Origin of the sequence: Aeromonas sp. R1-2 (assembly GCF_040908505.1) — a bacterium.
Lineage (GTDB): Bacteria > Pseudomonadota > Gammaproteobacteria > Enterobacterales > Aeromonadaceae > Aeromonas > Aeromonas veronii.
Map to the genome: position 1 here is coordinate 1 of NZ_JBFODU010000056.1, position 53,276 is coordinate 53,276.

Sequence of the window (53,276 nt, forward strand, 5' to 3'; positions counted from 1 at the left end):
TGGTGGTCGTTACTGGGATCGAACCAGTGACCCCCTCCTTGTAAGGGAGGTGCTCTCCCAGCTGAGCTAAACGACCTGGGATTCTGAAATGATGGTGGGTCGTGCTGGATTCGAACCAGCGACCAATTGATTAAAAGTCAACTGCTCTACCGACTGAGCTAACGACCCATCTAAATCATTTTTTCTACAAACTGGTGGTCGTTACTGGGATCGAACCAGTGACCCCCTCCTTGTAAGGGAGGTGCTCTCCCAGCTGAGCTAAACGACCTGGGAATTCTGTCTCCACCGATTGGAGAAAATGGTGGGTCGTGCTGGATTCGAACCAGCGACCAATTGATTAAAAGTCAACTGCTCTACCGACTGAGCTAACGACCCTCACCACGACCAGTTCCGACTGCATTACTGCTTCGGCTCTGACGGCGGCCTATATTACGGATTTAAATTTCCGGTGCAACAGAAAATTCGTAATTTAAATCCGTTTGCTCACTGTGCGTACAAATGCAGGCTGTTTTTACAGTAGCGTTACGAAAACAGTGACATACAGCAATGTTACAGCTTGGCCTGGCTCTGCTCGGCAAGCTTGGCTGACGTTGTGCCAGGATAGCCCTTGATCACCTGCTCATAGAAGGATTTGGCTTCCGCCTTCTTGCCATCCAGCTGCGCCAGCATACCCAGCTTCAGCAGCGCATCGGCTCGCTTGGGGGATTTGCTGTATTTGTTGGCCACGGTCGAAAACTGGGCCGAGGCACCGGCTCTGTCACCCTTGTTGAACAGCAACTGGCCGAGCCAGTAGTGTGCATTGGGAACATAGCCCGAATTGGGGTACTGCTTGATGAAGCCTTGGAAAGCCGGAATGGCTTTGTCGTAGTTCTTCTCTTTGAGCACCATGTTCACGGCAGCGTCGTAGGCCTGATTCTCATCCTGATTGGTTGAGTAATTGGCGGCAGCAGCCGGTGTGGCAGCAGCAGGGGCAGGGGCGGCTGGAGCAGCTTGCTGGCTGCTGGCAACCTTGTCGAGCTCCTGATAGAGCTGACGCTGGCGCTCTTGCGACTGTTCCATCTGGTAGGTCTGCTGCTCCAGCTGACCACGCAGCTCGGAGACCTCCCCTTGCAGGGAGTCGACCTGTTGCTGCAATTCAGCTTGCAGTCGCAGACGGGCATTGAGGGTGCGCTCCAGCAGGGCAACCCGATCTTCCAGGCTACCGGTGGGCACGATGGCACCGTTGTTGCCACTAAGGACAACGCCACCACCCGAGTCACCGCCCAGATCGCTGACAGGAGCCGCAGCTTGCGCATTCAGAGCAACCATTACGGCCAGCGCAACGACAGCTTGCTTGTACACAGATTTCATTCGGATCAAACCTTAGCGTTTAGTACAGATAAAACGGCCAGCGCCATCGTCGCTCGCATATGCAGATTTCATTCGGATCAAACCTTGGCGTTTAGTGCAAATAAAACGGCCATCGAAATGGCCGCTTGCATATAAACGAACTTCGTTCGGTTTAAACCTTAGTAAACCAGAACCGCGCGGCGGTTTTTGGCAAAGGCATCCTCGGTGTGAGACATGTCCAGCGGCTTCTCTTCGCCATAGCTGACGATGGAGAGCTGCTCGGCCTGCACACCCAGGGTTTGCAGATACTTAGCAACAGCCTTGGCACGACGCTCGCCCAGGGCGATGTTGTACTCGGGAGTACCGCGCTCATCGGCGTGACCTTCGATCAGGACTTTCACGCTCGGGCGCTCGCGCAGGTAGCTGGCGTGGGCATCCAGCAGATCAGCGTACTGACCCTGGATATCGTAACCGTCGAACGGGAAGTAGATCACGTTGTCACGTTGCAGTGCTTCGAACTTCTGACGCATCTGCTCTTCCGGGGACAACATGCCGTTGGCGCCGCCGGTTTGTACACCGCCCATGCCGTCGGTCATACCTGATTCAGCGCCAGCGGCGTCGGAATCAGAAGAAGAACTACAAGCGGCCAGGGTGAACAGTGGCAGTGCGATGGCCAAACCCTTGAGCAGTTTATTGAGTTGCATGCTATTTCCTTAAACCTTTATAACAAAACAAAAAACAATTGGATTTTATCAATTCAAGAAGGGCGACCAAGCTGGTGCACGAATTTCACCGCTACTGGTCGGAAGCACAGCCTTGAAGCGACCATCAGTCGACACCAACGCGAGACTCTTACGACCCTGATAGATGGTGGCATAAATGATCATGCTGCCATTGGGAGCCACACTTGGCGACTCATCCAGAGCGCTCTGGGTAAGGACCAACAGGGCATTGTTTTCCATGTCCTGACGGGCAATACGATACTGTCCCTGAACACGGGTCACCATCACCATGATTTTGCCATCAGGAGTAATGGATGCACCCTGGTTGGATTCACCTTCCCAAGTCATCCGGCGAGTCATACCAGTCGCCAAATTTACGCTATAAATCTGGGGTTTGCCACCACGTTCAGAGGTGAACAACAAATTTTGCCCATCCGGCATCCAGGAGGGTTCGGTGTCGATCACACGGCTGGTTGTAACCCGGGTCAGCTGCTTGCTAGCGACATCAACCACATAGAGGTTCGGTGAACCATCTTTGGAGAGAACGATAGCCAGACGACGACCATCCGGAGACCACTCCGGCGCCCCGTTGATACCGCGGAAACTGGTGATCAGGCTGCGCTGCTGGGTGTAGATATCCTGCACGTAGATTTCGGACTTCTGGTTCTCGAAGCTCACGTAAGCCAGCTTGCTGCCATCCGGCGACCAGGCCGGAGACATCAACGGCTCGCGGGAGCGCAGCAGGGTCTTCTCGTTGTAACCGTCGTAGTCAGAAATACGCAGCTGGTACGGGAACTGGGTACCCTGCTGTACGGAGACGTAAGCCAGACGGGTCAGGAAGGCACCGCGCTCGCCAGTCAAACGCTCATAGACGATGTCGGAGATACGGTGGGCAAACTGGCGCATCTGGGCACCCGGGATGGTCGCCATACGGCTATCCAGGATGTAACCGTTGCTCTCGCCACCTTGTGCCTTGGCCAGCTGGCCTTTCAGCACATCGACCAGCTCGAAGTTGACCTTGTAGGTGCCGTCACCGACTGCCGAAATGGAACCCACCACCACGGCTTCAACCCCTTGGGAGGCCCAGGGCGCGAAGTTGATCTCGCTGCTGCTGCTCGGGGTCTGCGGCATCTGGCCACGGGCCAGCGGCTTGAACTTGCCGCTGCGCATCAGGTCGTTGGAGACCACTTCCGCGATGTCCTGTGGCAACTGCCCGTTACCTTCCCACTTGAAGGGGGCGACGGCGATGGGGCGTGCGCTATCAATACCGCCGGTGATGACGATGTCCAGGGCCGCCTGGGCACTCTGGCCCAGCAACAAACAGCCAACCAAAGCAAAAAATACTTTTCTGATCATGGCTTAAATACTCGGTTCCAATATAGATGAGAGGTTAAATTCCTTTCTCGGCGAGAGGTTGCCAACCGGAGGCAAGCAACCTCGTTTTATCACGCTTAGATACTCGGTTCTAACTTCAGGTTAAATTCCTTCAACATCTCGAATGCCGCAGGATCCTTGGGCACAGGCAGTTGATTGGCTTTCAGAACAGCCGCCTTACCGGAACGACAGACCGCCGGGTCACCCTGGCCGTTATCTACCGATATGACAAAGCCACTGCTCGCAAGACGTACGCCGATAGTACATGTTTTGCCCCGCATGGTGGGATCCAAAATCATATACCGCTCAACAGTGGCCTTGATGAGCGCCGCATATTTGTCGACTTCGCCCTGGGCTGCTGCCGATGCCGCCTGACTGCGGGCATTGGCCTCAGCCGACAGCTGCTGCTGCATCATCTCTTCCATCTCTTTTTGCAGCTTGGCCTGCTCGGCTGCTTTACGCTTGCGCTCAGCCGCGATCTTGGCCTGCTTTTCGGCCTCTGCCTTGGCTTTCTTCTCTGCGTCAGCTTTTGCCTTTTTCTCAGCCTCTTCCTTGGCCTTCTTCTCGGCCTCGGCTTTGGCTTTTTTCTCTGCTTCTGCCTTGGCTTTCTTCTCGGCTTCAGCTTTGGCCTTCTTGTCAGCTTCCGCTTTCTTGGCCTTGGCTTCTGCCGCCTTTGCCTTCTCTTCGGCCTCTTTCTTCTCTTGTTCCTTTTTCTTCTTCAGCGCCAACGCCTTGCTTTCGGCTTCCGCCGCTTTACGCTCGGCTTCGGCCTTCTTGGCCTTCTGCTCTTCCAGCTTGCGGGCTTCCTCGGCTTTTTGGGCCTTCTCTTCCGCCTGCTTCTGCTCGGCAACCTTCTTCTGCTTCTCGGCCTCGGCCTTGCGAGTCGCCTCTTCGGCCTGCTTGCGCTTGGTCTCGGCTATGCGAAGCTGCTCCTGTTTCTGAGCCAGCTCGCGCTTGGCGAGATCCGTGTCTTCCTTATCCTTCTCTTTCTCTACCTTTTGAGGCTTGGGCTGAGCTTTCTGCTGCTGGATCTGCTTGGCCTGTTCGTTGAGGAAGTTCTCATCGAGCATGACGGCATTGACGATCTGCCCCTTCGATTCGGGTCGCTTCGGTTTGCTGAAATCGAGCCCGACAAACAGGATGATGCCGATGATCAGGTGCAGCAGAAACGACGCGATGAGATAACCGGAAATACCACGCTTCACATCCATCTCCGTTAGTTCACCGGATCTGTCATCAGGCCAACCTGAGGCACACCCGCATTCTTGAGGGCCACCATCAACAGGATCACCTCTTCGTAGCGCACGGCCTTGTCACCCGCGACCACCACGGGGGCATTCTGGTTGATCGCCAGATAGCCCATGGCTTTTTCGGTGATGTATTGCTGCATCGCCTCTGGCGTGCCGCTTGGCACCGGCTCGTCATCGGCTTCACCAGCCTTGATGACATACTCGCCTTCGGTATTGACGCTGACGATGAAGGGCGGCTTGGCATCTTCCGGCAACTGCTCGGACTCAGCCTGTGGCAGATCCACCTTGACCCCTTGCGTGATCACCGGCGTGACCGCCATAAAGATGATAAGCAGCACCAGCATGACGTCGATATAGGGAACCACGTTGATCTCGGCCACCTTCTTGCGCCGGATCCGCTGATAGGTTTGCATTACTGATCACCCTGCTGCTGTGCAATTTGACGGTTCAGAATGGTAGTGAACTCGTCCATGAAGTTGGCGTAGGCGTTCTCCAGCCGCTCGACCTTGTTGGAGAAGCGGTTGTAGAAGATAACCGCCGGGATAGCGGCAAACAGACCCATGGCGGTAGCGATCAGCGCTTCCGCGATACCCGGTGCCACCATCTGCAAGGTAGCCTGCTGCACCTGACCCAGGGCGATAAAGGCGTTCATGATCCCCCATACGGTACCAAACAGACCGATATAGGGGCTGATGGAGCCGATGGTCGCCAGCACCGGCAGGTTGGATTCGAGATCGTCCACCGCGCGGGAGAGGGAGACGCGCATGGCGCGGTAGGTACCATCCATCACCGCATCCTGACCACGGGCACCGGCCTTGAGCAAGCGGGCATACTCCTTGAAGCCGGAGTAGAAGATATCTTCCATGCCTTCGATATCATCGCGGCGGGAAGAGGACTCCTGATAGAGGCGATTGAGATCGACCCCTGACCAGAAGCGATCTTCAAACTGTTCCGATGCGAGATTGGCCGCCTTGATCGCCTTTGAACGCTGGATAATCAGCGCCCACGAGACAATAGACATGCTCATCAGGGTCATCATGACCAGTTTTACCAACAGGCTGGCTTGCCAAAACAGGCCAATAAACGAAATTTCAGCGTGCACTTAACAGCACTCCCTTGATTTTTTCAGGTATAGCTACAGGTTTCATTTGCGGATGACTGACACAGGCTATCTGTACCATGGCCTGGGTGATCAGTCGTCCATCAGCCGCCAGGATCTGCTGCGAAAAGCGCAGGGATGCGCGTTTCACTTCAATCACTTGCGTTAATACATTCAATAGTTCATTAAAACGGGCCGCCGAGCGGAAATCGATCTCAGTTCGGCTCACCACGAAGGCATATCCCTCCTGCAGCCAGACGTCCTGTTCGACCCCTTTGGCACGAAGAAACTCGGTGCGAGCACGTTCCATAAACTTGAGATAATTGGCGTTGTAGACGATGCCCCCGGCGTCGGTGTCTTCGTAGTAGACACGCACCGGAAACTCAAAGACTTCCCCCATAACAATCTGTGATCCATTCGACAGTCAGATGGGGGGCTATCATAGCGCAGGGCTGAATAGGAAAGAAGCAGGGGGAGACAGGGAAATCCTGCCTCCCCCCGTTTTTTATGAAAGGAAATATGAATGTGTCAGCCAGAGGCCATACAACAAACTGGGCCAGGCGAGCCAGGGGTTGAAGAGCACACGTCCGGGCAGACTTTTCAGATGAAAGCCAAGCCCGTTAAGTACGCCACAACAGACGGCCCACATCAGCCAGGGAGCAAGCCAGAGACCATGCTCGCTGGTATTGGCCGCGATCAGATTGGGGGCCTGTAAAATAGCGACGGCCAACAAGGCCGCCGCGAGTAACATCAACCCCTGCCACGGCTGCCGCTCCAGTGGAGCGGCCAGCCTGGCGAGTCGGTCACTTGTTTTCATCGATCTGACGATCCATGTTCTCGGTGTGTTCCAGCCACAGCGCATTGATGATGCCAAATGCACAGGCCAGCAACAGCCCCAGGATCCAGGTGAAATACCACATTGTCAGCGCACCTCTTAATAGAGAGATTGTTGGTTATCTTCGATGTGCTTGTTGGTTACCCGGCCAAACATCTTGATGTAAGTCCAGATGGTGTAACCCAGCACAATCGGTACGAAGATCGCTGCAGCCACAGTCATCACCTGCAAGGTGTTGAAAGAGGCGGTAGCATCCCACATGGTCAGGCTCAGTGACGGCTCAAGGCTTGAGGGCATCACGAACGGGAACATGGAGAAACCGGCAGTGAGGATGACCCCGGCAATCGCCAGCGAGGAGCTGGTAAACGCCAGCCAGCCGATGTTCATGCGGGCAAACAGCGCAGTCAGCAGGCTCATGGCCAGACCCAGTACAGGAGCAGCCACCATCCACGGATAGAGGGTGTAGTTGTTCATCCAGGCACCAGCCTGCAGCACAACTTCCTTGTTCATCGGGTTGGATACCGCGTCAGTCGCAGCAGCCTTGACGATGACATACCCTTCCATACCGCTTACCCACCAACCCGCGGCAGCAAACAGCACCAGAGTCAGCAGTGAGCAGATCATGGCGGCAGTGCGGGAACGTGCCAGCACTTCACCGTCGGTCTTCATCATCAACCAGGTTGCGCCCTGGGTGAGCAGCATGAACAGGCTCACCAGACCAGCCAGAATGCCGAACGGGTTAAGCAGACCAAAGAAGTTGCCGTGATAGGTCAACATCATGAACTGGTTAAACTCGAACGGAACGCCTTGCAGCAGGTTGCCAAAGGCCACGCCAAAGACGATGGGCGGTACGGCGCTACCGGCGAACAAGGCCCAGTCCCAGTTGCTGCGCCATTTGGCATCAGCACGCAGGGAGCGGTACTTGAAACCGACCGGACGCAGGAACAGCGCCATCAAGGTCAGGATCATGGCGATGTAGAAGCCGGAGAAGGTCGCGGCATACACCATCGGCCAGGCGGCGAACAAGGCACCACCGGCAGTGACCAGCCAAACCTGGTTACCTTCCCAGTGCGGCCCCATGGTGTTGAGCATCACGCGGCGCTCGACATCTTTCTTGCCGACGAACGGGAGCAGTGCGCCTACCCCCATGTCGAAGCCGTCAGTGATGGCAAAACCGATCAGCAGCACGCCGACCAGAGCCCACCAGATGACACGCAGAGTTTCGTAATCAAACATGGTCGCTCTCCTTATGCCTTGATCTGTTCAAAGTGATACTTGCCAGTCTTCAGGCTGCTGGGGCCAAGACGGGCATACTTGAACATCAGGTACATCTCGATAACCAGAAGTACGGTATAGAACAGGCAGATACCGATCAGAGAGAACCAGATCTCGGCTGCAGGCAAATTGGATGCAGAGAGGGAAGTCGGCAACACCTCTGCAATGGTCCACGGTTGGCGACCATATTCAGCCACAAACCAGCCAGCTTCGATAGCGATCCACGGCAGCGGGATACCCCACAGCAGACCCTTGAGCAGCCACTTGCGCTTGCCGATCTGGTGACGGGCACTGTCATAGAAGGCCATACCAATCAACACCAGCATCAGCATGCCGACGGCAACCATGATGCGGAAGGCGAAGAACAGCGGCAGTACCTGCGGGATGGAGTCATCCACGGCGGCCTTAATCTGCTCGTCGGTAGCATCGGTCACGTTGCTGGTGTAGCGCTTGAGCAGCAGACCGTAGCCCAGATCCTGCTTCACTTCGTCGAAGCGAGCGCGGGTCTCGTCAGACTTGTCACCGGATTGCAGCTTGGTCAGCAGGTCGTAAGCGGTCATACCGTTACGAACGCGCAGTTCGTGCTCGCTCTTCAGATCCTTCAGACCGGTGACCTGACCGTCCAGAGAACGGGTCGCGATAATGCCCAGCGCATAGGGGATCTTGATGGCGTAGTCGGTGCGCATCTCTTCCTGATTCGGAATACCGAACAGGGTAAAGGCAGCCGGAGCAGGTTCAGTCTCCCACTCAGCTTCGATAGCGGCCAGTTTCACCTTCTGCACTTCACCTGTCTCGTAACCGGATTCATCACCGAGGATCAGCACGGACACGATGGAAGCCATACCGAACGCAGCGGCAATGGCGAAGGAGCGACGGGCAAACGCCACATCACGATTCTTCAGCAGGTAGTAGGAGGAGATACCCAGCACAAACATGGCGCCACAGGTATAACCAGCCGCCACAGTGTGGACGAACTTGACCTGAGCAACCGGGTTGAGCACCACGTCAGCGAAGCTCATCATCTCCATCCGCATGGATTCGAAGTTGAACTCGGCACCGACCGGGTTCTGCATCCAGCCGTTGGCGACCAGGATCCAGAGGGCGGAGAGGTTGGTACCCAGCGCCATCAACCAGGTGGCAGCCAGATGCTGATGCTTGCTCAGACGATCCCAACCAAAGAAGAACATACCGACGAAGGTGGACTCCAAGAAGAAGGCCATCAGCCCTTCGATAGCCAGCGGGGCCCCGAAGATATCGCCGACATAATGGGAGTAGTAAGCCCAGTTCGTCCCGAACTGGAACTCCATGGCCAGACCTGTGGTGACCCCCAAGGCAAAGTTGATACCAAACAACTTACCCCAGAATTTGGTCATGTCCCGGTAGATGGTGTTGTTGGTCATCACATAGACGGATTCCATGATCGCCAGGAGAAAGGCCATTCCCAGCGTCAGGGGTACAAACAAAAAGTGATAAAGGGCCGTCGCAGCGAACTGGAACCGCGATAGGTCTACCACATGCTCAGCAATCATGATGTTTCCTCACCGATTATTGGCACGGCTATTTTAAGTTTTAAGCACAAAGCTTCCGTTGGAGGTTATCGAATGAGCCTTATTGGGACGTGTCACAACAAAACGCGTTCAGTAACCACTAGCATTAACAACAAGGCAATACAAGAACACAAATAAAGCTAATGTTTAACAATTCCAAAACAATCAGCCTAAATTTATTCTCGCCCATGATGACCGGGTTTTTATATCACCTTTATTTGATTGAAATCAATGTAAAAGGACCCGCCATACATGGCTTTGAAAGGCATTTTTAATCTATTTCACGATTATTGACGCGAGCCAGATCACAAAACACGATAAAGCGTAAAACATTGATTTAAATCAATTTAAGAATTTAACATCCCGCCACTCGGTTTAATTTGAAAAGCGTGAATGACGCGCCTTTTTCCATGTTATCCGAGTCAGGCAATCTGATTCGAAAACTCAATTTAAAATTGCAAAGAATGCATACTCATGCGAACCAATTTCATCAATAAAGGCATTAGATAAACTAATTTGAAGAGTGCAATTTTTCTTGTTTGCCGGGGTCGATTCGAACTCCTACAATGCGCCTCGCAGTGAGGGCATACCCTTGGATACAGGCCGGTTAATCCGGGTTCACGGTACGTATTCGACGATCAATTTGAACCTGTCTATTGGAATCGAAGATGAAAAAGTTTGTTGCTAAAACCATCCGTTACTACAAGCTTTCCTTTGTTCAGCTCTATCAACTGAACCGACTCTGAGAGCTCGCGACGGCTCACCTGTTTATTTTCCGGTCTGTGTCCAGACGCACTCACTGTCTGTGAACATCCATCCTGAATTGTCTTTGCCCACCGCATCCGCCGTGGGCTTTTTTTTGCCCGGATAATAAAAAACCGCCTTTGACGGCGGTTTCATGTTCAAACGACTGTTTTTACTTCTCATCTGGTCGCTGAAGACCGAAATGAGCGTAGGCTCGTGTGGTCGCAATCCGTCCTCTGGGTGTACGTTGCAGATACCCTTGCTGGATCAGATAAGGCTCCAACACATCTTCGATAGTATCTTTCTCTTCCCCGATCGCGGCGGCCAGATTATCGAGACCCACCGGGCCCCCCATAAACTTGTCTATCACAGCCAACAATAACTTGCGGTCCATGAAGTCAAAACCTTCGTTATCGACATCCAGCATGTCCATGGCGCGAGCAGCAATGGGGCCGTCGATCCGGCCATCGGATTTCACCTGGGCAAAGTCGCGCACCCGCCTTAACAAACGGTTAGCAATCCGCGGCGTGCCGCGAGAGCGACGGGCGACCTCAATGGCACCATCTTCCGTCATGTCTAGCCCCAGACAACGGGCACTGCGGGAGACGATATCGGTCAGGTCCTTGACGTTGTAGAACTCCAGCCGCTGGACGATACCGAAGCGATCCCGCAGCGGGCTGGTGAGTGAACCTGCCCGGGTGGTGGCGCCAATCAGGGTGAAGGGAGGCAGATCCAGCTTGATGGAGCGAGCCGCTGGTCCCTCCCCGATCATGATATCGAGCTGGTAATCCTCCATCGCCGGATAGAGCACCTCCTCCACCACCGGGCTGAGGCGATGGATTTCATCGATGAACAGCACATCGTTCGGTTCGAGGTTGGTGAGCAGCGCGGCCAGATCCCCCGCTTTCTCCAGTACCGGGCCGGAGGTGGTCTTGATATTGACCCCCATCTCGTTGGCGACGATGTTGGCGAGGGTAGTCTTGCCCAGACCCGGCGGGCCGAAGATCAGCAGGTGATCGAGCGCTTCACCCCGCTGACGGGCCGCTTCGATAAAGATCTCCATCTGCTCGCAGACGGTATCCTGACCGGTGTAATCAGCCAGCTTCTTGGGGCGGATAGCCCGGTCAATAATGTCATCCTCACGGGCGGCACTGGCCGAAATGAGGCGATCTGCTTCAATCATCAACTACCTCATACCAGGCTACGCAGGGATTCACGGATGATATCTTCCACCGACATCCCCTCTTTGGCGATCTTGCTGACAATCTGACTCGCCTGCTGCGGCTTGTAACCGAGGGCCACCAGCGCACTGGCCGCCTCCTCAGTCACATCCGGTGCCCGCAATTCGGGCTCACTGGCTGGCAGGGTGACCATGGCAGGGGAGAAGAGGTCGTGACTGACCCACCCCTTGAGGCGATCCTTCATCTCCACCACCAGACGCTCGGCGGTCTTCTTGCCGACTCCCGGCAGTTTGACCAAAGAGCTTATCTCTTCACGTTCGACACTCAGCACAAACTGGGTAGCTGTCATGCCGGAGAGAATAGCCAGCGCCAGCTTGGGGCCGACTCCGTTGGTCTTGATCAGCTCGCGGAACAGTGCCCGCTCCTGTTTGTGGTTGAAACCATAGAGCAACTGGGCATCTTCCCGCACCACGAAGTGAGTATGGATGGTCGCTTCCTTGCCGATCTCCGGCAAATCATAGAAGCAGCTCATCGGCATCTGCACCTCATAGCCAACCCCGCCCACTTCCAGCAGGACCTCGGGGGGCTGCTTTTCAATGACAATGCCTCTCAAGCGACCAATCACGGCTCTCTCCTCACCAATACAACTATTCGTAAATTGGCTCATAGCATAAAGAATAACTGGATAAGTATCCAGCATAGGGCAGCAACACCCTTGTGGTCAGAGAGGCTTTTTATCCAATTTTCCACCATGCTTGATCGGGTGCAGCCAGTGCACGGGATGTTTCAGCGCCGCACCGGCCCCCGAGCGGGGGATAAACCACTACACTAAACCCGTTCGGAACCGAAACTGGTGCCAATGTCGATACCAAGGAAGGCCATCACATGAAAATTGTTACCACCTCCAATCTGGGTCTTGCCATATTGCTCGGCTGTACGCTGGGCATGGGGGTCGTTGGCTGGTATGGCAGCCAGCGGCTAGCCAATCTGCTCTCCTATGTCCTGGGCGCCGCCTGGCAGACCGCCGACGGTGCCATGGAGGGCTCCATAGAGCTGGGCAACCAACAGCTACAGATTCAGAAGATGCAAAACGGAACCCCGCTCAATCGCGCCGAACTCGATGCAGCCAAGGCGGCGACCGATGACGCGCTGGCCCGGGTCAGCCAGGGGCAGCTCATTGATGGTGCGGCCCTTGCCACCATGGAACAGCACAAGCAGGACTATCAACAGCAACAAGAGAAGCTGCTGGCGCTCTATCACGCCTATACCGAGGTGGATAAGGCCCTGCATCACAACGCCGATCTGATGGCCCGCCTCTCAACCCAGCTGGAGGTGATTGGCGATGGCGCGGTCGAGGCGCTGACCCAATCCCCCGACCAGACCATTAGCTGGAACAGCGGCCTCTCCACCCGCTGGGAAGCGGCCGATGGGGGGATGGAGTCCAACATAGGCTTTTTGCGCCAGCTCTATGCGCTGGAGAAGATGCGCAGACAAGGAGTCACAGAGGCGATCAAGGCCGAGCTGAAAGAGGCGACCGATTTCTACCACGAAGCGGTCGACAGCATGCTCGGCACCGGGCTGTTCGATATCGAGGGAACCGGGGAATTTGCCGGCAAGACACTGTCGGCAGAGTATCGCGCCCTGTTGGCCCGGCATCAGCAACTGATGGGACAGTGGGTCGATGCGCTCGGCAGCTATCAGGCCCAGCAGTCCGTCTATGAGGTCAGTGCCGATGAGCTGCGACAACAGCTGGTTGCCATCGAGGAGAGCGGCGATGCCACCGTCGAGGATCAGGTGGCCCAGCTCAACGGCATCATCAGCCAGACCCGAACCCTGCTGCTGGGTGGCCTGCTGCTGAGCCTGATCATGGTCACCCTCTGCGGCTTCTGGCTGACCCGCAAACTGGTAACCCCGCTGCTGCAAGTGGACAAACGAATGCAGGATATCGCCGCCGGCGAGGGAGATCTCAACGCCCGCATCAACCTGCAACGGGATGACGAGATAGGCTCGCTGGCAAACAGCGTGGATCGTTTCATCGAGAAACTGCAGAAGATGATCAGCTCCACCATGGACAACAACCAACACATCAGCGAGCACGTTCACACCTCGGTCAATCGGGTGGAGGCAATCAGCCAAAGCAGCCGCCAGACCGCCGAACATGCGCTGGCCCTGCACCACGACAGTGAACAGATGGTGCAAGTCGCCACCGGTATCTCGGACAACTGCAGCATGGCGGCCCACAATGCCAATGAGGTGCGCCAGCTGACCACCGAGAGCAGCCAGTATGTCGCCTCCGCCAGCGCGGGCATGCAACGGGTGGTACAAGAGGTGAGCGAGTGTGCCATCGCCATCAACTCCCTCAAGGAGCAGGCAGGTCAGATTGGCCAGATTATTTCCACCATCAGCGGTATCTCGGAGCAGACCAACCTGCTGGCCCTCAATGCGGCCATCGAAGCGGCCCGCGCGGGGGAGATGGGGCGTGGCTTTGCGGTGGTCGCGGACGAGGTACGCACCCTGGCCAATCGCACCGCGACATCAAGCGCCGAGATCAGCCAGGTGATCAGCAGCATCCAGCAGCAGACCGAGACCGCCTACCTGATGATGCAGCGCAACCTCAAGACGGTAGAGTCCGGCATGCAGGACTCCGAGAACACCAAGCAGATCCTGTTCAAGGTGGAAGGCGCCATCGACCAACTGGCCGACATGGTACAGCAGGTGGCGGTGGCTACCGGGCAACTGTCACACACCCTGAGCCACTCCTCTGACAAGGTCTCCGGCATCAGTCTGCAAGCCAGAACCGGCGAACAGGAGGCACAGGAGTGCCTGCAACTCGCCTCCTCGCTCCATCAGGCCAGCCTACTGCAGCAGCGCCTGCTCTCCCAGTTCAGAGTCTGATCCCCTCCAATAGCAAAGATGCCACTCATATGAGTGGCATCTTTTTGTTACCGGTCGCTCATTCCTGCCGCCTTAACTTCCTCAACGTCCTATGGCCAGTTGAACAGCCAGGCTCAGCATGATGATGCCAACCAGCAGATCGATCCCCTGCTGCACCCGGCTGCGGGCCAGCCAGGGCGCTAGTGCCGCAGCACCCAGCGCCAGCGAGTAGAACCACACCAACGAGGCCAGCATGGCCCCCGCAGCAAAGGCCGGACGCAGGGACTCGCTCACCTGACTGCCAAGGGAGCCGAGCAGCATCAATGTATCGAGATAGACGTGAGGATTGAGCAGCGTAACTCCCAGCGTCATCGCCAGCACGCTTTTGGCCCCCATCTGCTGAGCTGAATCGGCAAGCCCCTCCCCCTTGCCACGCCAGGCACTGAGCAGGGAACGGCCACCAAACCAGCCGAGAAACAGCACGCCTCCCCAGGTGAGCAGCGCCATGCCGAGGGGGCTGGCGGCCAGCAGATTGGCTCCGCCAAATACGCCGATAGCAATCAGGGTGAGATCGCAGAAACTGCAGAGCGTGGCCGTCAGCAGATGGTGATTGCGATGGATGCCCCGACTCAGCACAAAGGCATTCTGGGCGCCGATGGGGATGATCATGGCCAGACCGATGGTGAAGCCCTGTAGTGTTGTTGCGAGCATTATGGAGAGCACCGTTCGAAATGATGAATGAGCGGCACTATAGCGATGGAGGTTCCTTCTTAGAAATTCATTGATTTACTGATTGATTCATTCTGCTAATCACCCGGAGTCACCAAAAGCCCCATCCGAAACCAACAGTCAATAGCAGGATCTGACAATTGAGTCCCCCTGCTTCTGCCCCGAGAATCAACAGGTTCTATTGCATCAGTTTAGGGAAGTTGGTGACAACAACCTGTTCAAGATTCGGCAGCAAAATGCCACTGCTAATCCCCTTGGCAATGGCTTGATAGCGATTCATTGATCCGGTTTTGCGAGTGACCTGATTGAGGTGGTAATTCACCGTACGCTCGGTGATCCCCAAAATGCAGGCGATCTCCCCCGATGTTTTCCCCTCACTGGCCCAGAACAGGCATTCGGTCTCACGATCCGTCAGCGCGGCTTGTTGATCCGAATCCCTCAGGCGCACAACCCTGATCGCAGCCTCGAAGATGTAATTGGCCATCCAGGAGAGGATTGGCGAGGACTCCAGCAACAGATCGCTAGAAGCCCGCTCGGACGTGATAAAGGAGAGGATTCCGTTCTCCCCGGCTGCGCCGTGCAGAGGGAAGGAGATGCCATTGCGCAATCCGAACTCGGCGGCCAGTCCCATCACGTCCATGCTTCCCTCTTGCAGAAAGCGAGCCCGCTCATCGAGGCGGTTCCAGTAGATGGGCAGCGTCTGCTTGCGTGCCAACTGAATCACAGGGTCGCACGCCAGCATGTTGTTATCGGTATAGGTCTGTACCCAGGAGATAGGGCACTGATTAAACAGTACCACTTTGGGTCTTTGCATCGACATCGGAATGATCAGGGTAAAGCCGTAATAGTCATAACCCATATCGACCGTAAAGCGACCGATCAATCCGGCAAGACGGTCACCATCCGTCACCGAAGTGAAATGTTCCAGATACTCAAACAGTTGCTCTTGTTTCATATGCTAGCCCCCCTGGCCAAGCTTCTGATTATAACGGCGAACAGGCAGAGAGAGAGTTCATAATGTTGGTTTTCAAAGGAAAATTGAGAGATCACCCACGAAACGCCGTAGAGAACGAACTCTATCAATTTCGAAATCGCGTCTTTTCCGACCGGCTAGGCTGGGACGTCGAGTCTTACCACGGTTTGGAACGCGACCGCTTTGACACGCCAGACACCCATTGGGTACTGGTCGAAGATGAACAAGGAGTCTGCGCCTGTATCCGTCTGCTCAGTTGCGCCAGCGCCTATATGTTGCCCAGCATTTTTCCCACCGCCCTTGCCGGTGAAAACGCGCCCCGCACTCCCGAGATCTGGGAACTCACTCGTCTGGCTATCGATGCGACCCGCGCTCCGTGCATGACCAATGGTGTCAGCGAGCTGACCTGCGTACTCCTTCGGGAAGCCTATGCGTTTGCTACAGCCAACGGCATCAAAGAGTTTGTTGGTGTAGCCAGCCTGCCCGCAGAACGCATTTTCCGCCGTCTCGGAATCCCTATGGCTCGTCTGGGCCACCGCCAAGCGGTAGATCTCGGTGCAGTGAAAGGTGTCGGCCTGCGCTTTTATCTGGATGAGCGATTTGCCCTGGCGGTCTCGCAGCCACTTATCGGACACTATCAAACTGCCACTTATCGCTCCCATGAGTTAGCGGCCCAGATATAAAAAATCCCGGGAAAACAGGCCCGGGATAAACGTATCGCTGTATCGCTATGACCCCGCAGGGCTGCCCCCTGCGGTCTCTAGCAGTATGCCTTCCTTACAAGACAGACCACCACTGTCAGATATCACAGCGCAACGCCCCTTCCACCGCCCATTGTTGTCCCCTGCCGAGTGACGTAGAGTCAGCCCTTGGGCAACGGAAGGGAGAGAAGATGAAAGAGCTGGATTACAAACTGCTGCGGGCGCTGGATGCGGTACTGCAGGAGCAGAACTTCGATCGGGCGGCCAAGTCGCTCCATATCACCCAGTCGGCCATCTCCCAGCGGATCAAGCAGTTGGAGCAACAGTTTGCCGAGCCGCTGCTCATTCGCAGCCAGCCGCTGCAGGCCACGCCACTCGGCCAGAAACTGCTGGCCCACTATCGGCAGGTACATCAGCTTGAGCTCGAACTGGCGGGGGAGCTGACCCCCGACCAGCCGCAAGGGCCAATCCGGATCAGCATCGCAGTGAACGCCGACAGCCTGGCCACCTGGTTTTTGCCCGCCATTGCCCCCTTGTTGAAACAGCACCCCATCGAACTCAACCTGCTGGTCGATGACGAGAGCCGCACCCTCGACAAGGTCCGCGAGGGTCAGGCCTTTGGTGCGGTCAGCCTGCATCCCCAACCGCTGGCGGGTTGCTGCGTCGATGAGCTCGGTGAGATGAACTATCTGCTTACCGCCAGCCCCGCCTTCGTTGCCCGCCACTTCCCTCGCGGCCTGACCCGTGAGGCGCTGGCCAAGGCACCGGCGGTGGCGTTCGATCAGCGCGATGACATGCATGTGAGCTTTATGAGAGAACACTTCGGGCTGGAGCCAGGCGGTTACCCCTGCCATACGGTCCACTCGTCAGAGGCCTTCGTCGCCATGGCCGAGCAGGGGTTGGCCTACTGCCTCATTCCCGAATTGCAAATAAGAGGCCAGCTCGCAGGCAGGTCACTGCTCAACCTCAGTCCCGACCACGTTCTGACGGAACGCCTCTACTGGCACCGCTGGGTACTGGAAAAAGGGGTTCACAAGCAGCTATCCCAACGCCTTATCGACCATGCCAGATCGCAGTTGAAACCACGCTGAGCAGGCCATTCACCTTGGCTTTGCAGGGCTAAAAACGTATAGTGCTGGGCGATCCTTCATCAGGTCTCCACCCAGGTTTTCACTTCAGGTTCCTCACTTATGTTCCAAGACAATCCGCTGCTGGCCCAGCTCAAGCAACAAATCCGCGAAAACATCCCGAAGAAAGAGGGTGTGATCCGCGCCTCTGACCGGGGCTTCGGCTTTCTGGAAGTCGATGAGAAGACCAGCTATTTCGTGCCGCCTCCCTACATGAAGAAGGTGATGCACGGTGACCGGGTGACCGCCCTGATCCGTACCGAAAAAGAGAAGGAAGTGGCAGAGCCGGATACCCTGCTGGAGCAGTCCGTCACCCGCTTCGTGGCCCGGGTCAAGATGTTCCGTGACCGCCTCAACGTGGTTGCCGACCATCCGCTGATCAAGGATGCCATCAAGGCCCGCGTCAAGAAGGGTCTGGATGAGAAAGAGTTCAAGGAAGGTGACTGGGTGGTGGCGACCCTCAAGCGCCATGCGCTGGTCGACGGCAACTTCTCTGCCGAGATTATCCAGAAGATCGCCGCCCAGGAAGATCACAATGTGCCCTGGTGGGTAGTGCTGGCCCGCCACAATCTGGCCCAGGTCGAGCCGGCTGATTTGCCGGAGTGGAAGGTCATCGAAGAGGAAGAGCTGCCCCGTCGTGACCTGACCAAGGTGCCCTTCTTCACCATCGACGGTGCCAAGACCAAGGATATGGACGATGCGCTGGCCATCACCAAGCTGGACAACGGCTGGGAGCTGCTGGTCGCCATCGCTGACCCGACCGCCTATGTGGCCGAAGGGAGCGAGCTGGACAAAGAGGCGGCCCAGCGCGCCTTTACCGTCTACATGCCGGGCCGCAACGTGCCGATGATCCCGCGCACCCTCTCCGACGAGCTCTGCTCCCTGAAAGAGGGTGAGGAGCGCAACACTCTGTGCGCTCGTCTGCTCATCGCCGAAGACGGTCTGCTACTGGAGGAGACCGAGTTCTTCGCCGCCCGCATCTGCTCCCACGCCCGCCTCAACTATGACGACGTCTCCGACTGGGCCGAGCATGGCAAAGAGCTGTCCATAGACGCAGGCGTACTGGCCCAGCTGCCGCTGATGAAGGCAATGACCGAGGCGCGCATCGCGTGGCGCACCGAGCATGCGCTGGTATTCCCGGATCGTCCCGACTACGACTTCGAGCTGGGCGAGAATGGCGAAGTGCTGGCTATCCACGTCGAGCCGCGCCGCATCGCCAACCGCATGGTGGAAGAGTCGATGATCGCTGCCAACATCTGCGCTGGTCGCGTGCTGGGCAAGAGCGTCGGTTACGGCATCTTCAACGTTCACACCGGCTTTGACGAAGATTCCCTCGACGGCGCCATCGACCTGCTGAAGAGTGCCGAAGCCCCGTTCGAGCGCGACGAGATCGCCAGCCTCTCTGGCTTCTGCGCCCTGCGCCGCTGGATCGACAACCTCGACACCCGCTGGCTGGACGGCAAGATCCGCCGTTTCCAGAGCTATGCGCTGATGTCCTCCGAGCCGGGCGCCCACTACGGCCTGGGTCTGGATGCCTACGCTACCTGGACCTCCCCGATCCGTAAATACGGCGATATGGTCAACCATCGTCTGCTCAAAGCGGTTATCGCCGGCAAGACCCCGGGTGAGCGCCCGAGTCAGGAGCTCACCGAGCATCTGACCGCCTGCCGCCGCCTGCACCGCATGGTGGAGCGCGACATCGGCGACTGGCTCTATGTCCGTTACCTGAAAGCCGCGGCTGGCACCGATCAGGTGTTCAACGCCGAGATCATCGACGTGATGCGTGCCGGTCTCAAGCTGCGTCTGCAGGAGAACGGCGCCGTGGTCTTCCTGCCTGCCCGTCATATTCTCGACAACAAGGATCGACTGGAGTGCAACTGGGACAACGGTCGCGTCTATCTGGACAAGACCGAAGTGGTCTACGAGCTCGGCCAGATCATCGAGGTCAAACTGACCGAAGCGGTGGAAGAGACCCGCTCTCTCATCGCCAAACCGGCGGTAGATCTGGTACCGGGTCCGGCACCGGAAGCCCCGGCGACCGAGAGTGCGCCAGCCGATAGCAGTGAAACGCCTGCTGAGGCTGCCCCCAAGGCAGAATAAGCCACGCAGAATCATCTGATCTGCCCGAGAGCCCGCCATCGTGCGGGCTCTTTTTTGCCCAACACCCCGCCCTACAAGCTGCCATAAATACCGTTATGGCACACAGTTCTAGCCACGATTGGCAGATAACGCAGTGAATGTCTCCACCAGCAGGGCTGAAAGCAACCATTATGTGCGCCACCTCTCCTTTCTGACATATTAATCAAGGAGAAATATGTCTATACTCGCTTGGGTACAATCCAAGGGATATTGGTATGCAGGAATGGGACCCGGAACACTTCACCAACTTCGCTCAGTTATGCGAAGTGAGCCTCGCCACCATCCGTGAAAAGACCGATGCCGAACGCCTCTACCTCTGGCTGAAAGCCCCCGAACCGCAACTCTACAGCTTTCAGCTCGATCACGGGCTGACCACGCTTGATCTCGCCCATCTCGGTCAACTGACCCTGCCCCACCACCTGATCGACAAGGCGATGGAGAAGGGACAACTGGTGATCGAGCAGCTCCCACCACCGCCGGATCCCGGTGAAAATGTGGAGCCCGCCCAGCCGCAGTTACGCGCCTGTTTCCCTCTCAAGCGTCACATGAAACTGGAAGGGGTCATCTATCTGGAGACCCGCCGCCGCATCGACCGCCTCTCCTCCCACCAGCGTCAGGGTATCCAGCTCCTTATCCACTATCTGACAGCCGAGCTCAGCAATCACCTGCTCTCCAGCCAGGTCAATCAGGAGCGGGACCAGCGGCTCCATACCCAGACCGATCTGGTACAGAGTCAGGCACTGCAGGGCTCCTTCCTCACCATGTTGCAGGCGCTGCACATGGTCAGCGTCACCCTCTCCCGCAGTCGCAGCGAGAACGATCTGCTGCGGGATGCCGTGCTGCTGGCCCGCAAGGAGCTGCAGTTCGATCGGGTTGCCATCTTCCTGATCGAACCCGATGGCAAGACCATGCGCGGCACCTGGGGCACCAGCGAGGAGGGCGAGCTGATGGATGAACACAACTTCATCAGCCCCATTCCGGATCACCCCACGGTGCAAGAGGCGCTCAGGCGCAAGGATTACGTGCTGGTGATGGAAGATACACCCCTCTACTACGAGAAGCAGCAGGTGGGCCGTGGCTGGAACGCCATGATATCGCTGTGGGATGGCACCACCCCCATCGGCTGGATCGCCGCCGACAACCTGCTCTGGCACCGTCCGCTCAAGGCCTATCAGAGCGAGATCTTCAAACAGTACGCCGCCATTCTGTCACAACTGCTGATCCGCCAGCGTACTCAGGAGCAGTTGGAAACCCTCAACCGCCAGCTGGAGGCCCGGGTCGCCGAACGCACCATGCAGCTGGCCGAGACCAACCGTGCGCTGGAGGAGGCCAATCACCGCCTCTCCCTGCTGTCGCTGGAAGATCCCCTCACCGGCATCGCCAACCGGCGCCAGTGGGACATCACCATGCAGCGGGAGTGGGAGTGGGCACGGCGCACCCAGAACCTGCTGGCGGTATTGATGATCGACGTCGACGAGTTCAAGGCCTACAACGACCACTTCGGCCATGCCAAGGGGGATCTCTGCCTGCAACAGGTGGCCCATGTGCTGCGGGATGCAGAGCGGCGCTGCACCAATCTGGTCGCCCGTTACGGCGGGGAGGAGTTCGTCATTCTGCTCTGCGCCCCCCAACCCGGTGAGGCCGAACAGCTGGCCGGGCGGATCCACGATGGTCTTGCCCGCTTAAAAATGCCCCATCCCGCCTCGCGGGTTGCTGATTTCATTACGGTTAGCATAGGCTTTAGCTATCTGGTTCCCTCCCTGGACGGAGCATGGCAGACCCTGACTGAACAGGCTGACCAGGCGCTCTACCACGCCAAGTCACAAGGGAGGGCCCGCACTCTGGCCTATCGGTGATCCCATGCTGTTGCGTCGCTACCCTATCTTCAATCGTCGCCTGGCTCTGGTGGCCTACGGCATCGACTATCAGCTCAGCTCACCGGCCGAATGGCCTTCACTGGCGCAACATTGCCGCCTGCTGGCACAGGGGCGTCAATATCTGGTGCCCTTCACCCACGAACAGCTCGATGAACAGCGTCCCATGCTGCTGGATCAGGACGCGATCCCGCTGGTTGAAGCCTCCAGCGAACGCCAGCCCAACTCGTTCCCGGTGCTGGAGCAGTGGCGCGACAGTCGGCGCAGACTGGCGGTACATGGCGCCAACCGGGATCCACGCTGGCTCGGCGCCAGCCGCCTGCTGGTGTACTGGATGGGGGAAGAGGGGATCTGCCAGCCCACCGAACACAAGCGGATGGCGCTGAACATCGAAACCTGGGCGGATTTTCTCCCGCTGCGGGAGGCGGGGGTCGACTTCTTTGCCGGCGGCTTTCTCGCCCGTCCGGAGCTGGTCAATCAGCGGGCGAACCAGCCCGATATGGCGCTGGTACAGCAGATCCTCCAGCTCATCTGCCACGAAGAGTTCTCCTTCGCCCAGGTAGCCCGCCTGCTGGAGCAGGATGCCTGGCTGCCCGGCCTGCTGCTCACCTACGTCAACGCCCCCGGCTTCGATCATGCCGCCCCCATCACCTCGGTGCCCCGCGCCCTCTCCTATCTGGGGGAGCAGGAGATCCGCAAGTTCGTGCTGATCAACGGTCTGGCCCGGGTGAGCCAGCACATGCCGGAGGCCTGCACCCGCATGGCCATCGCCCGCGGCCGCTTCTGCGAGTTGATTGCCCTCACCGCCCTCGGTAAAGCGGAGGCCAGCTGGGCCTTTCTGGTAGGGCTGGTGCTTGATGGATCCCTGCTGTCGGAGCCGCTGATGGCCCACCTGCCCAAGAGCGTGCAGCGCGCCATCGAACTGCACGAAGGGCCACTCTTTCATCTGTTTCAGCTGGTCAGCACCTATGAACAGGGCAACTGGGCCCTGCTGGAACAGCTTGCCCCCAAATATCAACTCGATCCGGCCCAGCTCACCCCCGTCTATTTTCAGTCACAAATGTGGGGGCAAGCGTTTCTCACCAGCTAGGTGATGGCGAGGCGGGGAGCCACTGGCTAGAATGGGCTCCCTTTTTTCAGAGACTGACCCGCACCATGACGCTTTCCGGATTCCAAGGCCTGGTCTTTGACCTTGATGGCACCCTGGTCGACTCCATGCCGCTGCACCTCGCCGCTTGGGAACATACCGCCCGCGAGTTTGGCTTTCACTTCGATGCCGACTGGTTCTATGAGCTGGGTGGCATGCCGAGCCGCAAGATAGCCCTGCTGGTCGCACAGGAGCAGCAGATCCCCCTCGATCCCCTCGAAGTCACCCGCTGCAAGACCGCCCACTATGTGGCCAACCTGCACAAGGCGACCGTCTTTCCGGCCATGCAGGCACTGGTCGAGCGCTATCATGGCGTCATCCCGATGGGGATCGGCACCGGCTCGCCCCGCGTCAACGCCGAAGCGGTGCTACGCAACACCGGGCTGGATCGCTACTTCTCTGTGGTGGTCACCGCAGACGATGTGGAGCTGCACAAGCCCAATCCGGACACCTTCCTGCTGGTCGCCAGCAAGCTGGGGGTCGAGCCATCAGGCTGTCTGGTGTTTGAAGATACCGGTATCGGGGTACAGGCCGGAGAGGCGGCGGGTATGCAGACCTGCATGGTCAAAGAGGGCAAACCGGTCGGCATAACGGCGTAGTGCGGAAAAAAATATCGCCCTGCAAGGGGCGATAACCGGAACCGGCTCTCATACGGGACATGAATGAAAATGAGAGCAGGTTCCGTCAGCCGCTGACGCTGGGCGCATCAACGGGGCGTGCGGGGCAGACGATTACTCGTTGTTGCCGCCGCCCTGATTGTCGTCATAACGACCCGGCGCACCGTGGGGGCGCGGCGCCATGGAGACACGCGGCTTGCGAGCACGCTGGATGTTCACCTGCGGACGGCCGGTGTGCATGGCGATGGTGGAGATCTTGGCCTTGTAGACCAGCTGCTGGTTACCATGAGCATCGGTCAGCAGCACGCTGTACTGGTCGAACCCGCTGATGGTGCCTTCCAGCTTGATGCCGCTCACCAGAAAAATAGCGACCTGACTGCGGTTCTTGCGCAACCAGTTGAGGGCAGAATCTTGCCCGTTCCCGAGGGAGAAGGCTTGCTCAATCGTGGAGTAGCTGGGGGATTCAGTTGTCATAAATTATTGTCCCGCGGAAAAAAAGTGGCGTTTGATTGTGCTAAATGGGCACTGGCTTGTCAAAGTCATTCTCACTCCCGCCAGCAATAGCGGCCTCCGGGGTCTGGTCGCTGACCAGCACAACTGCGATAATCGCCAGCTCTGGCTCTACCACGGGCCTTATCTGGGGTTTTATCTTGCATCCGGTTTCACACCAACACCACACCACCTATGTCCATGATGCCACTGCCTGCGAAGAGTGTGACCTGCTGATACCGGCCACACCGCTCGAGGTGGGGCAGGCCAGCTGCTGCCCCCGTTGCGGACACACCCTGAGTCGCTACCTGCCACAGCAGGAGTTGCGGCCGATCTCCTACGGGTTCGCGGCACTCATCATGTTCGTGCTCGCCAATGCCTTTACCTTTATGTCCTTCTCGGCCAAAGGGGTGGGCCAGGAGATGACCTTTTTGCAGAGCATCACCACCCTGGTGGATGAGGGCTATCTGTTTCTCGGCGCAGTACTGAGCCTGACCCTGATCGGCCTGCCGCTGGTTTATATGGGCTCCATCATGCTGGTGCTGTGGCGGGTCGATAAAGATCTGCACAGCAATGCCCTGCGCTCCCTTGGCCGTCTGCTCTGCCGGATCAAACCCTGGCTGATGGTGGATGTCTTTCTGGTGGGGGTGCTCATCTCGCTGGTCAAGCTGATGGGGATGGCCGACATCAAGATGGGGCTGTCATTCTGGGCTTTCGTCGGCTACACCGTGCTGCTCATCAAGATGATCTCCTCGCTGGATCAGATGTGGCTGTGGCAGCGGCTGTTCGGCCCGACCGAGGCGCGGGAGATCGACCCGGAAGCGGGCGCGCTGGAGTCCGGCCTGGTGGGCTGCCATATCTGTGGCGCCCTGAGCGAGGTGGGCAGCCACAGCTGCTCCCGCTGCGGCGGCAAGCTGCATGCGCGCAAGCCGGGCGGCCTGAACCGCACCTGGGCGCTGCTGTTTACCTCCGCCATTCTCTACATTCCGGCCAACGTCTATCCCATCATGGATACGGTGTTTCTCGGTGATGACAGCCCCTCCACCATCCTAGGCGGTGTGGTGCTGCTCTGGGCCATGGGCTCCTACCCCATAGCGGCGGTGATCTTTTTCGCCAGCGTGGTGGTGCCGCTGGTGAAAATACTGGCGCTATTCTGGCTTTGCTATATGGTGCAGCGCGGCAATGTCACCTCCCCCCTCGGCAAGCTCAAACTCTATCGCATGACCGAATTTGTCGGACGCTGGTCGATGATCGACGTCTTCGTGGTGGCCATTCTGGCGGGCCTGATCCGGCTCGACAATCTGATGACCATCTACCCCGGCCCTGCGGCCGTCGCATTTGCAGGTGTGGTGCTGATCACCATGGTCGCCGCCATGAGTTTCGACTCCCGCCTGATCTGGGATTTACAACAAGGAGAACGCGAACGTGAGTGAGCGTAAAAAAAGGTGGAAACCGGGCTCTGACTTTCTGAGCTCTGCCGCCGCAATCTGGATGGTGCCCCTGCTGGCGCTGTTCATAGGTCTCTGGATGCTGTTCCAGCACTGGTACTCCCAGGGCCCCAGTTTCACCCTGACAGTCGCCACTGCCGAGGGCATAGTCGCTGGCAAGACGGTGATCCGCTCCCGCGAAGTGGACGTCGGCCGCATCGAAGCCGTCGAGCTGAGCGATGACTATAGCCATGCGGTGCTGAGAGGACGGCTGACCAATGCCGCCTCCGGCATGCTGCGCGGTGACAGCCAGTTCTGGGTGGTCAAACCCAGAGTGGGCCGTGAAGGGGTGTCGGGTCTGAGCACCCTGCTCTCAGGCGCCTATATCGAGCTCGCCCCCGGCAAGAAAGGTCGGGCGCGGGACGAGTACGCCATGCTCGACAAACCGCCGCTCGCCTCCCTCGATGCCAAGGGGCTGCGTCTCACCCTCAGCAGTCGCGACACCCGCGCGCTCGGGGAAGGCTCCCCCATCAACTATCAGGGCTTCACCATAGGTCAGGTGGAAGAGGCGAAGTTCCTGCCGGAAAAGAGCGAGATGCAGTATCAAATCTTCATCCACGCCCCCTATGACATTCTGGTGAGCAGCAACTCCCGCTTCTGGATGACCCCGGGCTTCGAGGTCTCCATGAGCAGCGAGGGGATGAAGGTGAAGATGGATTCGCTGGAGAGCCTGATCGATGGCGGCATCACCATGGGTCTGCCACCCGGCTGGGCGCCTGGCGAGCCGGTCAAACAGATGGAAGGGTTCACCCTGTTCCAGGATGAGGCGAGCGTGCTGGCCGGTAGTCTGGATCAGTTCATCGACTACGTCTTCCTGTTCGATGACAACGTGGGTGGACTGCACCCGGGCGCGGCGGTGCAGTATCGCGGCATTCGGGTCGGTACCGTCATCTCCGCCCCCTACCTCATCGAGGACAAGGGCGTGCAGATCTTCAAGAGCCGCCAGATCCCGGTGCTGGCTCGCATCGAGGTACAGCGCCTCTCCCACCGCTATGCCAAGGCGGAGAAGGATCAGTGGCGTGCCCTGTTCGGCAAGCAGTTCAAGGAGGGGTTGCGTGCCAGCCTCAAGACCTCTAGCCTGCTGACTGGCGGCAAGATCATCGACCTCAACTTCTATCCGGACGCGCCACGTTTCGAACAGGCCAAGCTGGCCGGTTATCAGGTCTTCCCCACCGTGCAGGGCGGGCTGGATCAGATCGAGCGCAAGGTGAACCTCATCCTCGACAAGTTTGTCGACATGGACATGGCGACCACCCTGACCAAGGTCAACGGGTCACTGACCACCCTGGATGGCACCCTGAAGAACATCAGTGCAGTCAGCGCCAACCTGAACAAGCTCACAGCCAAGGATTCTACCCAGCAGCTGCCCGCCTCGCTCAACGAGAGCCTCAAGCAGTTGCAGGAGACCCTGCAGGCCTATGACGCCCAATCGCAGACAAATCAGGATCTGCGTCAGTCGGTGCAGACCCTCAATCAGTTGATGCGCGAACTGCAGCCGCTGGTGCACTCCCTCAACGAGCAGCCCAGCTCGCTGATCTTCGATCGCGCGCATCCATCGGACCCTGAGCCCAAGCGAGGCAAACAATGAAAAAAGAGATCCTGACGCTGGCCCTGTTGGGCCTGCTGGCGGGTTGCAGCAGCCAGCCAAGCCTGCACTACTACTCGCTCGATGCCGACAACCAGCAACCCGTAACGGCCCCGGCCCAACCGCAGCACCAGCTGGTGCTGCGCCCGGTGGCGCTGGCCAGCCAGCTCGACCGGATCAGCCTGGTCTATCAACTGGAAGGGCAAGAGCTCCACTTCACCGAGTACCATCGCTGGGCCGGTGCGCTGGACGATCAGCTCAACCAGCTCACCCTCAATGGCCTCTCCACCCGCCTGCCGGGCTGGGTGGTACGGCAGGATGGCGCCCGCAAGGGGCCGGTGCTGACCATTCTGGTGGAGCGCTTTCAGGGCCGTCATGACGGCAGCGCCGTGCTGAGCGGCCGCTGGCGCCTGCTGGCGGAAGATGGCACCGTGCTGCGCGATGCCCCCTTCCGTCAGGAGCGGGTACTGCCGGCCGATGGCTACAACGCACTGGTGAACGAGCTGGGTCAGGGCTGGCAACAGCTGCTCGACCAGATCGCCGCCGAGGTGCGCAAGCAGGGTTGAGCACATCAACCTGCGAGTATCAGATAGAAAAAACGACGCCAGCTGGCGTCGTTTTTATGTGCAAGAGTCGGGGGCGACTTATGCCTTGGCGGGCAGGCTCAGACGAGCTACCGCTTCCACATGCATGGAGTGCGGGAACATATCGACCGGTTGCACCTCGTCCAGCACGAAGCCTTGCTTGACCAGCCAGGCAAGGTCGCGGGCCAGGGTCTGCGGATTGCAGGAGACATAGACCAGACGGCGGGGCGCCATGGCGACCAGGGTCTGCAATACAGCCTTGTCACAGCCTTTGCGGGGCGGATCCATCACCACCACGTCAGCGGTCACACCTTGGGCGTGCAGCTCGGGCATCAGCTGCTCGGCCTTGCCGACGTGGAATTCGGTGTGCTCGATGCCGTTGAGGGAGGCGTTGCGGCGGGCATCCCTGATGGCGCTCTCCACCGACTCGATCCCGACGACCTTGGCGGCCTTGCCAGCCAGGAACAGGGAGATGGTACCGATACCGCAATAGATGTCGAACACCGTCTCGTTGCCGGTCAGCTCGGCATACTCGAGGGCGCTGGAGTAGAGCACATCGGTCTGGGTCGGGTTGTTCTGGAAGAAGGAGAGCGGCGAGATCTCGAACTCGAGTTCGTGGATCTTGTCGCGGATCACCCCTTCGCCCAACAGCACCCGGTTGGTGGCGCCCAGAATGCGGTTGGTGCGCTCATCGTTGATGTTCTGCACCAGGGTAGTGACCGACAGATCGCTCAGGGCTGCCAACAGTTCGGCTTCGAACGGCAGCACCTCACCCAAAGTGACCAGCACCACCATCAGCTCGCCGCTCTTGAAGCCCTTGCGGGTCATCAGGTTGCGCACGCAGCCGCTGTGGTTTACTTCGTCATAGGCGGCGATGTCGTGCGCGCGCATCCAGTTGCGCACCCGTGCGTTGAGCTCGACGTGCAGCGGATCCTGCACCGCACAGTCATCGGCGGTGATGAGATCGTGGGAGTGCTTGCGATAAAAACCGATCTCGGCACCGGCATCGCAGCCACGCACCGCATATTGCGCCTTGTTGCGATAGGCAAACGGGCTCTCCATGCCAAGGATATCCTTGACCGGGGTGTCACCCAGCCCGGCCTGCTCCAGTGCGCTCTGCACCAGTGCCTGCTTGAGCTTGAGCTGGGCCGGATAGGCCAGCGGACGTACCTGACAGCCACCACACTCGGTGTTGGGGCAGAAATCGGCAACCCGATCGGCAGAGGGCTGGAGCAGCTCGGCAACCTTGCCGTGCAGATAGTTCGGCTTGACCTCGGTCAGCTCCACCAGCGCCTGCTCACCGGGCAGCAGACCTTCGACAAACAGGGGGCGATCGAACAGGCGTCCTTTGCCATCTCCTTTGTCGGTCAGTTCCAGGATCTCGATCTGGTGTTGATGTCCCACTAACGGCATGAGCGGCTCCAAAAGTACTAAAAATGGGGGGTGATGAACGCGGCAGAGCCATGCCCATCGAGAAAAGGTGGCAGAGTTTAGCGGAGATCCGGCCAAATTGCAGGCATAAAAAGCCTGCTTGTTGCAATGGTCATTGCCCCTGGCCATCTGCCGGGCGTGGCCACCTTTCGGGTTGCGGCAAATTTAGCCCTTGGGCCATAACGCCCAGCCTGTTAAAATTCCGCCCTTGAAATTATCCTGGGCCCCGCGCCCGTTCTAGCTAAGGTCTACCGCGATGCGTACCAGCCAATATCTGCTTTCCACTCTCAAGGAAACCCCCTCCGACGCTGAAGTTGTCAGCCACCAGCTGATGCTGCGCGCCGGGATGATCCGTAAACTGGCCTCCGGCATGTATGCCTGGTTGCCAACCGGTCTGCGGGTACTGAAGAAAATCGAGAACATTGTTCGCGAAGAGATGAACAATGCTGGTGCCGTCGAAGTCTCCATGCCGGTGGTTCAACCCGCCGAGCTGTGGCAGGAGTCCGGCCGCTGGGATGACTACGGTCCCGAGCTGTGCCGTCTGACCGACCGTCACAACCGTCCCTTCGTGCTGGGCCCGACCCACGAAGAGGTGATCACTGCGCTGGTACGTTACGAAGTGAACAGCTACAAGCAGCTGCCGCTCAACCTCTACCAGATCCAGACCAAGTTCCGCGACGAAGTGCGCCCCCGTTTCGGCGTGATGCGCGGCCGCGAATTCCTGATGAAGGATGCCTACTCCTTCCACATCGACAAGGAATCTCTGGTCGATACCTACGAGAAGATGCACGCCGCCTACTGCAAGGCGTTCACCCGCATGGGTCTGAACTTCCGTCCGGTGCAGGCCGATACCGGCTCCATCGGTGGTACCGGTTCCCACGAATTCCAGGTACTGGCCGAGAGCGGTGAAGACTTGATCGCCTTCTCCGACAGCTCCGATTACGCCGCCAACATCGAGATGGCCGAAGCGCTGGCACCGGCTGGTGAGCGCGCTGCCGCCACCGCAGCCCTGACCAAGGTTGCCACCCCGAACGTCCACACTATCGACGAAGTGGCGGCCTTCCTGAACGTGGCTCCGACTGCCATCGCCAAGACCCTGCTGGTACTGGCAGAGGAAGATGAGCACGGCAAGCAGGCCGTCATCGCGCTGGTACTGCGTGGCGACCACGAATTGAACGAAATCAAGGCAGAGAAACTGGCTGGCGTGGCCAACCCGCTGACCTTCGCCAACGACGAGCAGATTAAAGCTGCAGCCGGTTGCGATGCAGGCTCCATCGGCCCGGTCGGCTTTGCCGGTCGCATCATCGTCGATCGCAGCGCTGCCCATCTGGCGGACTTCGTCTGCGGCGCCAACGAGACCGGCTTCCACCTGACCGGTGCCAACTGGGATCGCGACATCGCTTCTTACGAAGTTGCCGACCTGCGCAACGTGGTAGAAGGCGACCCGAGCCCGTGCGGCCAGGGCAAGCTGCTGCTCAAGCGCGGTATCGAAGTGGGCCACATCTTCCAGCTGGGTACCAAATACTCCGAAGCGATGAAGGCAAGCGTGCTGAACGAAGCTGGCAAGTCCGTCACCATGGAGATGGGTTGCTACGGGATCGGGGTTTCCCGTCTGGTGGCTGCCGCCATCGAGCAGAACAACGACCAGTACGGCATCATCTGGCCGGACGCCATCGCTCCGTTCGAAGTGGCTATCGTGCCGATGAACATGCACAAGTCCGAACGCGTGGCCGAGCAGGCACAACAGTTCTACGCCGAGCTGAAAGCAGCCGGTGTGGACGTGCTGTTCGACGACCGTAAAGAGCGCCCGGGCGTGATGTTCGCCGACATGGAGCTGCTGGGCATCCCGCACGCCATCGTCATCGGCGATCGCGGTCTGGACAACGGCGTGGTGGAGTACAAGTGCCGCCGCACCGGCGAGAAGCAGGAAGTGGCTATCAGCGACATCATCGCCATGCTCAAGGCCAAGCTGGGCCGTTAATTCCGCCCTCTTCCCGATATAAAAAAGCGCGCCATTTGGCGCGCTTTTTGTTTCTGTGTGCTGACGACGGCAACCGGATGAAGGGTTGCCTCAGGGATTGCGACCGATAAAGAGGTCGGTCACGTGGCAGCTGCTTCTGGCTTCCAGCGCGTCGAGCATATAGGCCGCCGCATCTTCCGGAGTCATGAAGCCACTCGGGTCCACGTGATCCGAGTTGTCCCAGAATTCGCTGCGGATCCCGCTCGGGTAGAGGTTGACCAGCCGCAGCGGCGAGCTTTTCAGCTCGGCGCGCAAGGATTCGAGAAAGCCGCGCATCCCCCATTTGGAGGCGCAGTATAGACTCTCGTTGGCCTTGCCCACCTGAGCGGCGGAGGAGAGCACATTCGCCAGTACTCCGCCTTTCTCACCGATAAGCCGCACCGTCTGCTGGGCCACCAGAATGGTGGAGATGAGATTGCTCTCCACCACCCGGCGGATCTGCTCGGCGGTGTAGACACCGACCGGGCCAAACTCGCCCACCCCGGCGCAGTGGATCACCATGTCGGGCTGCCCGCCCCACTCCACCGCAGCGGCGAAGGCAACGTCGACCTCTTCATGGTGCGCCAGATCGGCCGCGATGCCGATCACCGCGCTGCCGAGCAGTTGTTCCTGCTCCTGCAGTCGCTGATAACGGCGCCCCATCATGGAGACCTGATGGCCCCGCTCAACCAGACCTATGGTCAGCGCCCGGCCGAGACCAGAACCGGCGCCTGTCACTATGATGTGGCCCATGATTGCTCCTCGCCGTCAGCTGACGGGCAGATTAGAAGGTGAATTCGCCGCCCATGAACCAGCCATCGACAGACTGATCGATATTGGCGAAGTCGACCTTGGCTTCACGCCAGCCGGCACGCAGCTTGATCGGCATGGAGGAGAACTTGTAGGAACCACCCAGACGGTAGTCATAGTTGTCCGCATCGTGAGTGCGCAGATCGCCGAAGAAGGCGATGCCGGTGCCCGGGATCTTCACTTCGCTGCCGGCATAGGCCATCAGGGTATCTTCGTCATAACCCTTGCGACCGGAGTAGACCTGCTCGCCATCGTAGTGACGGCCGGTCATCCCCAGATCGATCTTGAACAGATCGTTGTTGAACAGACGGTAGTAGAGGCTCAGATCGTAGGCAGTCAGATCGTTCTTGAAGTTGCCGCCGGAGGTGCTGAAATCGGAGACTTCAAACTTGGCGTTCGGCAGGAAGATGATGCCGTGTTCCAGTTGCAGATAGCCGTTCCAGTTGTAGCTGTCGTCATAGCTGCCATCAGCACTGGTGCCATAAGCCTGACCACTGCCCTTGGCGGCCCATACGTCGGCACCGGCGGCAAAACGCCAGTCGTCAGCGGCCATGGCACTCTGGCTGCACAGAGCCAGCACAAAACCGGCAATCAGCGTCTTTTTCATTACGTCACTTCCTCTTGCATACATGGAAAAGAGCACTATTTTACTCGGTGCAGCCAAAATACCCAGCGTCAATCCTGAACAAACGACGACAAATGTCAGTGCTTCATATGCTTCATCTCTGCCATCGGCTCAATCGGCTTCACCGGCAGTGACAGATCCAGCTTCTGACCATCGTCCATGGTGAGGGTGAGCGGGAAAGGGGTCTGCTCGGAGAGCGTGCCCACCTCGAACAACATGATGTGCAGGCTGCCCGGTTTCAGCACCGCCTCGCCCTTGGCCGGGATCTCGATATTCTCGACCTGACGCATCTTCATCACACCATTTTCGTGCAGGTGGGTGTGCAGCTCGGCACGCCCGGCCGCAGCAGAAGCCGCCGCCACCAGCTTGACCGGCTGGTCGGCATCATTCTTCAGCACCATAAAGGCGGCGGTGTTGGGGGAACCCGGCGGCAACAGGCGCACATAGCCGTCGACAGCCTCGACCTTGGCCAGTGCAGGCGCAGTCATCCCCAGAACCAGCAGAGAATAAAACGCACGTTTAAACATGGTTGAAATCCTTTTATGATGTTGTTAAACGGCGCCAAGATTACCCCAGCAGCAACCTTTTTTGCACCTTTCAATAACAAGGATTTAGACATGGCCCCCATTCTCATTGCCGAGCAGCAGGATGGCTTGCTCACCCTGACCCTCAACCGCCCCGACAAGCGCAACGCCCTCAATACCGAGCTCTATAAGCAACTGGTGGCAGCGCTGCGAGAGGCGGCAGCCGATGAGGAGGTGCATGTCCTGCTGTTGCAGGGGCAGCAAGATTGCTTTACCGCGGGCAATGATCTGGCCGACTTTATGGGCAAGAGTTCGCTGGAGCCCGACGACCCCATACTGCAGTTCCTCCACACCCTGGCCGATTTCCCCAAACCCGTGGTCGCCGCCGTTGCAGGCCCGGCGGTGGGGATCGGTACCACCATTCTGCTGCACTGCGATCTGGTCTATCTAGGGGATAACGCCCGCTTGCAGCTTCCTTTCGTCGAGTTGGGTCTGGTGCCGGAGTTTGCCTCCAGCCTGCTGCTGCCGCGTCTGGTGGGGCACCTCAAGGCGGCGGAGCTGTTGCTGCTGGCCGAGGCGATGGATGCCGAGGAGGCGCTGCAACTCGGGCTCGCCAACAAGGTGGTGGCGGCCGATGGATTGCTCTCCTTTGCCCGCGAGCAGGGGCTGAAGCTGGCGGCCAAGCCGCCCAGAGCGCTGCAAAAGAGCAAGGCGCTGCTGAAACAGGAGCTTAAACAGGCGGTGCACTTTGTCATCGATCTGGAGGCGCGCGCCTTCGCCCAGGCACTGCAAGGGGAAGAGGCGCAGCAGCGCATCGCCCAGAAACTCAAACGGCGGGGCTGAGCCGCGCCCACATCCGTTCAGTTGAGGCGAAAACGGCCGATCAGCTCGCAGCCCTGCACCTTGTCCTGCAGCTGGATCAGCCGGGCAATTTCCGGATTGGGGTGACGCTTGAGAAACGCGAGCAGGGCTCCTCGACAGCAACCCAACTCGCTGATCAGCGCCTCGCACTCCCGGTTGGGGCATTGTGGCACCAGCGCAGTGACCAGCTCGGAGGCGAGTTTCAGGTAGCGCAGCTCGTAAGTCGGCTCATCCATCGCCCGCCAGAAGTCGGCCAGCCGGTGACAGGTGGCGACTCGCATGGTGGCCAGTTCGGTCAACTCGACCTGAGTCATCTCGTAAACATCCCCCAGCGCCTGCTGATAAAAGCAGATCGCCGCTCCCAGCGAACCGGCCTGCCAGGCACGCTCCGCCTCCAGCATGTATCGTTGCCAACTTTGCGGTGTCATCTCGCTCTCCCGAATCCGTCATGGTGGGAGTGTTATCATGGCTAATTGAGAATAAATATCAACCAGAGGGTTAGTGCAGGATCTCTGCGCAACCTTGGCAAACCCGGCGCCCGACCTTATGATCGCGCCCTTCCCTCTTAGTTCTTTGGAGCACACCACAATGCGACCACGCCTCCCGCAGATGCTGGGCTGCTCCCTGCTCTGCGTGCCCCGCATGCTGGTCTGGATCTATTAGCTGCGCTCAAGCGAACGCAACCCATCCGATCCATTCAGCAAAGGAGTACCAGTATGAGCACCTGCCAACACTGGTCGCAGGTCGAATACCTGCACCTGACGGTGACCAACCCCAATATCTGCCTGAAGGGGCAGCACAGCTACTACTCGGGTGCCTGGGATGGCCCCTTCGAAGAGGTGGCGGTGCGCTACCTCCATGGCGATCCCTTCAGCCGCAGCCCGGAAACCGGCTGGGAGCCGCTCTGGCATATCGACCAGCTCCATATCGGCGACTATGTACAGATTGCCGCCGGGGTGAAGATCATCATGGGGGGCAACCACACCCACAACACGTCCTTCATCAGCACCTATCCGTTCGCCGATCTGGCGGCGCTCAAGCGCAGCTACCGCCCCGCAGGCGATACCCGCATCGGTAACGATGTCTGGATCGGTATGGAGGCGATGATCATGCCCGGCGTCACCATTGGCGACGGCGCCATCATCGCCGCCCGCTCGCTGGTCAATCAGGATGTGCCGCCCTATGCCATGGTGGCGGGCACCCCGGCCAGGATGCTGCGAATGCGCTTTGGCGAGGAGGAGATTGCCCGGCTACAGGCCCTCGCCTGGTGGGATTGGCCGGATCAACAGGTCAACGATCTGCTACCGCTGATCCAGCAAGGTGACGTCGCCCTGCTTGAACAGGCGGCTGCCGCTGGGCGGAGCGCCATGAGTGACCACCGCTAACCAGTAGCTGACAGCAGAAGGGCGACCCCGGGGTCGCCCTCTTTTATCTCCGGCATGCTCTGGACGCAGTCATCGCACATCCACTCACTGCGCGCTTTTGGACTGGTTGAGGCTGCACTGCTTGCCGGGATAACCGGGCAAGTCACTGGCATCGCTGCCGCAGGCGAGCCGTTTGGCCTGTTGCAGGCGGGCCGCCAGATTGGCGCTGTCCACCGGCATCCACTGCATCTGCTTGCCGAGCCAGCTGGCCCAGGCAAACTCGACGAAATAGACCTGTTTGTCCTTACGAAAGTAGCCCGCATTCTGCAGCAGTCCGGCGAGGGTGCGATAGGGGTAATCAGGCAGCTTGTCGATGCGGCTCGGCAACTGCTCCGGGGTCAGCGGCTGTCCCTTCTCATCCTTGAGCCAGGCCCAGTGGTTGTTCTGCATCTGACTCCAGAAGTTGGCTTTATCCTGCAGACGGCCAATCACCTTGACCCGGGCATCCTTGACGCCCTGCTGCCACAACGCCTTGGTGAGATGGTGGCGGTCCACCAGCCAGTAGCTGCCATCCGGCGCAATCACCACGGGGATCTCTTTCTTTTTCATCAACTTGTCGAGCTGCTTTGCGCTCATGCCAGCCAATGTGGCCTGGGTCTCATCGACCTGGATCTGGCCGACGCCCCCCTGAGTCGGGTGCAAGGCATCAATGCCGATCTCGCACCAGTTGCCCACCGCCGTGTCGCTCTGGCACGGGGCCAACGCCCAGGCACTCTGGCTCAACACACAGGCCAGCAATAACCATGCTTTCATCGTTTGACACTCCTCACCACATTGAACTGCACAGACGCCGAGAATGCTCCTCTACCCCGATTGGGAGTGAGAGTCGAATGCTGGCGGTCAGACCAGCAAACGGGATATCATGATTTCCCATCTGTCGGCGATATTTTCTCGCCGAGTTTTCTCCCCGCTTCACACTATTTGAAGGATCCGACCCATGAAAGGATGGACCCCCTTGCTGGCCCTGCTGGGCTGTGCTGCTGTCCAGGCTGCCGATATTCCCGCCGGAACACAACTCGCCGCCGAGCAGATTGTCGTTCGCCACCTCAAGGATGAACCTGCGAGCCTGAGCCCGCTCAAGCTGGTCGGCCTGCCGGAGTTGCAGGTACTGCGGGATCTGTTCGAGGGGCTGCTGACCCAGGGGCCGGATGGCAAACCGGTTGCCGGGGTGGCGGCCAGCTGGGAAAACAAGGGCAACCAGTTCTTTACCTTCCATCTGCGCCCGGATGCGCGCTGGTCCAACGGCGATCCGGTCAAGGCCGGCGACTTCGTCTACGGCTGGCGCAAGCTGGTCGACCCGAAAGAGGCGGCCACCTTCGCCTGGTTTGCCCAACTGGCCCGTTTCGACAAGGTGGACGAAATAGTCGCTGGCAAATTGCCTGCCAGCGAGCTGGGGGTCAAGGCCCTCGATGACCACACCCTGCAGGTGACCCTCTCCCAACCGGTGCCCTACTTCCTGAACCTGCTGAGCCACCCCAGCCTGTCGCCGCTCCATCAGGCCAGCATCGAGCAGTACGGCAACCAGTGGACCCAACCCGGCAAACTGGTAGGCAACGGTGCCTTTGTGCTGAACAACCGGGTGGTCAACGAGAAGCTGGAGCTGACCCCCAACCCTTATTACTGGGATCGGGCCCATACCGTATTGACCAAGGTGATCTTCATGCCGATCAATCAGGAGAGCGCGGCCACCAACCGCTATCTGGCGGGCGATCTGCATATCACCGAATCCTTCCCCAAGGAGCAGTACGACAAGCTGAAGCAGCAGATCCCGAATGAGGTCTACACCCCGGAGCAGCTCGGCACCTACTACTACGCTTTCAATACCCGTCAGGCGCCACTGAACGATGTGCGGGTGCGCAAGGCGCTCTCCTACACCATCGACCGAGCCCTGATCGCCGACAAGGTGCTCGGCACTGGCGAGAAACCGGCTTATCACTTCACTCCGGATGTGACCGCCAGCTTTACCCCGGCCGCCAACCTGCTCTCCACCAGCAGCCAGCCGGCGCTGGACAGCAAGGCCAAGGCTCTGCTCAAGGAGGCCGGTTACGGCCCGGACAAGCCGCTCAAGCTGACCCTGCTCTACAACACCGCGGAAATTCACAAGAAGATGGCACTGGCGATTGCCAGCATGTGGAAGCAGAAGCTGGGCGCCGAGGTCGAGCTGACCAACCAGGAGTGGAAAACCTATCTCGACAGTCGCCAGAGCGGTCAGTTCGAGGTGATCCGCTCCTCCTGGGTCGCCGATTACAACGACCCTTCAGCGTTCCTTGGCCTGTGGGGCTCTCGTCACAGCGGCAATATGGCAGGCTTTGCCAATGCCCGTTATGACCAGCTGCTGGCAGAGGCGGCCAGCACTCAGGATGTCGCCAGCCGCAGCAAGCTGTTTGGCGAGGCGGAAGCGCTCCTGCTGGATCAAGCCCCCATCGCCCCCATCTACCAGTACACCAATGCCCGACTCATCAAGCCATGGCTCAAGGGCTACCCCATCAACAACCCGGAAGATGTGGCCTACAGCCGCCAACTCTACCTCGTCAAACACTGACACCGGCCACAACGATGCGAGGCCCCGCAGGGCCTCGCTATTGATACTGTTCACATCCCGATTTCCAGCCTAAAATGCCGCCCCTCCTGTTCAATTAATCTCCAATATCCAGTCAGACATGCGTTATTTGATACTGCTCTCGTTGTTGTGGACCCTGCCTGCACAGGCCAACAGCGAATCCCAATGCCAGCAAGAGTTTGTCGGCTGGATGTTGCATCAGCAGCAACAGTTCAGCGATCGCAAGTCTGACAAGATGGAGCGGCGCCGGGCCGAACGGGCCATCGAGTTGGCTCGTCAGGAGTACGACAAGCAGGCCAGCTTTTGCAAGACAATGGAGCTGGTGCGCAGCTACAAAGATAGCGATCCGCGCTTTAAACCGAGAAGCGGCGAAGTTCACGATTTCACACCGGCCAGCTGACCCTCACTTCATCAATTGATTGTGTTGATTAATTGACCCAAGCCAAGTTCGGGTCACTGAAGAGCCTTAGAATGATTAACTGAGAACGACAATAAAAAACATAGTTATCAGTTGGTTGGCTTTTTCAGGAACGACACATGCCCAGACTCCATCAGGAGGGGGAGATACACTTCCCCGACAACATCGCACTCATCTCGACCACGGATCCCGCCAGTCATATTACCTATGCCAACCAGCACTTCTGCGATGTGGCCGGGTATGGTGCGGCCGAAATGGAAGGGGCACCCCACAATCTGGTGCGACACCCCGACATGCCCAAAGCGGCCTTCACCGACATGTGGCAGCGGCTGCGACAGGGCAAAAGCTGGATGGGGCTGGTCAAGAACCGCGCCAAAAGCGGTCAGTTCTATTGGGTAAACGCTTACGTCACCCCGATCCTCAATGCGCAGAAGGAGATCGTCGAGTTCCAGTCGGTGCGCACCAAACCCGCCGCCAGCGATGTGGCCTGGGCCGAGCAGCTCTATGGCCTGCTGCGCAGCGGCAAGGCACTTCCCTGGCTGAGCCGGTGTCACATTGAACCGGGTCAGCTGACCCTCTGGCTCTCCGTTTCTGCCTTGCTCACCACCCTTGCTACCTTTGCCACCGGCAACCTGTTATGGCTGCTGCCCACCGCCTTGTTGCTGTTGGCACAGGCAATCCACGGCTGGCGATTGCAGCAACGGCTGGCTCATCTGCTCACCCTTGCCGATCAAGACAAGGGAACCCGCCTCTGTCAGGTGCTCTACACCCGACGGCGCGATACCCTGGCGGCCGTCGAACTGGCCCTGCGGATGAAGCAGGCCGAGCTCAAGGCCGTGGTCGGGCGCAGCGCCGACACCAACCAGCAGATCCTGCAGGCAGCCGAAGATGACCGGGGCAATATCCAGACCATCGATACTCATCTGCAGCAGCAGCGCGACCACAGCGAGCAGCTGGCGACCGCCATCACCGAGTTGAGCCACTCCATTCGCGATGTGGCCCACAGTGCCCATGAGGCGAGCAATCTGGTCATAGAGGTACAGCAGGTCTCCGACGAAGGGCTGCAAGCATTGGCGACCACCCGTTCTGCCGTCAACCAACTCCATCAGGAGCTGGATGCCAACCACGCCGTGCTGGCCCAGCTCACCAGCGACAGCCAGAAGATCAGCGGTATTCTGGAGGTGATCAGTCAAATCGCCGACCAGACCAACCTGCTCGCCCTCAATGCGGCCATCGAGGCCGCCCGGGCGGGCGAACAGGGGCGCGGTTTTGCCGTGGTGGCGGATGAAGTGAGGGCGCTGGCCCAGAAGACCCGAGCCTCGACCAGCGAGATCCACGAGATGATCCAGGCGCTGCAACAGACTACACGACAGTTGTCGGAGGGGATGATGCAAGGGGCGCAGACCTCGGTGCGCTGCCAGCAGCGCGCGGGCACCACCGCCGACGTGCTCACCCAGATCAACCGGATGCTGGGGCAGGTAACCCGTACCAGCGACGAGATCGCCCAGGCGGTGAGTCAGCAGGCCGACGTCACGGCGACCCTCGATGAAGGGGTACACCAGATCCACCAGCTGGCCAGCCACACCGCCGACAACAGCAGGCAGGCGCTAGATGGCATCACCCTGCTGGTAGAGCGGCTGCAGGACCTCTCGCGGCTGATCAACCAGTTCAGATATTGAAGCGACAGCGATCAAAAAAGCGCGTCAACTGACGCGCTTTTTGGCTGCTCTTGCCTTGGCACAACTGGCTTATTCGGCCGTCTCGCTGGCGGCAAACTCCGGCACCTTGGCCATGGCATCCAGCACCACCTGAATACCGGCGCCCGGTTTGCAGGCATTCTCGCTCAGGTGACGGCGCCAGGCGCGGGCCCCCTGCATATTCTGGAACAGACCCAGCATGTGGCGGGTCATGTGGGAGAGGTAGTTGCCCTTGGCCAGCTCCTGCTCGATATAGGGCAGCATCATCCGCACCACCTCATGGCGGCTCGGCACAGCGTTGTTCTGACCGAACACCAGGTTGTCTACCTGCGCCAGAATGTAGGGGTTCTGATAGGCTTCACGCCCCATCATGACGCCATCGACGTGTTGCAGGTGCTCCAGAGTCTGCTCCATGGAGGTGACGCCGCCGTTGAGGGCGATGGTGAGATCCGGGTAATCCTGCTTGACCCGATAGACCCGAGGATAATCGAGGGGCGGGATCTCGCGGTTCTCCTTGGGGCTCAGGCCACTCAGCCACGCCTTGCGGGCATGGACGATAAAGGTGTCGCAACCGGCATCGCGCACCTGTTCGATAAAGGCCTGCAGAAATTCGTAGGAGTCCTGATCGTCGATACCGATACGGGTCTTCACTGTCACCGGAATATCGACCACATCGCGCATCGCCTTGACGCAGTCTGCCACCAGCGCCGGCTCACCCATCAGGCAGGCGCCAAAACGGCCGTTCTGCACCCGATCGGAGGGGCAACCGACGTTGATGTTCACCTCGTCATAGCCGCGTTCCTCGGCCAGCTTGGCACAGCGCGCCAGATCGGCCGGATTGCTGCCACCCAGCTGCAGGGAGATGGGGTGCTCCTGCTCGCTGTAACCCAGATAATCCCCCTTACCGTGGATGATGGCGCCGGTGGTCACCATTTCGGTATAGAGCAAGGTCTGGCGGCTCATCAGTCGATGAAAGTAACGGCAATGCCGATCAGTCCAGTCCAGCATGGGGGCGATGGAAAAACGCTGCGCCTGCATAAAAATCATCCGGGTTGGCTAAAGAAAGGGGCGGATTTTATCACAACGTGAAGCAGCCCCAGAAAATGAATTTTGTCGCCGCGCCATGCGAGGCCCTGTGATAGTATCCGGCTAATAGAAAGGGTATCTGCGCGATCATGAATCAAGACCAACTTTTACAACGAGCCGAGCGACTCTGTATACAGCGAGGGATCCGCTTCACCCCGACCCGACGTCAGGTATTTCGCCTGCTGGCGGCACACGGCAACGCCATCAGCGCCTATGATTTGTTGGCCCAGCTGCAACAAACCGAAGCCAATGCCAAGCCGCCAACCGTCTATCGGGCACTCGATTTTTTGCTCGAACAGGGCTTTGCTCACAAGGTGGAATCTCTCAACGCGTTTATCTTCTGCTGCCACTTCGATCACGCTCACCCGATGCAGTTGCTGATCTGCGACGAGTGCGGGGATGTGGTCGAGCTTCACGATACGGCGATCGATAGCGCGTTTTCCGAGCAGGCCCACTTGCATGGTTTTACTATTACCAATAAGACGATAGAGGCACATGGCCAATGTGCCCGTTGTACGCCCACTGTAGGAAGTCATCATGAAGGCTGATTTTGTAAATCCGTTCCTGCTATCCCTGCTCAATGTGCTCTCGACCATGGCACAGCTGGAACTCAAACCGGGCAAACCGAAACGCAAGATGGATGAGCTGGCGCGCGGTGACGTCTCCGGCCTGATCGGCATGGTCGGCCCGCAGACCCGTGGCTCCCTCTCCATCAGCTTCGAGAAGGGGTTGGCGCTGGAGATCATGCGCCGCATGTTGGGGGAAGCTCCCGCCTCCATCAACGAAGAGGTGACCGACATGGTCGGTGAAATCACCAACATGGTGACCGGCGGTGCCAAGCGGATGCTGGGCGAGAAGGGCTACGAGTTTGACATGGCGACCCCCATCATCGTCTCCGGTCCCAACCACACCATTACTCACCGTGCCGATGGCACCAAGATCATGATGCCGTTCGAATCGGATTTCGGTCGCGCCACTATCGAAATCTGCTTCGAGTAACCCTATGTGGAAAGCATTGAAATGGATTTTCATCTGCTGGGCCCTGCTGTTGATCCTGTCGGACATTCAGATCAGCACCTCCCTCTACAAGTACGAAGATAACCGGGTGCTCATCAACTTCCCGCGCTGGGAAGCCAAGCAGCCCTGGGGCACCTTCGAGTGGCATGCCGGACGGGTAGAAACCCACTGGTATGGTCTGGAGGGCAAACCCAAGCCGTCAGGCCCGCAAATCTGATCCGGTAACGGATCCGGCAGAAACAGAAGAGGCCAGCAGTTGCTGGCCTCTTTGCTATCTCGTTGTTTCTGAATCAAGCCGCTTCGGCCGCCAACTTCCCGCTTGGTCGCACCAGGATGCCGACGATGCAGGCCAGCAGAGTCGGCAGCAGCCAGGCAAGCCCCTTGTCGAACAGCGGCAGGAAGGCAAAGCCCTCCATCGCCATCCCGGCAGCCCCCAGCCCATCGAGGCAACCAAACAGAAAGGCGACCGTCAGCACGCCGCGAAACGCCAGCCGTGGCTGGGCAAACCATCCCTTGAGGAAGGTCACCAGCACCAGCGCGATGGCAACCGGATAGATGGCCACCAGCACCGGAATTGAGAGGCCGATCAGCTCGCTCAGCCCCACATTGGCCACTACTGCACAGAGCGCCCCCAGCAGCATGACCCAGTTGCGATAGGCCCAACCTGTAAGGCCATGGAAGTAGTCGGCACCGGCACAGAGCAGGCCGACCGCACTGGTAAAACAGGCCAGGGTGATGATGGCAGCCAGAATAAACTGACCCGGTTGACCAAACAGACTCAGGACGTAAGCATTGACGATGGCGCCGCCGTTGCTGATATCGCTTGCGACCCCACCAGCGCTGTTGCCCAGCTGAAAGAGCGAGACATACACCGCCGACAGCCCGACTGCCGAGATCAAGCCTGCGATGGTCAGATATTTGAACTGGCTGCGATAATCCTCGATCCCCTTCTGGCGCAGCAACCCGATGATCAGGGCACCAAACATCAGGGAGGCCAGGGTATCCATGGTGTTGTACCCTTCCAGCATCCCTTTGGTAAAAGCCGCATCTATGTACTCACCGCTGGCATCAGGCATGATGCCCTGCGGCGTCATAAAGACCCCGACCGCCAGAATGAGCAGCATCGCCATCAGGGCTGGGGTCAGATACTTGCCGACCGCATCGAGCAGCTTGCCGCGATCGAGCGCCACCAGGATCACCAGCGTAAAGAAACTCAGGGTATAGATCCGCAGTCCCGCATGACCGGCATCGCCAAGCCAGGGCTTTAGCCCCATCTCGTAGGCGACCAGACCGGTGCGGGGAATGGCAAAGGCTGGCCCCATGATGATATAGATGGCGATGGCCAGCGCCGTCGCCGCCCCGGCGGGCAGATAGCGGGTCATTCCGGTCCAGCCACTCGCGCCGCCCCCCGAGCTCCCCTTGGCCACCGCAATCAGGGTGATCAACGGCAAACCCACTGCCGTCAGCAAAAAGCCGCACATGGCGGCCAGCAGATGCTCACCGGCCATAAAACCGGCCAGCGGCGGAAAAATGATATTGCCTGCCCCCAGATAGAAGGCAAACGTCATAAACCCCAATCCGAATACGTCGGACAACTTCAATGATTTCGTCAAACTCAACCTCATCTGCCTTATCAGCTTGTTATTGATTGCACCCACTGCCTGGCAGATAACCGGTAACAATACCTCTCGCCCCCACACGGCCCGCAGACCGGATGAGGTGCACCACCTTTAGCATAAAGAAGAGGAGTTCGATCTCAATCACCAATTAATATCTTGAAACAATTTACTGCTGCGGAATTAATCGCCGAACAACTCGGCGCTCCATAAAGAGGTGTCACACGTAGGTATGGGAGGCAAGAAGAGGGGAACGGGTTATAGCGGCAAGCTACGGCTGCTCAGATGCTATCTGCATACGGTGACAATTACGGCCGCAAAGCGAGGCGAGAAGCGAGGCTCACAGAAAACAAAAGAGCCTGCACGGGGCAGGCTCTTGGCAATATTACATCGGGTGTGATCAGGCCGCTTCGGCAGCCATCTCGGTCGGACGCACCATCACGCCAACTACGCAGGCCAGCAGGGTTGGCATCAGCCAGGCGAGGCCCTTGTCGAACAGCGGCAGGAAGGCAAACGCATCCATCTTCATACCGGCAGCACCCAGACCATCCAGGCAACCGAACAGGAAGGCAACCATCAAAACGCCACGGAACACCAGACGGGGACGGCCGAAGTAACCCTTCAGGAAGGTGACCAGTACCAGCGCCACGGCAACTGGATAGATGGCAACCAGCACCGGAATGGAGAGGCTGATCAACTGGCTCAGGCCCACGTTGGCCACCACGGCACAGATAACGCCCAGCAACACCACCAGCTTCTTGTAAGCCATGCCGGTCAGATTGTGGAAGAAATCAGAGCAGGCAGAGATCAGGCCCACGGCAGTGGTGAAGCACGCCAGAGTGATGATGGCCGCCAGAATGAACTGACCCGGCTGACCAAACAGGCTCAGTACGTAAGCGTTGACGATGGCGCCACCGTTGCTGACATCGGTCGCCACACCGGCTGCAGTGTTACCCAGCTGGAACAGGGAGACGTACACCACGCTCAGACCAACGGCAGAGATAAGGCCGGCAATGGCCAGATACTTGAACTGGCTCTTGTAATCGTTGATGCCTTTCTGGCGCAGCAGATCGACGATCAGAGCGCCAAACATCAGGGACGCCAGGGTGTCCATGGTGTTGTAGCCTTCCAGGATCCCTTTCACAAACGGGCTGTTCTGATAGTCACCGGACGCATCCGGCATGGAGCCTTGCGGTGCTACGAATACCCCGATAGCCAGAGTCAGCAGCAGCAGCATCAGTACCGGAGTCAGGTATTTGCCGATGGCGTCCATCAGCTTGCCCTGGTTCATGGAGACCAGAATGGCCACACCAAAGAAGATCACGGTATAGGCCGCCAGACCCGCTTGCCCCATGTCACCGATGAATGGCTTGAGGCCCATCTCGTAGGCAACCAGACCGGTACGGGGCGCGGCAAAGGCCGGGCCGATGATGATATAGATGGCAACGGCCAGCGCAGTCGCAACACCGGCAGGCAGCAGCTTGGTCATGCCAGCCCAACCGTTACCGGCTTTCGCCACGGCCAGAATGGTTACCAGAGGCAGGCCCACGGCAGTGACCAGGAAGCCAAACATCGCCAGGGAGAGGTGCTCACCAGCCATGTAACCGGCCAACGGCGGGAAAATGATGTTACCGGCGCCCAGGTAGAAGGCGAAGGTCATAAACCCTAATCCGAGTACATCGGACAATGTGAGTGATTTCGTCAAGTTCAACCTCGTCTGTCTTGTAAATTATTGCTTGTTATAGTTTTTATCGGTCGCTGACCGGGTGTGTTCAGGGGGTATAAAAAAAGAGCCCCGCATGTTTTTTCATCGCAACCAGTGGTTTTAGCTGGTCTGGAGCGGGCGCTCGATCTGGAACCAGCATAATGGCGTGAAAAAATAGTTCAAGACGAAATTTACATCTTCAAATAGAAGTGGTTGGTCAGTTGGATATATCTGTCGGAATAGGCCCCGTCAGCAGAATGGATCACAATTTCACCCCTCTCACACCTGTTTAATCCTCTGCCAAGTAGCAATAAAACACGATTTGCCTCTTTACCCTCTCTGGTGATAACAGCTGTATAACAAATGCCATGCAGATCATAATTCGCCGAAATGCATAAAATTTCATCGGCCATCGCCGTCGGCAGCACCAGCGCCACCTGCCCGTTCGGGCTCAGCAAACGATCGCAGGCCGCCAGTAATGCGTGGCTGTCGAGGGCACCGGTATGGCGGGCCAACGCCCGCGCCGGATCGCTAAATGACTGGCCTGCCACGAAATAGGGAGGGTTGGAGACGACAAGATCATAAGGGTCGGCCTGATAATCCTGAATGGCACTCTCTATGACGGTCACCCGATCGGCCCAGGGAGAAGCAGCCGCATTCTCCCGCGCCTGACTGGCCGCATTAATATCCAGCTCGACCGCATCAAGACGGCAGTCAGACCTGCTGCGTTGGGCCAGCATCAGGGCGATCAGGCAGCTGCCGGTGCCGATATCGAGCACTCGACGCGCCTGTTCGACCGGCGCCCAGGCACCGAGCAAAATGCCATCGGTGCCCACCTTCATGGCGCAGCGATCGTGATTGATATGGAACTGTTTGAAGGTAAATCCGCGACTACGTCCCATCTGGCCCCCGTCATCTGCAAAAATGGTGGGCGATTATAGCGGCTAAGACACACTCACCAATAGGAGCCGACGAGATAATCGCCTATAATCTGCCGTTTCCTTAATGACCGAGTATTGCCATGAGCCAGTCCTTTGATGATTTCGACCTGCACCCAGCCCTCAACCGGGCCTTGGCCGAGATGGGATTCACCCGCCCCAGCACCATCCAGCAGATGGTGCTGGAGCCAGCCCTGGACGGCCGCGATATTCTGGCATCCGCACCGACCGGTACCGGCAAAACGGCCTCCTTCCTGCTGCCGGCACTCCAGCATCTGCTGGACTTCCCGCGCCGCAAGCCGGGCCCCTGCCGCATGCTGATCCTGACCCCGACCCGCGAGCTGGCGCTGCAGGTTACCGCCCACGCCAAGGCGCTGGCGGCCCACACCAACCTCAGCATCGAGACCATCATCGGCGGCGTCAGCCATGAAGAGCAACTACCTGCCCTGACCAAAACCACCGACATCGTGGTCGCCACCCCGGGCCGTCTGCTCGAATACATCGAGAAAGAGGAGTTCGAGAGCCATGACATCGAAGTGCTGGTGCTGGACGAAGCGGACCGCATGCTGGACATGGGCTTTATCAAGGATGTGAACCGTATCGTGGAAGAGGCGCGCTACCGCAAGCACACCATGCTCTTCTCCGCCACCCTGGAAGGGGCTGGCCTCGAGAAGTTCGCCAACGAGATCCTCAAGGATCCGGTGGAGCTGCACGCCGAGCCGCCCCGCAGCGAACGTCGCCCCATCACCCAGTGGATCCATCTGGCCGATGACGCCGCCCACAAGCTGGCGCTGCTGACCCATATCCTGAAAGATCCGGAAACCCAGAAAGCCATTATCTTCGTCAAGACTCGCGAGCGTCTGGCGGAGCTCTCCGGCCAGCTGCAGGCGGCAGGTATCTCCTGCGCCTGGATCCGTGGCGAGATGGAGCAGAGCAAGCGTATCGAGTCGATCCGCAAGTTCCACGAAGGGGAAGTGCCCTTCCTCATCGCCACCGACGTCGCCGCCCGCGGCATCGACCTGCCGAACGTCAGCCACGTCATCAACTACGACATGCCCTACGGCGCCGACGTTTACGTCCACCGGATCGGCCGTACCGGCCGCGCCGGCAACCGTGGCTGCGCCATTAGTCTGGTGGAAGCCCACGACATGGCGATGGTCGCCAAGATCGAACGCTACACCGAAGAGCGCCTCAAGCGCCGGGTAATCGACGAGCTGCGCCCGAAACACAAAGAAGCGCGGGTACCGGTGAAGAAGAAAAAGCCGGTCGACAAGAAGAAGTCCGCCAAGAAGAAAAAGAAGAAGTGATCGCCTGGCGATAAAGAGAAGGGCCATCCCGCGGGATGGCCCTTCTGCATTCTGAATCACGCTGACGAATGGTTATGCCGCCACTCTGCGCATCCCCATATGGGGGATATCATCTTCGAGATAGCCTTCCCCTTCCGCCACAAAACCGTGCTGGCCATAGAAGCCTTGCAGATGGGCCTGCGCCCCCAGCCAAATGCTGTGGGTCGGCCAGCGCGCCTCGCACGCCTTGACCGCCTCGCCGATCAGCTGGTGACCGAGACCGCCACCGCGCGCCTTGGGTGAGGTCACCACCCGACCGATGGCGGCACTGCTCTCATCGCCGATGCCGGGCGCCATAATCCGCGCGTAAGCAGCAAGCTGGTCGCCCTGATAGCCGAGCAGGTGCCAGACCCCATCGCGGCGATCGAGCCCGTCCAGATCCTGAAAGGGGCAGGTCTGCTCCACCACGAACACCTCGGCCCGCAGCGCCAGCAACTCATACAACTCGTCAGTGGTCAGTTCAGACCAGGGTTTCAGGATCCAGTTCATCGGCAACTCCTTATCAGTTCGGCCTGCCAGCATAATCGTGGCGCCAGCGCCCTGCATTAACCTTTGTTAAGTTCTTTCAGCCGTTTGCGAATGCGGCTCAGGCTGATGGGAGTAATGCCAAGATAGGCGGCGATCTGGTGGTCGGGCACTCTGGCATCGAGTGCGGGAAAGCTGTCGAGAAAGTGCTGATAGCGCGCCTGCGGGCTGCCGGTCAGCAGCAACTGCTCCTTCTCCTCCTTGATGCGCAGCTGCACCTCCAGCAGGTGCTGATACCAGCGCGGCCAGCCGGGCAGCTGGCGCAGGTCAGCCAGACTGAACAGCTGCAAACGACAGGGTTCCAGCGCCTCCACGCTGTAGCGGGCCGGCTCGCCACTGAGCAGGTGGTGAAAGTCGAGAAACTCGTCCCCCTCCCAGTAGAACTCCTTGATGTACTCGCGGCCATCCTCCAACACCAGCTTGGCCCGCAGCAGCCCCTGCTCCACCCTGACCAGCAGATCCGGGCTGTCGCCAGCGTGCCAGAGGCAGCTTTTCGGGCTGAGGGTCAGCGGGCGGGCAAAAGAGAGGAGGCGCGCGGCCTCCTCTTTATCTGCGACCTGCGCCCAATCGAAGGGGGGTCTGTCAGTCAGCATGATTAACCGCGACGCTGACGCACGGCTTCAAACAGGCAAACGCCGGTTGCCACCGAGACATTGAGGCTGGATACCGCCCCCGCCATCGGGATGCTCACCAGCTCATCGCAGTGCTCGCGGGTCAGACGGCGCATCCCCTTGCCTTCAGCTCCCATCACCAGCGCCATCGGGCCGGTCAGTTTGGCCTGATAGAGGTCGTGATCGGCCTCGCCAGCGGTGCCGACAATCCAGACGCCGCGCTCCTGCAATTCGCGCAGGGTGCGGGCCAGGTTGGTGACCTGAATGAGCGGCACCACTTCGGCCGCGCCACAGGCAACCTTGCGCACGATCGGGGTCAGGCCGGTGGCCTTGTCCCGCGGCACGATGACAGCATGAGCCCCGGCAGCATCGGCGCTGCGCAGGCAGGCGCCGAGGTTGTGCGGGTCAGTAACGCCATCCAGCACCAGCAGGAAGGGCTGGTTCTCATGTGCCGCCAGCTCGTCCAGCAGGCTGGCCAGATCGTGCTCGGCGAGCTTCGGCGCCTCTTTCACCCGGGCCATGATGCCCTGGTGATTGTTGCCTTCCGCTTTGTCATCAAGGGTCTTGCGGTTCACACTCTGCACGCGCAAGCCGAGGGACTCCAGCTCGGCCAACAGGGGTTGCAGCCGGTCGTCATCGCGCCCCTTGAGGGCCCACACTTCGATGAAGCGCTCGGGAGTGCGCTCCAGCAGCGCGGTGACAGCGTGAATGCCGTAGATCAGTTCAGTACTCATTTAGTGCTCTTGGCCTTATCGCGAGCCTTTTTGCTCGGTCGTCTGTTGCTCGGTTTGGCGCGGCCACCCTTGTCGGATTTGCCGTGATCCTTGCCCTCTTTACGTTTTTCGTGGCGCTGGGCGCTCTTGGCCTTCTCTTTCTTGATCTCGGCCTGCTTGCGCGCCATCTCTTTGGCGTTCTTGCCGGTAGCCTTGAGCGGCTCTTCGACCATCACGAAGTCGATCTTGCGATCATCCAGGTTCACGCCCATCACCTTGACGCGCACCTTGTCACCCAGACGGTAGCGGCGGCGGAAGTTCTCGCCGATCAGCTGCATATGCAGGGGATCAAACTGGTAGTAGTCGTTGGTGAGGGTGCTGACGTGCACCAGACCATCGATATGGATCTCCGCCAAACGGACGAAGAAACCAAAGCCGGTAACGCTGGCGATGACGCCGTCAAACTCGTCACCCACGTGATCCAGCATGTACTCGCACTTGAGCCAGTCGGCCACGTCGCGGGTCGCATCGTCGGCACGGCGCTCGGTCATGGAGCAGTGCTCGCCCATCGGGTCCACTTCTTCCAGCTGGTAGTGATAACCACCGCTCGGGGTCCACTTGTGGCGCAGGTTGCCCTGTTGCTCCTTGGCGGTCTGATACTTGATCGCCCGGTGCAGGATCAGGTCGGGATAGCGACGGATTGGCGAGGTGAAGTGCGCGTAGGACTTCAACGCCAGACCGAAGTGACCGATGTTGTCAGCCTGATAGATGGCCTGACGCATGGAGCGCAGCAGCATGGTGGAGAGCAGCTCCGCATCCGGGCGTCCCTCAAACTTGGCAGCCAGCTCGGCAAAGTCTTTCGGCTCGGGCTCGAGGCCGCCTTTAAGCTCCAGACCCAGTTCGGCCAGGAAATCGCGGAAACCGGTCAGACGCTCTTCGCCAGGACGATCGTGTACCCGGAACAGGGCGGCAGCTTCGTTCTTCTCGATATAACGAGCAGCAGCCACGTTCGCCTGGATCATGCACTCTTCGATGATCTTGTGGGCATCGTTGCGCACCAGCGGCACGATGCGGTCGATCTTGCGCTGGGCGTTGAAGATGAAGCGGGTCTCTTCGCTCTCGAACTCCACCGCGCCACGCTGATGACGGGCATGCTTGAGCGCCTTGTAGAGGTTGTTGAGCTCCTCGATATGGCCCACCAGCGGATCATACTGCTGGCGTAGCTTGGGATCGCCATCGAGGATCGCCGCCACCTTGGTGTAGGTCAGACGGGCGTGAGAGTTCATTACCGCTTCGTAGAACTTGTAACCGGACATGCGGCCAGCGGCGGAGATGGTCATCTCGCACACCATGCAGAGGCGGTCAACCTGCGGGTTCAGAGAACACAGACCGTTGGAGAGCACCTCCGGCAGCATGGGCACCACGAACTCGGGGAAGTAAACGGAGTTGCCACGCTGATACGCTTCGGTATCGAGAGCGGTGCCCGGCTTCACGTAGGCGGAAACGTCAGCAATGGCAACCCACAGGCGCCAGCCGCCACCACGTTTGGCTTCGCAGAAGACGGCGTCATCGAAGTCACGGGCGTCTTCCCCGTCGATGGTCACCAGCGGCAGGGCGCGCAGGTCGATGCGGCCCTCTTTGGCTTTCTCCGGCACCTGCTCGCCGAGACCGGCAACCTCTTTGGTCACCTCTTCCGGCCAGGTGTGCGGGATACCGTGGGTACGCAGGGCAATTTCGATCTCCATGCCCGGCGCCATGTTCTCGCCCAGCACTTCCAGTACGGTGCCGACGGCATTGATGCGGGAGGTGGCGCGCTGATTGATGCGCACGACCACGACCTGGCTCTGACGAGCTCCTTTGTTTTCCCCTTCCGGGATGATGATGTCCTGGCCGATACGGCTGTCATCCGGCACCACGAAACCAACGCCATTCTCGACGAAGTAACGGCCGACAATGTCTGCCTCACGGGACTTGAGCAGGCGCACCAGACGCGCTTCCTGACGACCCTTGCGGTCAATCTCGGTCGGCTGCACCAGCACGTAATCGCCATGCATCAGGCGTTGCATCTCTCGGTTGTTCAGATACAGATCCGGACCACCACCTTCCGGACGCAGAAAACCGAAGCCATCCTTGTGGCCGATTACATAACCTTTGACCAGATTCAGGCGATCCGGCAGGGCATAACATTGGTTGCGAGTGAATACCAGTTGTCCATCACGCTCCATAGCGCGCAGACGACGACGCAAGGCTTCCAACGGCTCTTCATCTTTCAGCTTGAGGACCTTGGCCAACTCTTCACGGGACATGGGCTTTTCATGGCCCTTGATGAGTTCCAGGATCAACTCGCGACTGGCGATGGGGTTATCGTATTTTTCGGCCTCGCGTTCGAGGAAAGGATCTTTTTGAGACATAAGCAGGCCTTAGGGTAGGTGGTAACGGTGCCATTATATCGGAGGGGGGGGCGAATGGCATCCATCGGCTGCCTTTTGGCCAATCTCTCTGTCATACTATCTTCAGTTCGCTGGCATGATGAGACACAGAACTCATGAGTAAGGACACATTTGCCCAATCCGCCGCCTATCTCAAACAGGCGGTCCCTTTGATGATCAAGTACCAGATCCCCACGACGCCGGACAATTACCACCTGTGGTACAACTATGTCTCGGCCAGCATGCCCGAGCTCAACCAGGCGATTGATCAGGCAGTCAAAATGCAGGGAACCTGCTCGCTCACCACCTGCGAGCGACTCTATCACCAGTATCTGGCCGCTCAGGACGAGAAGCAGATGGAGGCGATGAAACTGAGCCTCGCCGCCATGGCCAACGAGCTCGGCCACTCCATGCAGGACGCCATCTCCGATACCGGCATGTTTCAGGAGATGCTCGACAAGAGTTTTGACAAGCTCAGCCGCATTGATGACGAGGGCTTCAGCCTGGAAGACACCATGGGGATCCTGCGGGAGCTGGTGCGCGAATCGAGGGATGTGCGCATGTCCACCATGCACTTTCGCAACCAGCTCAGCAATGCGGAGAAAGAGATCAAAGAGCTGCGGGCCGCGCTCAACGAGACACGCAAACTGGCCAACGAGGATGCCCTCACCAACCTGCTCAACCGCCGCGCCTTCGATCTGGAGCTGGAGGGGTTGATCCGCAGCCAGCACCCCTTCTCGCTGATCCTCGCCGATATCGATCGCTTCAAGAACTTCAACGACGAATATGGGCACCTGCTCGGCGATCAGGTACTGCGCGCCTTCAGCAAACGGCTGCGCGATGCCTGCAAGGAGGGGGTCACCGCCTATCGGCTGGGTGGGGAGGAGTTCGCCATGCTGGTCCCCCATCGCTCGCTGGCGCTGGCCAGACAGATGGCGGAGAGCATGCGCCGCGCCATCGAGCGGATGTCGATTCTGGATCGCAAATCGGGCCGCCGCATCGACCACATCACCGCCTCGTTTGGCGTGGGTGAGTTCAACGGTCAGGAGAGCGCAGACTGTCTGGTCGAACGTACCGATAAGCTGCTCTACAAGGCCAAGGAGCTGGGGCGCAACCGGGTGATGCCACTCCCTTCCTGATTTAGTCCCCTGTCCGACCGCAATGCTGTCTAGTCCTGAAATAGGTTTACACATTTTCAACTAACATTTCTCTACTCAGAACCCCCTATGTACCGCATCGGGGGTTCTGTATTTCAACGC

The 53,276-nt window shown here is 58.8% G+C and carries 51 protein-coding genes and 4 tRNA genes; 21 read left to right on the forward strand and 34 right to left on the reverse strand.

Annotation, left to right across the window (positions count from 1 at the left end; translation table 11 throughout):
• The 17 genes from AB5Y76_RS19230 to ruvA all read right to left on the reverse strand — a co-directional run bounded on the left by AB5Y76_RS19230 (position 1) and on the right by ruvA (position 11,981).
• Positions 1-76, reverse strand: a tRNA-Val gene (locus tag AB5Y76_RS19230).
• A gap of 16 nt (positions 77-92) precedes the next feature.
• Positions 93-168: transfer RNA gene (locus AB5Y76_RS19235), tRNA-Lys, on the reverse strand.
• A 24-nt stretch (positions 169-192) separates the two neighbouring features.
• Positions 193-268, reverse strand: a tRNA-Val gene (locus AB5Y76_RS19240).
• A gap of 31 nt (positions 269-299) precedes the next feature.
• Positions 300-375 (reverse strand) — tRNA-Lys (locus AB5Y76_RS19245).
• Between the two features lie 174 nt (positions 376-549).
• Positions 550-1,350 carry a tol-pal system protein YbgF gene (ybgF, locus tag AB5Y76_RS19250; protein WP_201990065.1) on the reverse strand — a complete coding sequence of 267 codons (801 nt, stop codon included), beginning with the start codon at positions 1,348-1,350 and terminating at the stop codon, positions 550-552.
• Positions 1,351-1,508: 158 nt separating this feature from the next.
• Positions 1,509-2,033 (reverse strand): peptidoglycan-associated lipoprotein Pal, encoded by a 525-nt coding sequence (gene pal / locus AB5Y76_RS19255; RefSeq protein WP_005304908.1) that lies wholly within the window; start codon positions 2,031-2,033, stop codon positions 1,509-1,511.
• A gap of 48 nt (positions 2,034-2,081) precedes the next feature.
• Positions 2,082-3,407: a Tol-Pal system beta propeller repeat protein TolB gene (gene tolB, locus AB5Y76_RS19260; RefSeq protein ID WP_005335728.1), complete on the reverse strand. Its 1,326-nt coding sequence runs from the start codon at positions 3,405-3,407 to the stop codon at positions 2,082-2,084.
• Between the two features lie 95 nt (positions 3,408-3,502).
• On the reverse strand, positions 3,503-4,636 hold the full coding sequence (gene tolA / locus AB5Y76_RS19265) for a cell envelope integrity protein TolA (RefSeq protein WP_236285418.1): 1,134 nt from the start codon (positions 4,634-4,636) through the stop codon (positions 3,503-3,505).
• 5 nt (positions 4,637-4,641) lie between these two features.
• Entirely contained in the window at positions 4,642-5,088 is a 447-nt protein-coding gene (gene tolR / locus AB5Y76_RS19270) for a protein TolR (protein WP_005335733.1), read from the reverse strand.
• A complete protein-coding gene (gene tolQ, locus AB5Y76_RS19275) occupies positions 5,088-5,777 on the reverse strand; it encodes a protein TolQ (RefSeq protein WP_005335735.1) in 690 nt (229 codons plus the stop codon). The genes tolR and tolQ overlap by 1 nt, the downstream gene beginning before the upstream one ends.
• Positions 5,767-6,174: a tol-pal system-associated acyl-CoA thioesterase gene (gene ybgC, locus AB5Y76_RS19280; RefSeq protein WP_005335737.1), complete on the reverse strand. Its 408-nt coding sequence runs from the start codon at positions 6,172-6,174 to the stop codon at positions 5,767-5,769. Before ybgC ends, tolQ begins: the two co-directional genes overlap by 11 nt.
• A gap of 105 nt (positions 6,175-6,279) precedes the next feature.
• Positions 6,280-6,591 (reverse strand): cyd operon YbgE family protein, encoded by a 312-nt coding sequence (locus tag AB5Y76_RS19285; RefSeq protein WP_041202810.1) that lies wholly within the window; start codon positions 6,589-6,591, stop codon positions 6,280-6,282.
• On the reverse strand, positions 6,578-6,694 hold the full coding sequence (gene cydX / locus AB5Y76_RS19290) for a cytochrome bd-I oxidase subunit CydX (RefSeq protein ID WP_005304933.1): 117 nt from the start codon (positions 6,692-6,694) through the stop codon (positions 6,578-6,580). Before cydX ends, AB5Y76_RS19285 begins: the two co-directional genes overlap by 14 nt.
• Before the next feature lie 14 nt (positions 6,695-6,708).
• The gene (gene cydB, locus AB5Y76_RS19295) at positions 6,709-7,845 is read right to left on the reverse strand and encodes a cytochrome d ubiquinol oxidase subunit II (RefSeq protein WP_005335741.1); all 1,137 of its coding nucleotides are present in this window, start codon (positions 7,843-7,845) and stop codon (positions 6,709-6,711) included.
• An 11-nt stretch (positions 7,846-7,856) separates the two neighbouring features.
• Entirely contained in the window at positions 7,857-9,413 is a 1,557-nt protein-coding gene (locus AB5Y76_RS19300; RefSeq protein ID WP_005335743.1) for a cytochrome ubiquinol oxidase subunit I, read from the reverse strand.
• Positions 9,414-10,347: 934 nt separating this feature from the next.
• Positions 10,348-11,358 (reverse strand): Holliday junction branch migration DNA helicase RuvB, encoded by a 1,011-nt coding sequence (gene ruvB / locus AB5Y76_RS19305; RefSeq protein WP_005335744.1) that lies wholly within the window; start codon positions 11,356-11,358, stop codon positions 10,348-10,350.
• A gap of 8 nt (positions 11,359-11,366) precedes the next feature.
• Positions 11,367-11,981: a Holliday junction branch migration protein RuvA gene (gene ruvA, locus AB5Y76_RS19310; RefSeq protein ID WP_005335746.1), complete on the reverse strand. Its 615-nt coding sequence runs from the start codon at positions 11,979-11,981 to the stop codon at positions 11,367-11,369.
• Between the two features lie 260 nt (positions 11,982-12,241).
• On the opposite strand from ruvA, the gene AB5Y76_RS19315 reads away from it, so the two are divergent.
• Positions 12,242-14,251 carry a methyl-accepting chemotaxis protein gene (locus tag AB5Y76_RS19315; protein WP_263718313.1) on the forward strand — a complete coding sequence of 670 codons (2,010 nt, stop codon included), beginning with the start codon at positions 12,242-12,244 and terminating at the stop codon, positions 14,249-14,251.
• An 81-nt stretch (positions 14,252-14,332) separates the two neighbouring features.
• Here AB5Y76_RS19315 and lysE read toward each other — a convergent pair whose 3' ends face one another.
• Together lysE and AB5Y76_RS19325 are read right to left on the reverse strand one after the other, a co-directional pair.
• Complete coding sequence (gene lysE / locus AB5Y76_RS19320; protein ID WP_263718312.1) at positions 14,333-14,941, reverse strand: L-lysine exporter; 609 nt, start codon at positions 14,939-14,941, stop codon at positions 14,333-14,335.
• Positions 14,942-15,137: 196 nt separating this feature from the next.
• Positions 15,138-15,914 carry a LuxR family transcriptional regulator gene (locus AB5Y76_RS19325; protein WP_021231752.1) on the reverse strand — a complete coding sequence of 259 codons (777 nt, stop codon included), beginning with the start codon at positions 15,912-15,914 and terminating at the stop codon, positions 15,138-15,140.
• 62 nt (positions 15,915-15,976) lie between these two features.
• On the opposite strand from AB5Y76_RS19325, the gene AB5Y76_RS19330 reads away from it, so the two are divergent.
• From AB5Y76_RS19330 to AB5Y76_RS19355, 6 genes are all read left to right on the forward strand, one after another.
• Positions 15,977-16,615, forward strand: a complete 639-nt coding sequence (locus AB5Y76_RS19330) for an acyl-homoserine-lactone synthase (protein ID WP_021231751.1) — start codon at positions 15,977-15,979, stop codon at positions 16,613-16,615.
• Between the two features lie 209 nt (positions 16,616-16,824).
• Positions 16,825-17,724, forward strand: a complete 900-nt coding sequence (locus tag AB5Y76_RS19335) for a LysR family transcriptional regulator ArgP (protein WP_257696943.1) — start codon at positions 16,825-16,827, stop codon at positions 17,722-17,724.
• A 99-nt stretch (positions 17,725-17,823) separates the two neighbouring features.
• Positions 17,824-19,860: an exoribonuclease II gene (locus tag AB5Y76_RS19340; RefSeq protein ID WP_263718311.1), complete on the forward strand. Its 2,037-nt coding sequence runs from the start codon at positions 17,824-17,826 to the stop codon at positions 19,858-19,860.
• Positions 19,861-20,114: 254 nt separating this feature from the next.
• Complete coding sequence (locus AB5Y76_RS19345) at positions 20,115-21,755, forward strand: GGDEF domain-containing protein (protein ID WP_263718310.1); 1,641 nt, start codon at positions 20,115-20,117, stop codon at positions 21,753-21,755.
• A gap of 4 nt (positions 21,756-21,759) precedes the next feature.
• Positions 21,760-22,863: an EAL and HDOD domain-containing protein gene (locus tag AB5Y76_RS19350; protein WP_005363003.1), complete on the forward strand. Its 1,104-nt coding sequence runs from the start codon at positions 21,760-21,762 to the stop codon at positions 22,861-22,863.
• 65 nt (positions 22,864-22,928) lie between these two features.
• Positions 22,929-23,519, forward strand: a complete 591-nt coding sequence (locus AB5Y76_RS19355; RefSeq protein WP_040066974.1) for an HAD family phosphatase — start codon at positions 22,929-22,931, stop codon at positions 23,517-23,519.
• 132 nt (positions 23,520-23,651) lie between these two features.
• On the opposite strand, the gene hfq is transcribed toward AB5Y76_RS19355, so the two are convergent.
• Positions 23,652-24,011, reverse strand: coding sequence for an RNA chaperone Hfq (hfq, locus tag AB5Y76_RS19360; protein WP_005335772.1), 360 nt, complete (start codon positions 24,009-24,011; stop codon positions 23,652-23,654).
• A gap of 176 nt (positions 24,012-24,187) precedes the next feature.
• Here hfq and AB5Y76_RS19365 point away from each other — a divergent pair, with 176 nt between their 5' ends.
• Genes AB5Y76_RS19365 through AB5Y76_RS19375 form a run of 3 tightly spaced genes read left to right on the forward strand, consistent with a single transcriptional unit; the run spans position 24,188 to position 27,664 of the window.
• A complete protein-coding gene (locus AB5Y76_RS19365) occupies positions 24,188-25,459 on the forward strand; it encodes a paraquat-inducible protein A (protein WP_236341411.1) in 1,272 nt (423 codons plus the stop codon).
• Positions 25,452-27,101, forward strand: coding sequence for an intermembrane transport protein PqiB (gene pqiB / locus AB5Y76_RS19370; protein ID WP_263718309.1), 1,650 nt, complete (start codon positions 25,452-25,454; stop codon positions 27,099-27,101). Before AB5Y76_RS19365 ends, pqiB begins: the two co-directional genes overlap by 8 nt.
• On the forward strand, positions 27,098-27,664 hold the full coding sequence (locus AB5Y76_RS19375) for a membrane integrity-associated transporter subunit PqiC (RefSeq protein WP_042052434.1): 567 nt from the start codon (positions 27,098-27,100) through the stop codon (positions 27,662-27,664). Before pqiB ends, AB5Y76_RS19375 begins: the two co-directional genes overlap by 4 nt.
• 78 nt (positions 27,665-27,742) lie before the next feature.
• On the opposite strand, the gene rlmD is transcribed toward AB5Y76_RS19375, so the two are convergent.
• Positions 27,743-29,095 (reverse strand): 23S rRNA (uracil(1939)-C(5))-methyltransferase RlmD, encoded by a 1,353-nt coding sequence (rlmD, locus tag AB5Y76_RS19380; RefSeq protein ID WP_263718308.1) that lies wholly within the window; start codon positions 29,093-29,095, stop codon positions 27,743-27,745.
• A 274-nt stretch (positions 29,096-29,369) separates the two neighbouring features.
• Here rlmD and AB5Y76_RS19385 point away from each other — a divergent pair, with 274 nt between their 5' ends.
• The gene (locus AB5Y76_RS19385) at positions 29,370-31,094 is read left to right on the forward strand and encodes a proline--tRNA ligase (RefSeq protein WP_075116001.1); all 1,725 of its coding nucleotides are present in this window, start codon (positions 29,370-29,372) and stop codon (positions 31,092-31,094) included.
• Positions 31,095-31,184: 90 nt separating this feature from the next.
• Here the strand turns inward: AB5Y76_RS19385 and AB5Y76_RS19390 are convergent, their stop codons facing one another.
• The 3 genes from AB5Y76_RS19390 to AB5Y76_RS19400 form a co-directional block, all read right to left on the reverse strand.
• Positions 31,185-31,865: an SDR family oxidoreductase gene (locus tag AB5Y76_RS19390; protein ID WP_263718307.1), complete on the reverse strand. Its 681-nt coding sequence runs from the start codon at positions 31,863-31,865 to the stop codon at positions 31,185-31,187.
• 31 nt (positions 31,866-31,896) lie between these two features.
• Positions 31,897-32,529 carry a TIGR04219 family outer membrane beta-barrel protein gene (locus AB5Y76_RS19395; RefSeq protein WP_005335781.1) on the reverse strand — a complete coding sequence of 211 codons (633 nt, stop codon included), beginning with the start codon at positions 32,527-32,529 and terminating at the stop codon, positions 31,897-31,899.
• A 95-nt stretch (positions 32,530-32,624) separates the two neighbouring features.
• Entirely contained in the window at positions 32,625-33,074 is a 450-nt protein-coding gene (locus AB5Y76_RS19400) for a copper chaperone PCu(A)C (protein WP_005335782.1), read from the reverse strand.
• Between the two features lie 90 nt (positions 33,075-33,164).
• On the opposite strand from AB5Y76_RS19400, the gene AB5Y76_RS19405 reads away from it, so the two are divergent.
• Positions 33,165-33,914, forward strand: a complete 750-nt coding sequence (locus AB5Y76_RS19405; protein ID WP_263718305.1) for an enoyl-CoA hydratase-related protein — start codon at positions 33,165-33,167, stop codon at positions 33,912-33,914.
• Between the two features lie 17 nt (positions 33,915-33,931).
• On the opposite strand, the gene AB5Y76_RS19410 is transcribed toward AB5Y76_RS19405, so the two are convergent.
• Positions 33,932-34,360, reverse strand: coding sequence for a DUF2753 family protein (locus AB5Y76_RS19410; RefSeq protein WP_005335785.1), 429 nt, complete (start codon positions 34,358-34,360; stop codon positions 33,932-33,934).
• A 288-nt stretch (positions 34,361-34,648) separates the two neighbouring features.
• Here AB5Y76_RS19410 and AB5Y76_RS19415 point away from each other — a divergent pair, with 288 nt between their 5' ends.
• Positions 34,649-35,317 carry a CatB-related O-acetyltransferase gene (locus tag AB5Y76_RS19415; protein WP_263718304.1) on the forward strand — a complete coding sequence of 223 codons (669 nt, stop codon included), beginning with the start codon at positions 34,649-34,651 and terminating at the stop codon, positions 35,315-35,317.
• Between the two features lie 84 nt (positions 35,318-35,401).
• Here AB5Y76_RS19415 and AB5Y76_RS19420 read toward each other — a convergent pair whose 3' ends face one another.
• Positions 35,402-36,109, reverse strand: coding sequence for a ParB-like protein (locus tag AB5Y76_RS19420; RefSeq protein WP_263718303.1), 708 nt, complete (start codon positions 36,107-36,109; stop codon positions 35,402-35,404).
• Positions 36,110-36,293: 184 nt separating this feature from the next.
• Here AB5Y76_RS19420 and AB5Y76_RS19425 point away from each other — a divergent pair, with 184 nt between their 5' ends.
• The 3 genes from AB5Y76_RS19425 (at position 36,294) to AB5Y76_RS19435 (ending at position 40,013) form a co-directional block, all read left to right on the forward strand.
• Positions 36,294-37,898: an ABC transporter substrate-binding protein gene (locus AB5Y76_RS19425; RefSeq protein WP_263718302.1), complete on the forward strand. Its 1,605-nt coding sequence runs from the start codon at positions 36,294-36,296 to the stop codon at positions 37,896-37,898.
• A 118-nt stretch (positions 37,899-38,016) separates the two neighbouring features.
• A complete protein-coding gene (locus AB5Y76_RS19430; RefSeq protein ID WP_100645090.1) occupies positions 38,017-38,316 on the forward strand; it encodes a hypothetical protein in 300 nt (99 codons plus the stop codon).
• Between the two features lie 137 nt (positions 38,317-38,453).
• Positions 38,454-40,013, forward strand: a complete 1,560-nt coding sequence (locus tag AB5Y76_RS19435) for a PAS domain-containing methyl-accepting chemotaxis protein (RefSeq protein WP_263718301.1) — start codon at positions 38,454-38,456, stop codon at positions 40,011-40,013.
• 69 nt (positions 40,014-40,082) lie between these two features.
• On the opposite strand, the gene dusA is transcribed toward AB5Y76_RS19435, so the two are convergent.
• Entirely contained in the window at positions 40,083-41,069 is a 987-nt protein-coding gene (gene dusA / locus AB5Y76_RS19440; RefSeq protein ID WP_005335803.1) for a tRNA dihydrouridine(20/20a) synthase DusA, read from the reverse strand.
• A gap of 137 nt (positions 41,070-41,206) precedes the next feature.
• Here dusA and zur point away from each other — a divergent pair, with 137 nt between their 5' ends.
• From zur to AB5Y76_RS19455, 3 genes are read left to right on the forward strand one after another with little or no spacing between them, the layout of a single operon-like run.
• Entirely contained in the window at positions 41,207-41,665 is a 459-nt protein-coding gene (gene zur, locus AB5Y76_RS19445; RefSeq protein WP_005335805.1) for a zinc uptake transcriptional repressor Zur, read from the forward strand.
• Positions 41,655-42,116: a chemotaxis protein CheX gene (locus AB5Y76_RS19450; RefSeq protein ID WP_005343179.1), complete on the forward strand. Its 462-nt coding sequence runs from the start codon at positions 41,655-41,657 to the stop codon at positions 42,114-42,116. Before zur ends, AB5Y76_RS19450 begins: the two co-directional genes overlap by 11 nt.
• A gap of 4 nt (positions 42,117-42,120) precedes the next feature.
• On the forward strand, positions 42,121-42,351 hold the full coding sequence (locus AB5Y76_RS19455) for a hypothetical protein (protein WP_040066994.1): 231 nt from the start codon (positions 42,121-42,123) through the stop codon (positions 42,349-42,351).
• Positions 42,352-42,424: 73 nt separating this feature from the next.
• Here the strand turns inward: AB5Y76_RS19455 and brnQ (AB5Y76_RS19460) are convergent, their stop codons facing one another.
• The 3 genes from brnQ (AB5Y76_RS19460) to AB5Y76_RS19470 all read right to left on the reverse strand — a co-directional run bounded on the left by brnQ (AB5Y76_RS19460) (position 42,425) and on the right by AB5Y76_RS19470 (position 46,357).
• The gene (brnQ, locus tag AB5Y76_RS19460; protein ID WP_263718339.1) at positions 42,425-43,702 is read right to left on the reverse strand and encodes a branched-chain amino acid transport system II carrier protein; all 1,278 of its coding nucleotides are present in this window, start codon (positions 43,700-43,702) and stop codon (positions 42,425-42,427) included.
• 448 nt (positions 43,703-44,150) lie between these two features.
• On the reverse strand, positions 44,151-45,455 hold the full coding sequence (gene brnQ, locus AB5Y76_RS19465; protein WP_005335813.1) for a branched-chain amino acid transport system II carrier protein: 1,305 nt from the start codon (positions 45,453-45,455) through the stop codon (positions 44,151-44,153).
• A gap of 191 nt (positions 45,456-45,646) precedes the next feature.
• Positions 45,647-46,357 carry a tRNA1(Val) (adenine(37)-N6)-methyltransferase gene (locus tag AB5Y76_RS19470; protein ID WP_263718300.1) on the reverse strand — a complete coding sequence of 237 codons (711 nt, stop codon included), beginning with the start codon at positions 46,355-46,357 and terminating at the stop codon, positions 45,647-45,649.
• A gap of 119 nt (positions 46,358-46,476) precedes the next feature.
• Here AB5Y76_RS19470 and srmB point away from each other — a divergent pair, with 119 nt between their 5' ends.
• Positions 46,477-47,700, forward strand: coding sequence for an ATP-dependent RNA helicase SrmB (gene srmB, locus AB5Y76_RS19475; protein WP_263718299.1), 1,224 nt, complete (start codon positions 46,477-46,479; stop codon positions 47,698-47,700).
• Between the two features lie 72 nt (positions 47,701-47,772).
• On the opposite strand, the gene AB5Y76_RS19480 is transcribed toward srmB, so the two are convergent.
• The 4 genes from AB5Y76_RS19480 to rnr are packed head-to-tail and all read right to left on the reverse strand — an operon-like array spanning position 47,773 to position 51,999.
• Positions 47,773-48,228, reverse strand: a complete 456-nt coding sequence (locus AB5Y76_RS19480; RefSeq protein WP_245133816.1) for a GNAT family N-acetyltransferase — start codon at positions 48,226-48,228, stop codon at positions 47,773-47,775.
• 56 nt (positions 48,229-48,284) lie between these two features.
• Positions 48,285-48,857, reverse strand: a complete 573-nt coding sequence (locus AB5Y76_RS19485) for a Crp/Fnr family transcriptional regulator (protein ID WP_108612042.1) — start codon at positions 48,855-48,857, stop codon at positions 48,285-48,287.
• 2 nt (positions 48,858-48,859) lie between these two features.
• Positions 48,860-49,609: a 23S rRNA (guanosine(2251)-2'-O)-methyltransferase RlmB gene (rlmB, locus tag AB5Y76_RS19490; protein WP_216952082.1), complete on the reverse strand. Its 750-nt coding sequence runs from the start codon at positions 49,607-49,609 to the stop codon at positions 48,860-48,862.
• Positions 49,606-51,999, reverse strand: a complete 2,394-nt coding sequence (gene rnr / locus AB5Y76_RS19495) for a ribonuclease R (RefSeq protein WP_019445735.1) — start codon at positions 51,997-51,999, stop codon at positions 49,606-49,608. The genes rlmB and rnr overlap by 4 nt, the downstream gene beginning before the upstream one ends.
• Before the next feature lie 134 nt (positions 52,000-52,133).
• Between rnr and AB5Y76_RS19500 the strand changes: the two genes are divergently transcribed.
• The gene (locus tag AB5Y76_RS19500) at positions 52,134-53,156 is read left to right on the forward strand and encodes a GGDEF domain-containing protein (RefSeq protein ID WP_019445736.1); all 1,023 of its coding nucleotides are present in this window, start codon (positions 52,134-52,136) and stop codon (positions 53,154-53,156) included.
• Positions 53,157-53,276: the final 120 nt, after the last annotated feature.

Coding starts and splice junctions, on each gene's coding strand:
- ybgF (WP_201990065.1), bottom strand. CDS start 1,350: ATGAAATCTGTGTACAAGCAAGCTGTCGTTGCGCTGGCCGTAATGGTT.
- pal (WP_005304908.1), bottom strand. CDS start 2,033: ATGCAACTCAATAAACTGCTCAAGGGTTTGGCCATCGCACTGCCACTG.
- tolB (WP_005335728.1), bottom strand. CDS start 3,407: ATGATCAGAAAAGTATTTTTTGCTTTGGTTGGCTGTTTGTTGCTGGGC.
- tolA (WP_236285418.1), bottom strand. CDS start 4,636: ATGGATGTGAAGCGTGGTATTTCCGGTTATCTCATCGCGTCGTTTCTG.
- tolR (WP_005335733.1), bottom strand. CDS start 5,088: ATGCAAACCTATCAGCGGATCCGGCGCAAGAAGGTGGCCGAGATCAAC.
- ybgC (WP_005335737.1), bottom strand. CDS start 6,174: ATGGGGGAAGTCTTTGAGTTTCCGGTGCGTGTCTACTACGAAGACACC.
- AB5Y76_RS19285 (WP_041202810.1), bottom strand. CDS start 6,591: ATGAAAACAAGTGACCGACTCGCCAGGCTGGCCGCTCCACTGGAGCGG.
- cydX (WP_005304933.1), bottom strand. CDS start 6,694: ATGTGGTATTTCACCTGGATCCTGGGGCTGTTGCTGGCCTGTGCATTT.
- cydB (WP_005335741.1), bottom strand. CDS start 7,845: ATGTTTGATTACGAAACTCTGCGTGTCATCTGGTGGGCTCTGGTCGGC.
- AB5Y76_RS19300 (WP_005335743.1), bottom strand. CDS start 9,413: ATGATTGCTGAGCATGTGGTAGACCTATCGCGGTTCCAGTTCGCTGCG.
- ruvB (WP_005335744.1), bottom strand. CDS start 11,358: ATGATTGAAGCAGATCGCCTCATTTCGGCCAGTGCCGCCCGTGAGGAT.
- AB5Y76_RS19315 (WP_263718313.1), top strand. CDS start 12,242: ATGAAAATTGTTACCACCTCCAATCTGGGTCTTGCCATATTGCTCGGC.
- lysE (WP_263718312.1), bottom strand. CDS start 14,941: ATGCTCGCAACAACACTACAGGGCTTCACCATCGGTCTGGCCATGATC.
- AB5Y76_RS19325 (WP_021231752.1), bottom strand. CDS start 15,914: ATGAAACAAGAGCAACTGTTTGAGTATCTGGAACATTTCACTTCGGTG.
- AB5Y76_RS19330 (WP_021231751.1), top strand. CDS start 15,977: ATGTTGGTTTTCAAAGGAAAATTGAGAGATCACCCACGAAACGCCGTA.
- AB5Y76_RS19335 (WP_257696943.1), top strand. CDS start 16,825: ATGAAAGAGCTGGATTACAAACTGCTGCGGGCGCTGGATGCGGTACTG.
- AB5Y76_RS19340 (WP_263718311.1), top strand. CDS start 17,824: ATGTTCCAAGACAATCCGCTGCTGGCCCAGCTCAAGCAACAAATCCGC.
- AB5Y76_RS19345 (WP_263718310.1), top strand. CDS start 20,115: ATGCAGGAATGGGACCCGGAACACTTCACCAACTTCGCTCAGTTATGC.
- AB5Y76_RS19350 (WP_005363003.1), top strand. CDS start 21,760: ATGCTGTTGCGTCGCTACCCTATCTTCAATCGTCGCCTGGCTCTGGTG.
- AB5Y76_RS19355 (WP_040066974.1), top strand. CDS start 22,929: ATGACGCTTTCCGGATTCCAAGGCCTGGTCTTTGACCTTGATGGCACC.
- hfq (WP_005335772.1), bottom strand. CDS start 24,011: ATGACAACTGAATCCCCCAGCTACTCCACGATTGAGCAAGCCTTCTCC.
- AB5Y76_RS19375 (WP_042052434.1), top strand. CDS start 27,098: ATGAAAAAAGAGATCCTGACGCTGGCCCTGTTGGGCCTGCTGGCGGGT.
- rlmD (WP_263718308.1), bottom strand. CDS start 29,095: ATGCCGTTAGTGGGACATCAACACCAGATCGAGATCCTGGAACTGACC.
- AB5Y76_RS19385 (WP_075116001.1), top strand. CDS start 29,370: ATGCGTACCAGCCAATATCTGCTTTCCACTCTCAAGGAAACCCCCTCC.
- AB5Y76_RS19390 (WP_263718307.1), bottom strand. CDS start 31,865: ATGGGCCACATCATAGTGACAGGCGCCGGTTCTGGTCTCGGCCGGGCG.
- AB5Y76_RS19395 (WP_005335781.1), bottom strand. CDS start 32,529: ATGAAAAAGACGCTGATTGCCGGTTTTGTGCTGGCTCTGTGCAGCCAG.
- AB5Y76_RS19400 (WP_005335782.1), bottom strand. CDS start 33,074: ATGTTTAAACGTGCGTTTTATTCTCTGCTGGTTCTGGGGATGACTGCG.
- AB5Y76_RS19405 (WP_263718305.1), top strand. CDS start 33,165: ATGGCCCCCATTCTCATTGCCGAGCAGCAGGATGGCTTGCTCACCCTG.
- AB5Y76_RS19410 (WP_005335785.1), bottom strand. CDS start 34,360: ATGACACCGCAAAGTTGGCAACGATACATGCTGGAGGCGGAGCGTGCC.
- AB5Y76_RS19415 (WP_263718304.1), top strand. CDS start 34,649: ATGAGCACCTGCCAACACTGGTCGCAGGTCGAATACCTGCACCTGACG.
- AB5Y76_RS19420 (WP_263718303.1), bottom strand. CDS start 36,109: ATGAAAGCATGGTTATTGCTGGCCTGTGTGTTGAGCCAGAGTGCCTGG.
- AB5Y76_RS19425 (WP_263718302.1), top strand. CDS start 36,294: ATGAAAGGATGGACCCCCTTGCTGGCCCTGCTGGGCTGTGCTGCTGTC.
- AB5Y76_RS19430 (WP_100645090.1), top strand. CDS start 38,017: ATGCGTTATTTGATACTGCTCTCGTTGTTGTGGACCCTGCCTGCACAG.
- AB5Y76_RS19435 (WP_263718301.1), top strand. CDS start 38,454: ATGCCCAGACTCCATCAGGAGGGGGAGATACACTTCCCCGACAACATC.
- dusA (WP_005335803.1), bottom strand. CDS start 41,069: ATGCAGGCGCAGCGTTTTTCCATCGCCCCCATGCTGGACTGGACTGAT.
- zur (WP_005335805.1), top strand. CDS start 41,207: ATGAATCAAGACCAACTTTTACAACGAGCCGAGCGACTCTGTATACAG.
- AB5Y76_RS19450 (WP_005343179.1), top strand. CDS start 41,655: ATGAAGGCTGATTTTGTAAATCCGTTCCTGCTATCCCTGCTCAATGTG.
- AB5Y76_RS19455 (WP_040066994.1), top strand. CDS start 42,121: ATGTGGAAAGCATTGAAATGGATTTTCATCTGCTGGGCCCTGCTGTTG.
- brnQ (WP_263718339.1), bottom strand. CDS start 43,702: ATGACGTTTGCCTTCTATCTGGGGGCAGGCAATATCATTTTTCCGCCG.
- AB5Y76_RS19470 (WP_263718300.1), bottom strand. CDS start 46,357: ATGGGACGTAGTCGCGGATTTACCTTCAAACAGTTCCATATCAATCAC.
- srmB (WP_263718299.1), top strand. CDS start 46,477: ATGAGCCAGTCCTTTGATGATTTCGACCTGCACCCAGCCCTCAACCGG.
- AB5Y76_RS19480 (WP_245133816.1), bottom strand. CDS start 48,228: ATGAACTGGATCCTGAAACCCTGGTCTGAACTGACCACTGACGAGTTG.
- AB5Y76_RS19485 (WP_108612042.1), bottom strand. CDS start 48,857: ATGCTGACTGACAGACCCCCCTTCGATTGGGCGCAGGTCGCAGATAAA.
- rlmB (WP_216952082.1), bottom strand. CDS start 49,609: ATGAGTACTGAACTGATCTACGGCATTCACGCTGTCACCGCGCTGCTG.
- rnr (WP_019445735.1), bottom strand. CDS start 51,999: ATGTCTCAAAAAGATCCTTTCCTCGAACGCGAGGCCGAAAAATACGAT.
- AB5Y76_RS19500 (WP_019445736.1), top strand. CDS start 52,134: ATGAGTAAGGACACATTTGCCCAATCCGCCGCCTATCTCAAACAGGCG.